Origin of the sequence: Streptomyces lienomycini (assembly GCF_027947595.1) — a bacterium.
Taxonomy (GTDB): Bacteria; Actinomycetota; Actinomycetes; order Streptomycetales; family Streptomycetaceae; genus Streptomyces; species Streptomyces lienomycini.
In genome coordinates this window covers 1,648,419-1,705,560 of record NZ_CP116257.1, presented here as the reverse complement: position 1 = coordinate 1,705,560, position 57,142 = coordinate 1,648,419, and the positions used below count along the sequence as shown (strand labels likewise).

At 72.6% G+C, this 57,142-nt stretch carries 49 protein-coding genes, 1 pseudogene and 1 riboswitch (2 of these 51 only partly in view); of the genes and pseudogenes, 5 read left to right on the top strand and 45 right to left on the bottom strand.

Annotated elements, in window-relative coordinates:
- From BJ961_RS08020 to rpsB, 10 genes are all read right to left on the bottom strand, one after another.
- Positions 1-573 carry the 5' portion of a maleylpyruvate isomerase family mycothiol-dependent enzyme gene (locus BJ961_RS08020; protein ID WP_271320606.1) on the bottom strand. It extends 228 nt beyond the left edge of the window, so 573 of the gene's 801 nt are visible here — the first part of the coding sequence; its start codon is at positions 571-573; its stop codon lies off the left edge, out of view.
- A 24-nt stretch (positions 574-597) separates the two neighbouring features.
- On the bottom strand, positions 598-1,647 hold the full coding sequence (locus tag BJ961_RS08015) for an ABC transporter ATP-binding protein (RefSeq protein WP_271416992.1): 1,050 nt from the start codon (positions 1,645-1,647) through the stop codon (positions 598-600).
- Between the two features lie 10 nt (positions 1,648-1,657).
- Positions 1,658-3,364 carry an ABC transporter permease gene (locus tag BJ961_RS08010; RefSeq protein WP_381157333.1) on the bottom strand — a complete coding sequence of 569 codons (1,707 nt, stop codon included), beginning with the start codon at positions 3,362-3,364 and terminating at the stop codon, positions 1,658-1,660.
- Complete coding sequence (locus tag BJ961_RS08005) at positions 3,340-4,425, bottom strand: thiamine ABC transporter substrate-binding protein (RefSeq protein ID WP_271320605.1); 1,086 nt, start codon at positions 4,423-4,425, stop codon at positions 3,340-3,342. The genes BJ961_RS08010 and BJ961_RS08005 overlap by 25 nt, the downstream gene beginning before the upstream one ends.
- Positions 4,426-4,504: 79 nt before the next feature.
- Positions 4,505-4,610, bottom strand: a riboswitch (TPP riboswitch).
- Between the two features lie 50 nt (positions 4,611-4,660).
- Complete coding sequence (rlmN, locus tag BJ961_RS08000) at positions 4,661-5,791, bottom strand: 23S rRNA (adenine(2503)-C(2))-methyltransferase RlmN (RefSeq protein WP_271320604.1); 1,131 nt, start codon at positions 5,789-5,791, stop codon at positions 4,661-4,663.
- A 156-nt stretch (positions 5,792-5,947) separates the two neighbouring features.
- Positions 5,948-7,081 (bottom strand): phosphatidate cytidylyltransferase, encoded by a 1,134-nt coding sequence (locus tag BJ961_RS07995; protein ID WP_271320603.1) that lies wholly within the window; start codon positions 7,079-7,081, stop codon positions 5,948-5,950.
- A complete protein-coding gene (gene frr / locus BJ961_RS07990) occupies positions 7,081-7,638 on the bottom strand; it encodes a ribosome recycling factor (protein WP_271320602.1) in 558 nt (185 codons plus the stop codon). The genes BJ961_RS07995 and frr overlap by 1 nt, the downstream gene beginning before the upstream one ends.
- 177 nt (positions 7,639-7,815) lie before the next feature.
- Positions 7,816-8,574: a UMP kinase gene (gene pyrH / locus BJ961_RS07985; RefSeq protein WP_271320601.1), complete on the bottom strand. Its 759-nt coding sequence runs from the start codon at positions 8,572-8,574 to the stop codon at positions 7,816-7,818.
- Between the two features lie 206 nt (positions 8,575-8,780).
- Positions 8,781-9,617, bottom strand: coding sequence for a translation elongation factor Ts (tsf, locus tag BJ961_RS07980; protein ID WP_271320600.1), 837 nt, complete (start codon positions 9,615-9,617; stop codon positions 8,781-8,783).
- Positions 9,618-9,712: 95 nt separating this feature from the next.
- A complete protein-coding gene (rpsB, locus tag BJ961_RS07975; protein ID WP_271320599.1) occupies positions 9,713-10,657 on the bottom strand; it encodes a 30S ribosomal protein S2 in 945 nt (314 codons plus the stop codon).
- 270 nt (positions 10,658-10,927) lie between these two features.
- Here rpsB and BJ961_RS07970 point away from each other — a divergent pair, with 270 nt between their 5' ends.
- Positions 10,928-11,668 (top strand): murein hydrolase activator EnvC family protein, encoded by a 741-nt coding sequence (locus BJ961_RS07970; protein WP_271320598.1) that lies wholly within the window; start codon positions 10,928-10,930, stop codon positions 11,666-11,668.
- Here the strand turns inward: BJ961_RS07970 and BJ961_RS07965 are convergent.
- The 17 genes and pseudogenes from BJ961_RS07965 to BJ961_RS07885 form a co-directional block, all read right to left on the bottom strand.
- Positions 11,622-12,179, bottom strand: coding sequence for a TetR/AcrR family transcriptional regulator (locus tag BJ961_RS07965; protein ID WP_271416990.1), 558 nt, complete (start codon positions 12,177-12,179; stop codon positions 11,622-11,624). The genes BJ961_RS07970 and BJ961_RS07965 overlap by 47 nt on opposite strands.
- A gap of 127 nt (positions 12,180-12,306) precedes the next feature.
- Entirely contained in the window at positions 12,307-13,149 is an 843-nt protein-coding gene (whiG, locus tag BJ961_RS07960) for an RNA polymerase sigma factor WhiG (protein WP_271320597.1), read from the bottom strand.
- Positions 13,150-13,430: 281 nt separating this feature from the next.
- Entirely contained in the window at positions 13,431-14,561 is a 1,131-nt protein-coding gene (gene dprA / locus BJ961_RS07955) for a DNA-processing protein DprA (RefSeq protein WP_271416989.1), read from the bottom strand.
- An 893-nt stretch (positions 14,562-15,454) separates the two neighbouring features.
- Entirely contained in the window at positions 15,455-17,080 is a 1,626-nt protein-coding gene (locus tag BJ961_RS07950) for a YifB family Mg chelatase-like AAA ATPase (protein ID WP_271320596.1), read from the bottom strand.
- Positions 17,080-17,442 carry a YraN family protein gene (locus BJ961_RS07945; RefSeq protein ID WP_271320595.1) on the bottom strand — a complete coding sequence of 121 codons (363 nt, stop codon included), beginning with the start codon at positions 17,440-17,442 and terminating at the stop codon, positions 17,080-17,082. Before BJ961_RS07945 ends, BJ961_RS07950 begins: the two co-directional genes overlap by 1 nt.
- Before the next feature lie 171 nt (positions 17,443-17,613).
- Positions 17,614-17,922, bottom strand: a complete 309-nt coding sequence (locus BJ961_RS07940; RefSeq protein WP_003965949.1) for a DUF2469 domain-containing protein — start codon at positions 17,920-17,922, stop codon at positions 17,614-17,616.
- Between the two features lie 56 nt (positions 17,923-17,978).
- Positions 17,979-18,503, bottom strand: a complete 525-nt coding sequence (locus BJ961_RS07935; protein ID WP_271320594.1) for an NUDIX hydrolase — start codon at positions 18,501-18,503, stop codon at positions 17,979-17,981.
- The gene (gene lepB / locus BJ961_RS07930) at positions 18,493-19,269 is read right to left on the bottom strand and encodes a signal peptidase I (protein WP_271320593.1); all 777 of its coding nucleotides are present in this window, start codon (positions 19,267-19,269) and stop codon (positions 18,493-18,495) included. The genes BJ961_RS07935 and lepB (BJ961_RS07930) overlap by 11 nt, the downstream gene beginning before the upstream one ends.
- Before the next feature lie 104 nt (positions 19,270-19,373).
- Entirely contained in the window at positions 19,374-20,375 is a 1,002-nt protein-coding gene (lepB, locus tag BJ961_RS07925; RefSeq protein WP_271320592.1) for a signal peptidase I, read from the bottom strand.
- Positions 20,266-21,348, bottom strand: a pseudogene (lepB, locus tag BJ961_RS07920) (signal peptidase I); the annotation flags it as partial. The gene lepB (BJ961_RS07925) and the pseudogene lepB (BJ961_RS07920), both read right to left, overlap by 110 nt.
- Positions 21,341-22,150, bottom strand: a complete 810-nt coding sequence (gene lepB, locus BJ961_RS07915; protein WP_271320591.1) for a signal peptidase I — start codon at positions 22,148-22,150, stop codon at positions 21,341-21,343. The gene lepB (BJ961_RS07915) and the pseudogene lepB (BJ961_RS07920), both read right to left, overlap by 8 nt.
- A gap of 45 nt (positions 22,151-22,195) precedes the next feature.
- Positions 22,196-22,546 (bottom strand): 50S ribosomal protein L19, encoded by a 351-nt coding sequence (gene rplS / locus BJ961_RS07910; RefSeq protein WP_003973398.1) that lies wholly within the window; start codon positions 22,544-22,546, stop codon positions 22,196-22,198.
- 137 nt (positions 22,547-22,683) lie between these two features.
- Positions 22,684-23,517 (bottom strand): tRNA (guanosine(37)-N1)-methyltransferase TrmD, encoded by an 834-nt coding sequence (gene trmD, locus BJ961_RS07905; protein ID WP_271320590.1) that lies wholly within the window; start codon positions 23,515-23,517, stop codon positions 22,684-22,686.
- On the bottom strand, positions 23,517-24,083 hold the full coding sequence (gene rimM / locus BJ961_RS07900; protein ID WP_271320589.1) for a ribosome maturation factor RimM: 567 nt from the start codon (positions 24,081-24,083) through the stop codon (positions 23,517-23,519). The genes trmD and rimM overlap by 1 nt, the downstream gene beginning before the upstream one ends.
- Before the next feature lie 109 nt (positions 24,084-24,192).
- The gene (locus BJ961_RS07895) at positions 24,193-24,432 is read right to left on the bottom strand and encodes an RNA-binding protein (RefSeq protein ID WP_003973401.1); all 240 of its coding nucleotides are present in this window, start codon (positions 24,430-24,432) and stop codon (positions 24,193-24,195) included.
- A gap of 2 nt (positions 24,433-24,434) precedes the next feature.
- Positions 24,435-24,863 carry a 30S ribosomal protein S16 gene (gene rpsP / locus BJ961_RS07890; protein ID WP_271320588.1) on the bottom strand — a complete coding sequence of 143 codons (429 nt, stop codon included), beginning with the start codon at positions 24,861-24,863 and terminating at the stop codon, positions 24,435-24,437.
- Between the two features lie 255 nt (positions 24,864-25,118).
- Positions 25,119-25,715 (bottom strand): hypothetical protein, encoded by a 597-nt coding sequence (locus tag BJ961_RS07885; protein ID WP_052838381.1) that lies wholly within the window; start codon positions 25,713-25,715, stop codon positions 25,119-25,121.
- 670 nt (positions 25,716-26,385) lie between these two features.
- On the opposite strand from BJ961_RS07885, the gene BJ961_RS07880 reads away from it, so the two are divergent.
- Positions 26,386-27,291, top strand: a complete 906-nt coding sequence (locus tag BJ961_RS07880) for a class I SAM-dependent methyltransferase (RefSeq protein ID WP_271320587.1) — start codon at positions 26,386-26,388, stop codon at positions 27,289-27,291.
- Positions 27,292-27,337: 46 nt separating this feature from the next.
- Here the strand turns inward: BJ961_RS07880 and ftsH are convergent, their stop codons facing one another.
- From ftsH to nsdA, 6 genes are all read right to left on the bottom strand, one after another.
- Positions 27,338-29,284 (bottom strand): ATP-dependent zinc metalloprotease FtsH, encoded by a 1,947-nt coding sequence (gene ftsH, locus BJ961_RS07875; RefSeq protein ID WP_271320586.1) that lies wholly within the window; start codon positions 29,282-29,284, stop codon positions 27,338-27,340.
- A gap of 130 nt (positions 29,285-29,414) precedes the next feature.
- Complete coding sequence (ffh, locus tag BJ961_RS07870; protein ID WP_271320585.1) at positions 29,415-30,965, bottom strand: signal recognition particle protein; 1,551 nt, start codon at positions 30,963-30,965, stop codon at positions 29,415-29,417.
- Between the two features lie 220 nt (positions 30,966-31,185).
- A complete protein-coding gene (locus BJ961_RS07865) occupies positions 31,186-33,645 on the bottom strand; it encodes a [protein-PII] uridylyltransferase (RefSeq protein WP_271320584.1) in 2,460 nt (819 codons plus the stop codon).
- Between the two features lie 22 nt (positions 33,646-33,667).
- Complete coding sequence (locus tag BJ961_RS07860) at positions 33,668-34,006, bottom strand: P-II family nitrogen regulator (RefSeq protein ID WP_271320583.1); 339 nt, start codon at positions 34,004-34,006, stop codon at positions 33,668-33,670.
- The gene (locus BJ961_RS07855) at positions 34,003-35,349 is read right to left on the bottom strand and encodes an ammonium transporter (protein ID WP_271320582.1); all 1,347 of its coding nucleotides are present in this window, start codon (positions 35,347-35,349) and stop codon (positions 34,003-34,005) included. Before BJ961_RS07855 ends, BJ961_RS07860 begins: the two co-directional genes overlap by 4 nt.
- Before the next feature lie 312 nt (positions 35,350-35,661).
- Entirely contained in the window at positions 35,662-37,161 is a 1,500-nt protein-coding gene (gene nsdA, locus BJ961_RS07850) for a transcriptional repressor NsdA (RefSeq protein WP_271320581.1), read from the bottom strand.
- 445 nt (positions 37,162-37,606) lie between these two features.
- Between nsdA and BJ961_RS07845 the strand changes: the two genes are divergently transcribed.
- Positions 37,607-38,278, top strand: coding sequence for a bifunctional DNA primase/polymerase (locus tag BJ961_RS07845; RefSeq protein WP_271320580.1), 672 nt, complete (start codon positions 37,607-37,609; stop codon positions 38,276-38,278).
- 374 nt (positions 38,279-38,652) lie between these two features.
- On the opposite strand, the gene ftsY is transcribed toward BJ961_RS07845, so the two are convergent.
- The gene (gene ftsY, locus BJ961_RS07840) at positions 38,653-39,861 is read right to left on the bottom strand and encodes a signal recognition particle-docking protein FtsY (protein WP_271320579.1); all 1,209 of its coding nucleotides are present in this window, start codon (positions 39,859-39,861) and stop codon (positions 38,653-38,655) included.
- 184 nt (positions 39,862-40,045) lie between these two features.
- Between ftsY and BJ961_RS07835 the strand changes: the two genes are divergently transcribed.
- Positions 40,046-41,497: a cytosine permease gene (locus BJ961_RS07835; protein WP_271320578.1), complete on the top strand. Its 1,452-nt coding sequence runs from the start codon at positions 40,046-40,048 to the stop codon at positions 41,495-41,497.
- A gap of 27 nt (positions 41,498-41,524) precedes the next feature.
- Here BJ961_RS07835 and BJ961_RS07830 read toward each other — a convergent pair whose 3' ends face one another.
- Genes BJ961_RS07830 through BJ961_RS07810 form a run of 5 tightly spaced genes read right to left on the bottom strand, consistent with a single transcriptional unit; the run spans position 41,525 to position 46,638 of the window.
- Entirely contained in the window at positions 41,525-42,754 is a 1,230-nt protein-coding gene (locus BJ961_RS07830; protein ID WP_271320577.1) for a beta-ketoacyl-[acyl-carrier-protein] synthase family protein, read from the bottom strand.
- Entirely contained in the window at positions 42,751-43,002 is a 252-nt protein-coding gene (locus BJ961_RS07825; RefSeq protein WP_271320576.1) for an acyl carrier protein, read from the bottom strand. Before BJ961_RS07825 ends, BJ961_RS07830 begins: the two co-directional genes overlap by 4 nt.
- Positions 42,999-44,147, bottom strand: coding sequence for an NAD-dependent epimerase/dehydratase family protein (locus BJ961_RS07820; RefSeq protein ID WP_271320575.1), 1,149 nt, complete (start codon positions 44,145-44,147; stop codon positions 42,999-43,001). The genes BJ961_RS07825 and BJ961_RS07820 overlap by 4 nt, the downstream gene beginning before the upstream one ends.
- Positions 44,144-45,712: an AMP-binding protein gene (locus BJ961_RS07815; RefSeq protein ID WP_271320574.1), complete on the bottom strand. Its 1,569-nt coding sequence runs from the start codon at positions 45,710-45,712 to the stop codon at positions 44,144-44,146. Before BJ961_RS07815 ends, BJ961_RS07820 begins: the two co-directional genes overlap by 4 nt.
- A 2-nt stretch (positions 45,713-45,714) precedes the next feature.
- Positions 45,715-46,638 (bottom strand): alpha/beta fold hydrolase, encoded by a 924-nt coding sequence (locus BJ961_RS07810; RefSeq protein ID WP_271320573.1) that lies wholly within the window; start codon positions 46,636-46,638, stop codon positions 45,715-45,717.
- A 263-nt stretch (positions 46,639-46,901) separates the two neighbouring features.
- Between BJ961_RS07810 and BJ961_RS07805 the strand changes: the two genes are divergently transcribed.
- On the top strand, positions 46,902-47,828 hold the full coding sequence (locus BJ961_RS07805) for an acyl-ACP desaturase (protein WP_271320572.1): 927 nt from the start codon (positions 46,902-46,904) through the stop codon (positions 47,826-47,828).
- Positions 47,829-47,886: 58 nt separating this feature from the next.
- On the opposite strand, the gene BJ961_RS07800 is transcribed toward BJ961_RS07805, so the two are convergent.
- The 6 genes from BJ961_RS07800 to smc form a co-directional block, all read right to left on the bottom strand.
- Positions 47,887-48,681 carry an acyl-ACP desaturase gene (locus BJ961_RS07800; RefSeq protein WP_271320571.1) on the bottom strand — a complete coding sequence of 265 codons (795 nt, stop codon included), beginning with the start codon at positions 48,679-48,681 and terminating at the stop codon, positions 47,887-47,889.
- Positions 48,678-48,968 (bottom strand): acyl carrier protein, encoded by a 291-nt coding sequence (locus BJ961_RS07795; RefSeq protein WP_271320570.1) that lies wholly within the window; start codon positions 48,966-48,968, stop codon positions 48,678-48,680. The genes BJ961_RS07800 and BJ961_RS07795 overlap by 4 nt, the downstream gene beginning before the upstream one ends.
- Positions 48,965-50,647, bottom strand: a complete 1,683-nt coding sequence (locus BJ961_RS07790; protein ID WP_271320569.1) for an AMP-binding protein — start codon at positions 50,645-50,647, stop codon at positions 48,965-48,967. The genes BJ961_RS07795 and BJ961_RS07790 overlap by 4 nt, the downstream gene beginning before the upstream one ends.
- Positions 50,644-51,561, bottom strand: coding sequence for a 3-oxoacyl-ACP synthase III family protein (locus BJ961_RS07785; RefSeq protein ID WP_271320568.1), 918 nt, complete (start codon positions 51,559-51,561; stop codon positions 50,644-50,646). Before BJ961_RS07785 ends, BJ961_RS07790 begins: the two co-directional genes overlap by 4 nt.
- Before the next feature lie 402 nt (positions 51,562-51,963).
- Positions 51,964-53,382: a sugar porter family MFS transporter gene (locus BJ961_RS07780; protein WP_271320567.1), complete on the bottom strand. Its 1,419-nt coding sequence runs from the start codon at positions 53,380-53,382 to the stop codon at positions 51,964-51,966.
- A 215-nt stretch (positions 53,383-53,597) separates the two neighbouring features.
- Positions 53,598-57,142, bottom strand: partial view of a chromosome segregation protein SMC gene (smc, locus tag BJ961_RS07775; RefSeq protein WP_271320566.1) — the 3' portion only. Its footprint extends 49 nt past the window's final position; the window shows 3,545 of its 3,594 coding nt (coding positions 50-3,594); its start codon lies off the right edge, out of view — the gene reads right to left on this strand; the stop codon is at positions 53,598-53,600.

Below are 57,142 nucleotides of genomic sequence, written 5' to 3'. Positions count from 1 at the left end.
GTGCAGGTGGATGCTGCTGCCCGGGGCACGCAGTTCGTTCGCCGCCGCGCCGGGCAGTACCCGCTGGACGAACCGCACGATGTCCAGCCACTCGTCGACCGCGTCGGCGGCCACCTCGGGCGCGACGGCCCGGAGCGGCAGGCCCGCCGCGAGTGCCGCGTCCGCCTGGTGGACGACGAGTTCGTGGGTCATCCGCCGCGCCCAGAACCCGGCCGTGTCGTCACCGGCCCACGACCACGCACGCGCGTCCGGACCGGCCTCCCGCAACGCGCCGACGACCACCTCGCCGGACCGGGCCAGCCACGCGTCCAGCGCCGCGGCGTCCCCGGTGACGGCGGGGCCCTCGGAGCCCGGCGCCCGGTCGACCGGGATGTCCTCCTCGGCGCGGGTGCCGACGAGCAGCCCGCACCAGCGCAGGGCCCGGCCCACGTGCCGCACCAGGTCCTCCAGGGTCCAGTCCGGGCAGGTCGGCACGGTGGCCGCCACATCCGCGCCGGACGTCACCACGGCCCTGAGCAGGCCCACTTGGTGGACGATCTCGTCGCAGTAGCGGTCGTGCCGAAGGAGAGTCATGCCGTCACCCTACGAGCGGAACGATCACCCGAGCACGACAATTTCCGCCACGTCGAACTCGACCCCGACCGCGTCCCCGACCTCCGGCGCCGACCGCAGCGCGCAGGCCGCCTCCAGGCGGGGCGCGTCCTCGGGCTGGAGGTGGACGGTGACGTGGGTGCCGCGGAAGGTGCGGGCGGTGACCGTGCAGCGCAGGCCCTCGTCGGCGGGGACGACCCGGACCCCGGCCGGCCGCACCAGCACCGTCCGGGTGCCCTGCGGGGCATCCTCCGGGACCGGCACCTTGCCCCACGGGGTGTCGGCGGCCTGCCCGGCGACCAGCGCCTCGACCACGTTGTCGAAACCCAGGAAGCGGGCCACGAACGCGTCCGCCGGCCGCTGCCACACCTCCAGGGGCGTCCCCGACTGCGCGATCCGCCCGTCCCGCATCACCACGACCCGGTCGGCCAGCGCGAACGCCTCGCCCTGGTCGTGGGTCACGGCGAGCACCGTGGTGCCCAACCGGCCGAACAGCTCCCGCAGTTCGACCACGAGACGCTCCCGCAGCGAACGGTCGAGCTGGCCGAGCGGCTCGTCCAGCATCAGCAGCCGGGGCCGGGGCGCGAGCGCGCGGGCCAGCGCCACTCGCTGCTGCTCACCGCCGGAGAGCGCGGCGACGGACCGGCGGGCGGCACCCGGCAGCCCCACCAGCTCCAGCAACTCCCCCACCCGGTCCCGCTGTTCGGCCCGGGAAGCGCCTCGCATCCGCGGCCCGAAGGCGATGTTCCCGGCCACGTCCCGCTGCGGGAAGAGCTGGTGGTCCTGGAACATCAGCCCGACCTCGCGCCGGTGCGCGGGCACCCCGGACTGGTCCCGGCCGTCCAGCGTCACCCGTCCGGCGTCCAGCGGCTGGAGCCCGGCGACCGCCCGCAGGAGCGTCGACTTGCCGCTGCCGCTGGGCCCCAGCACGCACACCACCTCGTGCTCGGCGACCCCCAGATCGACGTCGTCGAGCACGGCCCGCCCGCCGAAGCGGACCGTGGCGCCTTCGAGGCTCAGCAGGCTCGGCGGCGTCGGCGTCGGCGTCGGCGTCATCGGCGGCATGTCAGAACTCCCCGCTCCGGTCGGTCCGCAGCCGCTCCAGCACCACCAGGGCCACCGCGCACACCAGCATCAGAATCGTCGAAAGGGCCATCGCCTGGCCGTAGTTCATGTCGCCCGGCCGGCCCAGCAGTCGCGCCACGGCGACCGGCAGCGTCGGGTTGTCGGGCCGCGCGATGAAGACGGTCGCGCCGAACTCCCCGAGCGAGATGGCGAAGGCGAACCCGGCCGCGACCAGCAGCGCCCGCCGCACCATCGGCAGGTCCACCTCGCGCCACACCCGCCAGGGCGACGCCCCCAGCACCGCCGCCGCCTCCCGCAGCCGCCCGTCCACCGCCCGCAGCACCGGCAGCATGGTCCGTACGACGAAGGGGACGCCCACCAGCGCCTGCGCGAGCGGCACCAGGATCCAGGACGACCTGAGGTCCAGCGGCGGTTCGTCCAGTGCGATCAGGAATCCGAACCCGACCGTCACGGCCGACACCCCGAGCGGCAGCATCAGCAGCGCGTCGAACCCGCGCACGAAGCGGCCCGCGTCGCGCCGGGTGAGCGCGGTCGCGGCCAGCAGGCCGATCGCCACGGCGATGGCGGTGGCGGCGACGGCGTACTGGAGGGAGTTGCCGATCGCCTCGATCGGCGGGACGAGGAACGCACCGCCGTCCTCGCGGGTCAGCGCCCGGTAGTAGCCGAACCCGGACGCGCCCAGCGACCGCCGGACCAGTACCGCGAGCGGCAGCACCAGCAGGACGGCGATGACGGCCAGGACCCCGGCGAGCAGCGCCCACTGCCCGGTTCCACGCGGCCGGCGCGCGGTCGTGGCCGCGTCCACCAGCCGGTGGGCCGTCTCGCGCCGCCGTACCGTCCAGGCGTGCACGGCGAGGATGGCGACGACCGCGGCGAACTGGATCAGCGTCAGCACCGCGGCCGTGGACAGGTCGAAGACCTGCGAGGTCTGGCGGTAGATCTCCACCTCCAGCGTGGAGAAGGTGGGTCCGCCGAGGATCTGGACGACACCGAAGGAGGTGAAGGTGAACAGGAAGACCATCAGCGCGGCGGCGGCCACGGCGGGCGCCAGCGCGGGCAGCGTGACCTGCCGCCAGGCCCGCAGCCGGGAGGCGCCGAGCATCCGCGCGGCCTCCTCCTGGCGCGGGTCGAGCTGCGACCAGAGGCCGCCGACGGTGCGGACGACGACGGCGTAGTTGAAGAAGACGTGCGCGAGGAGGATCGCCCACACCGTGGTGTCCAGACGCAGACCCCACAGCTCGTCCAGCAGCCCACCGCGCCCGACCAGTGCCAGGAACGCCGTACCGACGACGACCGTCGGCAGCACGAACGGCACGGTCACCACGGCCCGCAGCACCTGCTTGCCGGGGAAGTCGAAGCGGGCGAAGACGTACGCGCCGGGCAGTGCGATCAGCAGGGTGAGCGCGGTGGACGCCAGCGCCTGCCAGGTCGTGAACCACAGCACGTGCCGCACGTCGGAGCGCGCGAGCACGTCCCCGATCCGCCCGAGCTGCCAGACCCCGTCGACCTCCAGGCCGCGCGCGACGATGGCGGCGACGGGGTAGGCGAAGAACACAGCGAAGAACGCGACGGGCACGGCCATCAGACCGAGCCGCGCCGCGCCCCCGCGCGCGGTCCGCGCCCGCTTCACCGCCCGCTTCACCGCCCGCCCCTCTTCGTGGATCACTTCAGTACGAGCGAGGTCCACGACCTGACCCACTGGTCGCGGTTGTCGGCGATCTTCGCCGGGTCGAGGGTCTGCGGGTCCTTCGCCTGCGGACCGAACTTCGAGAACACCTCCGGGACCTGCGCGCCCTCCCGCACCGGGTAGACGAACATGTTCAACGGCATGTCCTCCTGGAAGGACTTGCTCAGCAGGAAGTCGAGGAGCGCCTTGCCGCCCTCGGGGTTCCTCGCGTTGCTGAGCAGGCCCGCGTACTCGACCTGCCGGAAGCAGGTGCCGTCGGCGACGCCGGTGGGGGCGGTGGACGGCTGCGGGTCGGCGTAGACGACCTCGACGGGCGGCGAGGAGGCGTAGGAGACGACGAGCGGACGGTCGCCCTTGGCCTTCTTGCCGCCGGCCGAGCCGGAGAACTCCTCGTTGTACGCCTGCTCCCAGCTGTCGACGACCTTGACGCCGTTCGCCTTGAGCTTCTTCCAGTAGCCCTCCCAGCCCCCGTCGCCGTACTTGGCGGCGGTGCCGAGGAGGAAACCGAGGCCGGGCGAGGAGCTGCCCGCGTTCTCGGTGACGAGCAGGTCCTTGTACGCGGGCTTGACCAGGTCGTCGAAGGACTTCGGCGGGGTCAGCCCGTGCCGGGCGAAGTACGCCTTGTCGTAGTTGACGCAGATGTCACCGGTGTCGACGGGCGTGACCCGGTGCTTGTCCTCGTCGGCCCGGTACGCGGGCAGGACGAGGTCGGAGCCCTTCGCCTCGTACGGCTGGAACAGGCCGTTGTCGAGGGCGCGGGACAGCAGGGTGTTGTCGACGCCGAAGAAGACGTCGCCCTGCGGGTTGTCCTTGGTGAGGACGGCCTTGTTGACGGCCTGCCCGGCGTCGCCGTCCTCCAGGACCCTGACCTTGTAGCCCGACTGCTTCTCGAAGGCGGCGACGACGTCCTTCGACACGGCCCACGAGTCGTGGCTGACCAGCGTCACGGTCTTGGAGTCCCCGGAGCCGCCGGCGTCGTCGGAGGACGATCCGCAGGCGGCCAGGGTGCCGACCATGCCGAGGCCGACGGCCAGGACACTGACCTTCTTGGTGATGCTCACTGAATTCCTCCTGGGTGACCAGGAGAAGACGCGGCCCCGCCCAGAACCCCTGGCGAGGGTCCCGGGCAGGGCGCAACAGCTCGAGTGGTGACCGATCTCCCTACCCAGAATGACCTGGGCCAGGTTCGGAGGGTCTGCGGCCGGTGCCGCACTCTCAGCGCTGTGGCGCTCCCCTGTCGGAATATGAAGATATGAGGGTGATGGAGTCGTACTGCCGACACTGACGCCGGTCAGGTTACCGCTCGCTCGCGGCGAGCTGACCACACGCCCCGTCGATCTCCTGCCCCCGGGTGTCCCGGACCGTCACCGGCACACCGTGCGCCGCGATCGCCTCGACGAACGCCTTCTCGTCCTCGGGCCGGGAAGCGGTCCACTTGGAGCCGGGCGTGGGGTTGAGCGGGATCAGGTTGACGTGCACGGGCTTGCCCCTGAGCAGTCGCCCGAGACGGTCACCGCGCCAGGCCTGGTCGTTGATGTCGCGGATCAGCGCGTACTCGATGGAGAGCCGGCGCCCGGACTTCGCCGCGTACTCGAACCCGGCGTCCAGCACCTCGCGCACCTTCCAGCGCGTGTTGACGGGGACGAGGGTGTCGCGCAGCTCGTCGTCGGGCGCGTGCAGGGAGATGGCGAGGCGGCACTTGAAGCCCTCGTCGGCGAAGCGGTGGATCGCCGGGACGAGACCGACCGTCGAGACGGTGATGCCGCGCTGGGAGAGCCCCAGCCCGTCCGGCTCGGGGTCGGTGAGCCGGCGGATGGAGCCGATGACGCGGTTGTAGTTGGCGAGGGGCTCGCCCATACCCATGAACACGATGTTGCTGAGCCGGGCAGGGCCGCCGGGGACCTCGCCGTCCCGGAGCGCGCGCATGCCGTCGACGATCTGGTGCACGATCTCGGCGGTCGACAGGTTGCGGTCCAGGCCGGCCTGGCCGGTGGCGCAGAACGGGCAGTTCATGCCGCAGCCGGCCTGGGAGCTGATGCACATGGTGACCCGGTCCGGGTAACGCATGAGGACCGACTCGACGAGCGTCCCGTCGAACAGTTTCCACAGCGTCTTGCGCGTGGTCCCCTCGTCGGTGGACAGGTGCCGCACGACCGTCATCAGCTCGGGCAGCAGCGCCTCGCGGAGCCCCTGGCGCGAGCCTGCGGGGATGTCGGTCCACTGCTCGGGGTCGTGCGCGTACCGCGCGAAGTAGTGCTGCGAGAGCTGCTTCGCACGGAACGGCTTCTCACCGATCGCGGCGACGGCCTCCTTGCGCTCGGCGGGCGTGAGGTCGGCGAGATGCCGCGGCGGCCGCTTCGCTCCGCGGGGTGCGGCGAAGGTGAGCTCACCGGGGGCTGGACGGGCCACGGTCGGACAACTCCTCATGACGGCGGGCCTGTGGCAACCCCCCGCGTCTGCGGGGACAACGGCAGGGCCATGCCGAAGCCAGGAGACCTCACTGGAACACCCCCGCATCGGCGGGGATACACGGAAAGGCCCGCAGCAGACGCCGCAGGCCCTTTCCATGCTACCGGATGCCTGTCAACCCGACCCGACGAAGATCACCAGCAGCAGCCACGCGACCGGCGCCGTCGGCAGCAGGGAGTCCAGACGGTCCATGATGCCGCCGTGGCCCGGCAGGAGGGTGCCCATGTCCTTGATGCCGAGGTCGCGCTTGATCATGGACTCGCCGAGGTCGCCCAGGGTGGCGCTGACGGCGACGGCGAGGCCCAGCAGCAGGCCCTGCCACCAGGTGCCGTCGTCGATCAGGAAGTGCGTGCACAGCGCGCCCGCCACCATCGCGAACGCCACCGCTCCCAGCAGGCCCTCGCGGGTCTTGCCGGGGCTGATGCGGGGGGCGAGCTTGGTCCTGCCGAACCGCCAGCCGACGGCGTAGGCGCCGGTGTCGCTGACGACCGTCAGTATCAGGAAGACCAGGACGCGCCACTCGCCGTCGTCCGCCATCAGCATCATGGCGACGAACGTGGCCAGGAACGGCACGTAGAACGCGGCGAACAGGCCCGCCGTGACGTCCCTGAGATAGCCCTCGGGCGGCTCGGTCATCCGCCACACGAGGACCGCGAGCGCCGTGAGCGCCATGGCGACCCACGCGCCCTCGGCGCCTCGCGCGTACCCGGCGACCACCATCGCGGCGCCGCCGATCGCGAGCGGCACGAGGGGCGCCTTGATGCCCTTGCGCTCCTCCAGCCGCTCGGTCAGCTCCCACAGCCCCACCACGACGGCGACCACGACCACGCCGACGAAGACGGCCTTCACGAAGAACAGCGACGCGACGATCACCACGCCGAGCCCGACACCGACCCCTATCGCGGCACCCAGGTCGCGCCCCGCGCTCTTCTTCTGCGGCGGCTGGGACCGCGCCGGCTGCGGGGCGTCGGGCATGGGCTCCGGATTCTGCGGCACCGCCGCATACGGCTGCACCGACGGGTTCTGGTCGTGATACGAGCGGGGGCCGCCCGGTCGAGCGGTCCCCTGGTCGTCGTCCTGGTCTCCGCCGTGTTCGGGTACGTCGGGCACGATGGGCATGGGGCGAGTCTGCTGCGCGTAGGGCACATCGTAGGCGGGACCCGCCGGGGCAGCGCCCTGGACGGGTCCCTGGTCGGGCGGCCCCCAGTACCCGGCTTGTGGCGGCGCTCCCCAGGAAGAGTCGTTCATCAGACCTCGAGCAGCTCCGCTTCCTTGTGCTTCAGGAGCTCGTCCACCTGTGCGACGTACTTGGCGGTGGTGTCGTCGAGCTCCTTCTCCGCACGGCGGCCCTCGTCCTCGCCGACCTCGCCGTCCTTGACCATCTTGTCGATGCCGTCCTTGGCCTTGCGGCGCACGGAGCGGATCGAGACCTTGGCGTCCTCGCCCTTGGCCTTGGCGACCTTGATGTAGTCGCGGCGGCGCTCCTCGGTCAGCTCGGGGAACGTCACCCGGATGATGTTGCCGTCGTTGCTCGGGTTGACGCCCAGGTCGGAGTCGCGGATCGCCTGCTCGATGTTGCGCAGGGCGCTCTTGTCGAAGGGGGTCACCACGGCCATGCGCGGCTCGGGCACGGAGAACGAGGCCAGCTGGTTGATCGGCGTCAGCGCGCCGTAGTAGTCGGCCACGATCTTGTTGAACATCGCCGGGTGCGCACGACCGGTGCGGATCGCGGCGAAGTCCTCCTTGGCGACCACGACGGCCTTCTCCATCTTCTCCTCGGCCTCGAGGAGGGTCTCTTCGATCACCACTTGCTCCTGCGTGTCTTGAGTAGGCCCGGCCGCTTCCCCGACGGGTCGACGGCCGGCTGCGTCGCGTTCTTCCTGCACGGTTCCCGACCGGCGGGACATTGTCCATCCCCCGGCCCGGCCCCGCCCCGTGCGTCCCCCGGACAGGTGGCGTCCGCGGACAGGGGTGTTCTCCGGTCAGTCCCGGCTGTCTTGGTCACCCACAAGCGTGCCGATCTTCTCACCCTTGACGGCACGGGCGATGTTGCCCTCCTTCAGCAGCTCGAAGACCACGATCGGGAGGCTGTTGTCGCGGCAGAGCGTGACGGCCGTGGCGTCGGCGACCTTCAGGTCGCGGGTGATGACCTCGCCGTACCCGAGCGCGTCGAACTTCACGGCGTCCGGGTTGGTCTTCGGGTCGGAGTCGTAGACCCCGTCCACGCCGTTCTTGCCCATGAGGAGGGCCTCGGCGTCGATCTCGAGGGCGCGCTGGGCGGCGGTGGTGTCGGTGGAGAAGTAGGGCATGCCCATGCCGGCGCCGAAGATGACCACGCGGCCCTTCTCCAGGTGGCGCACGGCGCGCAGCGGGATGTAGGGCTCGGCGACCTGGCCCATGGTGATGGCGGTCTGCACCCGGCAGTCGACGCCCTCCTTCTCCAGGAAGTCCTGGAGGGCCAGGCAGTTCATCACCGTGCCGAGCATGCCCATGTAGTCCGAGCGGGCGCGGTCCATGCCGCGCATCTGCAGTTCGGCGCCGCGGAAGAAGTTGCCGCCGCCGATGACGATCGCGATCTGCGCGCCGTCCCGGACGACGGCCGCGATCTCGCGGGCGATGGCGTGCACCACGTCGGGGTCGACGCCCAGGCCCCCACCGCCGGAGAAGGCCTCTCCGGACAGCTTCAGCATGAAGCGGCCGCGTACTTTGCCGTCGTCGCTCTTCTCGGCCATGGTGGTCATGGAGATCTCGCCTCTTTTACGTGGGTCACACACACGAAGAAGGCCACTGCCGGTGGGGGCGTGTATCGCATCCCATACGCGGCAATGGCCTCCTCGTCAGATCTGCTGTCGTCCGCCGCCACGCGCGCGTACGCAACCGCACACGCGAACGGCGCCGACGACTGCCGTCGACCCTACCGGGGTCGCGCGTCCGTCGCGGTACGGACTCAGATGCCGACCTTGATGCGCGAGAAGCGCTTCAGGGTGACACCGGCCTCGTCCAGCACCTTCTGGACGGACTTCTTGTTGTCCAGGGCGTAGGGCTGGCCGAGCAGGGTGGCGTCCTTGAAGAAGCCGTTGAGGCGACCCTCGACGATCTTCGGCAGGGCGGCCTCGGGCTTGCCCTCGGCGCGGGTGGTCTCCTCGGCGACGCGGCGCTCGCTCTCGACGACCTCGGCCGGAACGTCCTCCTTGGAGAGGTACTTCGGCGCGAAGGCGGCGATGTGCTGGGCGACACCCTTGGCGATCTCGGCGTTGGGCTTGTCCAGCTCGACGAGGACACCGATCTGCGGGGGCAGGTCGGGCATCGTGCGGTGCATGTACGCGGTCACGAAGCCGCCGGAGAACTGCGCGAAGCGGTCCAGGACGATCTTCTCGCCGAGGTTGGCGTTGGCCTCGTCCACGTACGCCTGGACGGTCTTGCCGGCCTCGATCTCGGAGGCGAGCAGGGCCTCGAGGTCGGCCGGGGCGGCCTTGGCGACGTGCTCGGCGATGGCCTTGGCGACGTTCTGGAACTTCTCGCCCTTGGCGACGAAGTCCGTCTCGCACTTCAGCTCGACGATGACACCCGAGGTGTTGTCGTCGGCGATGATCGAGACGACGGCGCCGTTCTCGGCAGAGCGGCCCTCGCGCTTGGCGACGCCCTTCTGGCCCTTGATGCGGAGCGCCTCGACGGCCTTCTCGACGTTGCCCTCGGCCTCGTCCAGCGCCTTCTTGCAGTCCATCATGCCGGCGCCGGTGAGCTCACGGAGCTTCTTGACGTCGGCGGCGGTGTAGTTCGCCATGATTCCGGAATCTCTCTCGAAGTCTGAAGATCTACGGGCCGGACGGCGGGGGCTTCATGGGCCCCCGCCGTCCAGAACCCGAAGGTGGTGAGGGGTCAGGCCTGCTCGGCGTCCGCGGCCGGGGCGTCGGCGGCGGGCGCCTCCTCGGCGGGAGCGGCCTCGGCAGCGGGGGCCTCGGCGGCCTCAGCGGCGGGGGCCTCGGCAGCCTCGGCAGCAGGAGCCTCGGCGGGCTTCTCGGCGGCCTCGGCGTCGTCCTTCTTCTCGGCCTTCTCGCCCTCGAGCAGGTCGCGCTCCCACGCGGCGAGCGGCTCACCGGCGGCCTTGTCACCCTTGGCGCCACCGGCGGCACCGGAGCGGGCGATGAGGCCCTCGGCGACGGCGTCGGCGATCACGCGGGTGAGCAGGGTGACGGAGCGGATCGCGTCGTCGTTGCCCGGGATCTTGTAGTCGACCTCGTCGGGGTCGCAGTTGGTGTCGAGGATGGCGACGACCGGGATGTTGAGCTTCCGGGCCTCGCCGACCGCGATGTGCTCCTTCTTGGTGTCCACGATCCAGACGGCGCTGGGCACCTTGGACATCTCGCGGATACCGCCGAGGGTCTTCTCCAGCTTGGCCTTCTCGCGGGAGAGGACCAGCAGCTCCTTCTTGGTGAGGCCGGAGGCGGCCACGTCCTCGAAGTCGATCTGCTCGAGCTCCTTCAGGCGCTGCAGGCGCTTGTAGACGGTCGAGAAGTTGGTGAGCATGCCGCCCAGCCAGCGCTGGTTGACGTAGGGCATGCCGACGCGGGTGGCCTGCTCGGCGATGGCCTCCTGCGCCTGCTTCTTCGTGCCGACGAACATGACCGTGCCGCCGTGGGCGACGGTCTCCTTGACGAACTCGTAGGCGCGGTCGATGTACGACAGCGACTGGAGCAGGTCGATGATGTAGATGCCGTTGCGCTCCGTGAAGATGAAGCGCTTCATCTTCGGGTTCCAACGACGGGTCTGGTGACCGAAGTGGACGCCGCTTTCCAGCAGCTCCCGCATCGTGACGACGGCCATGGCCGTATCTCCTTGATTTTCTCGGTTGTGCCGCGCGAGCCGGACGGCTCCCGCGCCTGACGCCCGGATGCGCCTGCCCTGAGGGACCGAGGGGCGCTGACACGGACCTTTGCGGGCCTCGTGTCGGGGCGTGCGAAGTCGACCCGGTGACCCGGATCGCCACCAGAAGTGTACGGGACCCGCGGGGCACCGGGTGACGCGGCTGTCCACAACCGGGGCGCGGTCCACAGGTCCGGGCGGGGACCGGCCCTGGTGCGGGACGGTGCTCGCATGCGAACGAGGCGATGTGTGAGTGCGTGCACCTGGCTGGTACCGCTGCTGACCGGCCTGACCTTCCTGGCTGCGGAGCCACCGCGCCCGGCTCCGGCGGCCTCGGCGGCGACGGCGGTTTCACCGGCCTCGGCGGTTTCAGCTGCTTCGGCGGCGACGGCGGCTTCGGTGGTGGCAGCCGACTCCGGCCGGGCTGTCCCGGATCCGGCTGTCCCGGATCCGGCGGTGCCGGCCGTGGCCCGCCACTGGCCGGTCGGCGACCGGCCCGCGGTCCTGCGGGGCTGGGAGCCCCCGGCGACCCCGTACGGGCCGGGCCACCGCGGCGTGGACCTCGCCGCGGCGGACGGCGTCCCGGTGCGGGCGGTGGCCGCGGGCCGGGTGTCGTTCGCGGGACCGGTCGCGGGCAGGGGCGCGGTCTCGCTGGAACTGGCCGGGACGGGGGTACCACCCCTGCGGACGACGTACACGCCGGTCGAGGCGGTGGTGAAGAAGGGCGACGAGGTCTCGGCGGGCGAGGTTCTCGGCACGGTGGAGCCGCCGGGCCCGCATTGCACGTCCTGCCTGCACTGGGGCCTGCTGCGGGGCGATGTCTATCTGAACCCGCTGTCCCTGCTCCCGCCGTGGCTGCTGGACGCGGGACCGTCGAGACTGCTGCCGGTCCTGGGGGTGCCGCTGCCCGGCGGCCGTACGCAGGTCAGCCCCGCACGCCTCGCAACGCCATGGAGACCGCCGCCTCCGTGATCGCCGTGGGCTCCTCCGCCGCCCCCAGCTCGATCCGGCGCACCGCCGCGTCCACGACGCCCTGGAGGAGCATCGCCGCCAGCCGCGGCTGTGCGTGCCCCATCTCCCCCAGCGCCTCGACGATCATCGCGATCAGCCCACCGTGCGCGGCACGGATCTTCTCCCGCGCGCCGGCGTCCAGCTCGCTCGCGGAGATGGCCACGACGGCCCGGTGGCGCCGGTCCCCGACCAGGTCGAGCTGGGTGCGCACATAGGCCTCGACCTTGGCCTCGGGTGCCGTCTCGCCTTCCATCGCGGCCTCGACCTCCGCCGCCCACACGGGGAAATCGACGGCGCACAGCTCCTCGACGACGGCGGCCCGCGACCGGAAGTACTCGTAGACGGACGACCGGGCGAGGCCCGTCCGTTCGGCGAGGGCGGGGAAGGTCAGCGCCTCCGTTCCGCCGTCGGACAGCAGGGAGCGTGCCGCGTCCAGCAGGGAGGCACGCTGCATCGACCGGTGCTCGGCCACGGAGGCCGCTCGAATCCTTGGCACGTCACCACTTTACGGACGCGCCACGCCGAACGGGAGTCACTCACCCGACCGCCCGCCCGCCGGCCGGGTCACCGGCAGGTCTCCTGGTCGACGTACGGCCAGGTCAGCGGCCGAAGCCCGCCAGCTTTCCGCGCAGTTGCAACACCGACTTGGTGTGGATCTGGCTGACCCGGCTCTCGGTCACACCCAGCACGTTTCCGATCTCGGCGAGCGTGAGGCCCTCGTAGTAGTAGAGCGTGACGACGGTCTTCTCGCGCTCGGGGAGCGTGTTGATCGCCCGGGCCAGCAGCCGCCGCAGCTCCCGGTCCTCGGCCACCTCCACCGGGTCGTCGGCGGAGGTGTCCTCCAGCGTGTCCATCAGGCTCAGCCGGTCGCCGCCCTCGCTGCCCGCGTGCAGCAGCTCCTCCAGTGCCACCACGTTGGCCAGCGACAACTGGCTGAAGACCGCGTGGAGGTCCTCCACCGCGATCCCCATCTCCACGGCCACCTCGGTCTCCGAGGGGGTGCGGCGCAGCCGTGCCTCCAGCGTCGCGTAGGCACGCTCCACGTTCCGCGCCTTCTGCCGCACGGACCGCGGGATCCAGTCCAGCGCCCGCAGTTCGTCGATCATGGCGCCGCGGATCCGGGTGATCGCGTACGTCTCGAACTTGATCTCGCGGTCGACGTCGAACTTCTCGATGGCGTCGATCAGCCCGAACACCCCGGAGGAGACGAAGTCGGCCTGCTCGACGTTGGGCGGCAGCCCCACGCTGACCCGGCCCGCCACGTACTTCACGAGGGGCGAGTAGTGCAGGATCAGCTGTTCCCGCAGCCGCTCGTCGCCGGTCGCCTTGTACGACCGCCACAGCTCGTCGAGCGTCGAGGGGGCGGACGGTCGCACGCTGCCACCGTCGCGGGCGGCTGGGGGGATCGCCGCCCGGTCGGACCCGGAGGTGTGCTGGGGCATTCGTCGCCTAGTGCCGTTCTGCCGTGATGTGGTGTGCCTGAGGCCGCCGGTCTGCTCTCTGTCGTCGCCTGCTGTCGGCCGTCTGCGTGGGGGGCAGTCGTGAGCGTAGCGTGACTGGACCGTCGCGGTGTGCGAAGGAGGGGATGGGGGCCGTGCGCAGATACGTTCCGCTGAACGCTCTACAGGGGGGACGATGATCGCTCTGGGTGATCATTCGAATACCCCAACTGCCTGAATCCCCACGGGCGTCGGGCTTCCCCCGGACGGCCGAACACGGTGCGTCAGCACGGGCTCCGGCCGCCGCGTACCGAGATCATCGCCTGGCGTGTCAACTTCCAGCCGTCGCCGTGTCGTTCGACGTAACCGAGTGCTCGAAGCTCGTACAGTCTCGCGATCGCGTCGTCCTGCGTGGTCTGTGCACGGCGTGCCACCTCGGCCGCCGAGGCCGTCCCCCGCGCGGGGAGCCCGGCCAGGACATGGCGGGTCCGGGGCTCCAGGAGGTCGGTGGGAAGGACCGGCCCGCGTCGCTCCGGAGGCAGCTCTCCCATGGCGCCGACCAGTTCGACCACCTCCGCGGCGTCGCCGACGAGCACCGCGTCGCCGCGCAGCAGTTCGTGCACCCCCGCGGAGAGCGCGCTGGTCGCCGGTCCGGGCACACCCATGACGTGGCGACCGAGGCGTCGGGCGGCACGGGCGGTGACCAGCGAACCGCTGCGGTAGGCGGCCTCGACGACGACGGTGCCCCGGGTGAGTGCGGCGATTACGCGGTTGCGCAGGATGAACCTGCTCGGTGTCGGGTGGTCGCCCGGCGGCAGCTCTCCGACGACGAGGCCCTGCTCGGCGATCCTGGTGATCAGCGCGGTGTGCCCGGGAGGGTAGGGGCGGTCGACACCGCAGGCGAGGACGGCGGCGGTGGCGCCGCCCGCGCCGAGGGCGCCCCGGTGGGCGGCACCGTCGACCCCGTAGGCGCCGCCGGACACCACGACCCATCCTCGCTCGGCCAGGCCGGCGGCGAGGGTGGCGGCCATGTGGGCGCCGTACTCCGTGCAGGCGCGGGCGCCGACGACGGCGACCGACCTCAGCGCCCACATGCGCAGGCTGGGCCCGCCCCGCACCCACAGCCCGAGCGGCCTGGCGTCACCGAGGTCGTCCAGCTGCCCCGGCCACTCGGCGGTTCCGGGGGTCACGTAGCGCGCCCCCGCGGCCCGGGCGACGGCCAGGTCCCGGTGGGGGTCGGCACCCCGCGCCCGGGCGCACAGTCCGGCCCACCGCTTCTCGCTCACCCCCGGCAGGGCACGCCCGCCGTCGCGCAGGCGCCGGGCCACCTCCACGGCTCCCCGCTCCCGCACCCACCGTCCGCCCGTCTCGTCGCCGGGCTCGATGACCCTGGCGAGGAAGACCCGCCCGAGCAGCTCCGGGTCCGCCGGCGCGGCACTCCGGGCACCGCTCCCGCCCGCACCCTCGTCCTCGCCCGCGTGCGCGTCCCCCTGCCCCGCATGGGGGCGGCGCTCCCCGGCGACACCGCCACCCGAGGTCGTGCTGCCGACCCCGGCCGCGGGGTCGCCCCCTGCGCCGGGATCGGGGCCGGGATCGGGGCCGGGATCGGGATCGGGGCCGGGATCGGGGCCGGGCTCGCCCCCTGCGCCGGGCTCGGAGTCAGAGTCGGGGGCGGAGCCGGGCTCGGGCTCGGGCCCCGCCGTCGCGTTCTCCCGGTCCCCGGCGTCGCGATTCCCCGGGTCGGCCGCCCCGGTCGAGGCGCCGCCCCCTACCCCGCCACGCGTCACCACACCGCCCGCGATGGCCGGGTCACCGGCCAAGGACACGGCGTCGTCGCCGAAGAGTGCGTCGCACCTCGTGGCCCCGGCACCCGCGTCCTCGAAGACCTGCCCCGTGGGCAGGGCATCCCCGCTCACGGCAGCACCCTCCGTCGGCACGGCGTCCCCGCTTCCGGCACCGTCCGCCATCGCGCCGACGTCCCCGCACACGGCACCGCCCGCCATCGCGCCGACGTCTCCGCACACGGCACCGCCCGCCATCGCGCCAGCCTCCCCGCTCAGGACGCCGTCCTCCATCGCACCGGCGTCCCCGCACACGGCACCGCCCGCCATCGCGCCAGCCTCCCCGCTCAGGACGCCGTCCTCCATCGCACCGGCGTCCCCGCACACGGCACCGCCCGCCATCGCGCCAGCCTCCCCGCTCAGGACGCCGTCCTCCATCGCACCGGCGTCCCCGCTCGGGACGCCGTCCTCCGTCGTCGCGGCGTCCCCAGCCACGGGGCCGTTCCCCGTCACCCCTGCGCCCCCGCTCATGCCAGGGCTCCCAGGGTCATCGGTACGCCCCGCGGCACGGCCGTGCGCAGTTGCAGCGCCAGGTTGACGTCCCTCGCGTCGGGGCAGTCGTGGCCGACGAGGTCGGCGACGGTCCAGGCGACGCGCAGCACCCGGTCGAGTCCCCGGGCGGTGAGCGCGCCGCGTTCCAGGCTGCGTTCCGCCTGGTCCAGCGCACCCGGCGCGGCACGCCAGCGGCTGCGCAGCTCCCGGCCGGGCACCTCGCTGTTCGACCGCCACGGGGTGTCCGCGAGGCGCGCGGCCGCCCGTTCCCTGGCCGCTCGCACCCGGTCCGCGACCGTCGCGGTGGTATCGCCTCGGGGGCCGTCCCAGGCGAGCTGACTGCGTGTGACCCGGTCCACCTCGACCCGCAGGTCGACCCGGTCCAGCAGCGGGCCGGACAGCCGGGCCTGGTAGCGGCGGATCGACGAGGGCGAGCACTCGCACAGCTCCTCCTTCCGGGAGAACCGCCCGCAGGGGCAGGGATTGGCGGCGAGCACCATCAGGAAGCGTGCCGGGAAGCGCACCACGCCCGCGCTGCGCGCGATCACGACGTGCCCGGCCTCCAGCGGCTGGCGCAGGGCGTCCAGCGCGTGGCTGCCGAACTCGGGAGTCTCGTCCAGAAACAGCACCCCTCGGTGCGCCAGGGACACGGCTCCCGGCCGTGCGATGCCGGGCCCGCCCCCGACGAGGGCCTGCATCGTGGCGGAGTGGTGCGGTGCGCAGTAGGGGGCCACGTCGATCAGGGGCTTGCCCGGGGGCAGCAGGCCCGCCACCGAGTGGACGGCGGTGACCTCCAGGGACTCCGCGCGGCAGAGCCGGGGCAGGATCGCGGGCAGCCGTTCGGCGAGCATGGTCTTGCCTGCTCCGGGCGGCCCTTCGAGGAACAGGTGATGGCGGCCGGCCGCGGCGATCTCCACCGCGGCGCGCGCCGACTCCTGGCCGACGACGTCGGCGAGGTCGTGGCCGTGGTCGTGCTGGGCCGCTCCCATGCTGTGCATTCCGGTGGCCGCGCCGGTGCCGGGCATGCGCAGACCGGCGAGGAGCGGGTCGGGACGGCCCTGCTGGTCCTGTTCCTCCTCCGGCACGGGTTCGTCGGCGAGGAGGGCGATCAGCTGGCGCAGACTGCGTACGCCGAGTACCGACACCCCCGGCACCAGGGACGCCTCGGCGGCGGCGCTCTCCGGCACGACGACCTGTTCGTAGCCGGCCTCGGCCGCGGCGAGTACGGCCGGCAGGATGCCGCGCACGGGCCGCACCCGGCCGTCCAGGCCCAGCTCCCCGATCATCACGATGTCGGCGAGCACCCGCGGGTCGATCCGCTCCGCGGCGCCCATCACGCTGGCGGCGACGGCCAGGTCGAAGCCGCTGCCGCTCTTCGGCACCGAGGCCGGACTGAGTCCCACCGTCAGCTTCTTCTGCGGCCACTCGGCACCGGAGTTCACCACGGCCGCCCGTACCCGGTCCCGGCTCTCCGTGAGGCTCTTGTCGGGCAGGCCCACCAGTGTGAACGCCGCCACGCCCGGTTCCAGGTCGGCCTGGACCTCGACCACCACGCCCTCGACGCCGACGAGAGCCACCGAACACGTCCGCGCGAAGCCCATCACGCCACCCCCCGGGCGTGTTCGACCGCGGGAGCGCCGCGCTGCGGCAGGAGCACCCCGACCAGGTCGATGCGGACGCCGCCGTACGGGGCTCCTCCGTGGGTCTGGATCCAGCGCTCCGCGAGCCGCCGCAGCCGCTCCGCCTTCTCGGGGGTCACGGCGGCCATCGGGTGCTCGAAGGAGCCGCCCCTGCGGGTCTTGACCTCGCAGACGACCAGGACGTCGCCGTCCCGGGCCACGATGTCGATCTCTCCGGTCCTGCCGCAGCGCCAGTTGCGCTTCAGGACCGTCATACCGGCCCCGGCCAGCCGGCGGGCGGCGAGTGTCTCGCCGTACTTGCCCAGCGCACCTCGTGCGTTCATCTCGGCACCACCTCCGGCGCCAACGATGAGGGCAGCTCAGCGAGCTTGTGGATCTTGGTGGACGGTCGGGCGGCTGTGGACAACCCGGTCACCCGCGCGGGTGAGACCCGTCGGTGACCCACTCGGCCGGCTGATACCGCCTGCCGGCCACCGACTGCCCGCCACCGGTCGTCAGCCGCCAGGAAGCTCCAGGTCGCTCTTGTTCAGCTCCTCGATGTTCACGTCCTTGAACGTGAGCACCCGCACCTGCTTGACGAACCGGGCCGGCCGGTACATGTCCCACACCCACGCGTCGGCCATCGAGACCTCGAAGAAGACCTCGCCCTGGACCGAGTGCACCTGCATCTCGTAGTCGTTGGTGAGGTAGAAGCGCCGCTCGGTTTCGATCACGTATTTGAACAGGCCGACGACGTCGCGGTACTCCCGGTAGAGCTTGAGCTCCATCTCGGTCTCGTACTTCTCGAGGTCCTCGGCGCTCATGGCATGTTCCCCTTCAGCCGTGCGGTCCCCCCATTGTGCGCCAGTCCCGTGCACCCCTAGACGATTTCGGTGTCCAGGGTCACCGGAGCGGCCGGGGGACCTTCGTCGAGCAGCGTGCGCAGCAGCTCGGCGAGTCTGGTCGGATACACCGTCTCACGTGCCCGGGTCAGTTCCCGACACGTCCACCAGCGCGCTCCGGCGACGCTGCGACGCTCCAGTTCGGTGAGGCCGACGGCCTCGGTGGCGGTCTGGGCGGTGCGGGCCAGGTAGTACCACTCGTCCTGATGCCAGCGGCGGCCCGCGAAGGGGAAGGAGCACCTGCGCCGCCACAGCACCGGGCCGAGTTCGACGTCGGTGATGCCGGTCTCCTCGAGGAGTTCGCGCCGGGCGGCCTCCTCGCGGGTCTCGTCGCCCTCCACACCGCCGCCGGGGGTGAACCACCAGTCGTCGGAGGGATCGTCCGGTTCGTGTCCGTGCAGCAGCAGGATGCGGTCCTCGGGGTCGAGCAGCACCACCCGGGCGACCCTGCGCAGTCCGCCCTCGTAGGTGTCCTGCCCCGCCGGGGTCGTCTCAGCGGCCACCGGTGGGCTCCGCTCCGCTCCGGGTCCGGGAGGCGCCCCTCCACTTGGCGACCGGGCCGTACGCCGCGCCGCCCAGGATCAGCACGACCCCGGCGATCACCAGTGCGACGACCGTCCGCAGCGGTCCCGGCGAGGAGAGGGCGCCCAGCGTCTCGAAGCCGGTCGGCCGCTCCAGCATGCCGTCCATGGGCCAGACCACGGCGTCGACGCGGGCGTCCACCGCCCCGCGCGCCACGGTGCCCGCGGCCGCGTCGGCGATGTGGGCGGTGGAGTCCACCGAGTTGTGCCGTTCGTCGCCGAGCAGGAACAGGCGGCCCTCCGGGACGGTCACGGTCTGGAAGTCGCTGTCCTCGGCAGGGGCGCCGGCGGGCAGGTACGGCTCCTCGATCACCTTGCCGTTGACCCTCAGCCGGCCCTGCTGGCAGCAGGAGACGGTGTCCCCGCCCACGGCGACGACCCGCTTGACCATGGGCGCGTCGGCCCAGTTGGCGTCCTTGAACACGACGACGTCGCCGCGGCGGACGTCGGCTCCGTCGATGCGCTGCGCCACCACCCGGTCACCGACGTCGATCGTCGGTGCCATCGAGCCGGTCGGCACGGTGTAGGGCCGGTAGACCACCGCTCCCCAGGCGAAACCACCGAGGAACAGCACCAGGCCCAGCGCCACGGCGATGTTGGACAGCCGGTGCCCGGTTCTGCTGCCCACCGGGTTCCTGTTCGCTCCGCCGCCGCGCGGGACCGTACGTGTCGTGCTCTCGCCACCCATGGAGCCGCACCTTACCCGGCGGTACCCCGACGGGGGAGCCCCCTCCCGGGGGCCGGAAGGGGGCGGGGGTGCCGGGCCGACGTCGGCCGCTCGGTCCGGGAGCCTCAGCGGGTCCGGGCGGGGGCGGTACGGCGGCGGCGCCACCAGACGACCGGGACCACGCCGGCGAGGGCCAGCCCCTGGGGGGCGACCGAGAGTGCCGCGGCGGCCGAGGACTGGTTGCGCACGCCGTCCTGGTCGAAGGTGTCGGGGACCGACAGGGTGCCCCACCGGTTCATCGGCCAGGCGACCACGATGGCGCGGCCGACCACCTCGTCCACGGGGACCATGCCGCCGTGCTTGTCCGACTGGTTGTAGCGCGAGTCCCGGGAGTTCTGCCGGTGGTCGCCCATGACCCAGATCTTGCCCTCGGGGACCGTGACCTTGAACCGGCCGCCCTGGTCGTCGTCGGAGCACGGGGTGTTGCCGGGGTACACGTACGGCTCGTCCAGTGCCTGGCCGTTGACCTTGAGCGGGCCGGTCTTGTTGCACTCGACGGTGTCGCCGCCGACGCCGACGACGCGCTTGATGAGGTCCTTCTCGTCCGCGGACGGCATGAGGCCGATCCAGCTGAGGACCGTCTGCAGCGCGTTCGGGTCGGGGGTCGGTTCGCCCGCCAGCCAGTCGTCCGGGTCGTGGAAGACGACCACCTCGCCGCGTTCGGGCTCCGAGCCGAACCAGGGGGTCAGCTTGTCGACCAGGACGCGGTCACCGATCTGCAGGGTGTTCTCCATCGAGGACGACGGGATCGAGAACGCCTGCACCAGGAACGTCTTGATCAGCAGGGCCAGCACCAGCGCGATGCCGATCAGGATCGGCAGCTCCTTCCAGAAGGAGCGCTGCTTCCTGGCCTCGGGGGGTGTGGCGGGGGGCGTCCCGCCGACTCCCTCGTCCTCGGTCCCGCCGTTGTGTCCGTGCCGTCCGTTCGTCACCCTGCCGTCCTCGGTTCCGGAGTCCGGCCCGGAGTCCGGGGCGCCGTCGGCGACCGGGCCGGCCGTCTCCTCGGGGCGTCCGCGGTTCTCCTCGCCGTCGTGTCCGGACCGTGCGCCAACCGCCACATCCCCCACGCCAACTCCTCACTCTCTGCCGCCGCCTGCCCCGGAAACGGCGCAGGCCCACCACTCCCATAACGAGCGGGAGTTCCGCAGGGGTCGGGAGTTCAATCATCGCGTTCGGATCGTAGGGGGCAACCCTATGCGACAGGCCGGGAGCGGCGGACGAACCGGAGGCCGAGTCGGACACGGACGCATACGTTTTCGGCTCGTCCAGCGTGGTCCAGTGACCGAACGGCCACGCGATCACCATGGCCCGCCCCACCACCTCGTCCTCGGAGACGGTGCCGAAGTCGGTCCCCTGGTGGGCGCGGGAGTCGGCGGAGTTGGAGCGGTGGTCGCCCATGACCCACAGCCGCCCCTGAGGGACAGTGACGTCGAACGGCGTTCTGGACGGGGAGTCGCCCGGGTACAGGTAGTCCTCCACGAGGGGGACGCCGTTGACGGTCACGCGTCCCTGGGTGTCGCAGCACTTCACGTGGTCCCCGCCGACGCCGACGACCCGCTTGATGAGGTCCTTCTCGTCGTCGGAGGGGAGCAGGCCGATGAAGGCGAGGCCCTCCTTGACCTGCTTGACGACGACGGGATCGTCCTCCTTGGTGGTCTGCTCGCCCTGGAGCCAGCCCCCGGGGTCCCGGAAGACGACGACGTCGCCGCGCTGCGGCTCGGAGCCGAACCAGGGGGTGAGCTTGTCGACCAGGACCCGGTCACCGATCCGGATGGTCTGCTCCATGGAGCCCGACGGGATCACGAACGCCTGGACGAGGAAGGTCTTCAGCACCAGCGCTATGAGGACCGCGACGCCGATGAGGAGCGGGATCTCCTTGACGGCGCCGCGCCTGCGACGCCGTTTGACCTTGCGCTGGAGTCTGCGGCGCTCGGCACGCGAGCGGCCGCCGGACGGCGCGGCGGTGCGCCGGGAGCCGGTGGGCAGGAGGTTCTCCGCAGGGCTGCTGGGCGTGCCCCGCGGCTTGCCCCGGCTACCCATCGCCGCCCTCGGCGCGCGCCGCTCCGCCCTCGTCCGCACCGCCGGACACGACCCCGGCCCGGGACACGGCCCCGGCTCCGGACGCGGGCCCGACGTCTCCTTCCCCCTCCGGCACGCGCGCGTAGGCGTCGGGGCGGTCGAGGTGGGTGGCGTGGGCGAAGGGCCAGACGATCCAGTCGGCGCGGCCGATCACCCGGTCCAGCGGGATCATTCCGCCGCCCGGGGAGCCGAGGTGGTCGCGGGAGTCGCTGGAGTCGGCCCGGTGGTCGCCGAGTACGAAGAGGGTGCCGTCGGGGACGACGACGTCGAAGGGGACCGTGGACGGGCCGTCGCCGGGGTAGAGGAACGCCGACTCGTCGACCGACTGGCCGTTCACCCGGATCCTCCCCTCACTGTCGCAGCACACCACGTGGTCCCCGCCCACACCGACAACGCGTTTGATGTAGTCGCCGTGCCCGAAGAGCCCGGTGCCGTCGAAGACGACGATGTCGCCCCGCCGCGGCCGACCGTCGAAACGGTACGCCAACTTGTTTACGAGAACGCGGTCGCCGATCCTCAATCCGCGCTCCATCGAACCGCTGGGGATCTGGAACGGCCGGAGCACGAAGGTGCTGAACAGCAGCAGGAACAGCAGGACGACCAGGAGGGTCACGGTGATCCGGCCGCCCGGCAACCAGTCCGCGATACGCCCCGTGAACGCGGAACGCGACCGTTCCTCCGGTTCCTCCGCATCCGAGGGCTGCTCGGGGTCGGAAGGTCGGGAGGAGCGGTCGCGCTCCGTGTGCTGTGTTTCGGTGTCCATCGGGGCCAGATGCTATCCGGCCCCGGCACGGACCTCGGAGGGCGCTCAGCTGTCGCGCTTCTCCTTGATCTTCGCGGCCTTGCCGCGCAGCTCGCGCAGGTAGTACAGCTTGGCGCGGCGGACGTCACCGCGGGTGACGAGCTCGATCTTCTCCACGATCGGGGTGTGCACCGGGAAGGTGCGCTCGACGCCGACGGAGAAGGAGACCTTGCGGACCGTGAAGGTCTCGCGCACGCCGGCGCCCTGACGGCGGATGACGACGCCCTTGAACTGCTGCACACGGGAGCGGTTGCCCTCGATGACGCGCACGTGGACGTTGACGGTGTCGCCGGGGCGGAAGGCCGGGACGTCGCTGCGCAGCGACGCGGCGTCGACGGAGTCGAGCAGGTGAGACATTTCGTCTGCTTTCTTCGCCGATGCCACAGGTCATCAGCGGAAACTAGGTGTTTCGGAATCAGGGTCGTGCGGGTCGGGACGGGCGTCGTCTCCCCCTGTGGCAGGGGGCGCGCTCCGGACGGACGCACAACAGCCGCCTATTCTTCCATGCCCGGCGTCCTGCGCCAAAATCGGCCGTACGGTTCCCCGTCCGGGTCGGGTTGCCAGCCCAGGATGGAGAGCATCTCGCGGTCCTTCTTGTCGAAGGCCTTCGGGTCGCACCGTTCGATCAGGTCGGGCCGGTTGGCCGTGGTGCGCCGCAGGGCCTCGTCCCGCCGCCAGCGGGCGATCTTCCCGTGGTGGCCGCTGAGCAGGACGTCCGGGATGCCGCGCCCGCGCCAGTGCGGCGGCTTGGTGTGGACGGGGCCCTCCAGCAGGTTGGCCATGGCGCCGAGGGCGAAGGAGTCGTCCCGGTGGGACTCGGCGTTGCCGAGGACGCCGGGCAGCAGCCGGGCCACGGCCTCGGTGACGACGAGTACGGCGGCCTCGCCGCCGGCCAGGACGTAGTCGCCGATGGACACCTCGTACACGGGCATCCTGGTCGCGTACTCGTCGACGACGCGGCGGTCGATGCCCTCGTAGCGGGCGGGCGTGAAGATCAGCCAGGGACGCTCGGAGAGGTGGACGGCGAGTTCCTGGGTGAAGGGGCGGCCGCTCGGCGTGGGCACGATGAGGGCGGGCTCGCCGGAGCCGCTCTCGTAGCCGTCGGCCAGGACGGAGTCCAGGGCGTCGCCCCACGGCTCGGTCTTCATGACCATGCCGGGGCCGCCACCGTAGGGGGTGTCGTCGACCGTGTTGTGGCGGTCGTACGTCCACGCGCGCAGGTCGTGCACGTGGACGCCGAGCTGTCCACGCGCGCGTGCCTTGCCGACGAGGGAGACGTTCAGCGGTTCCAGGTACTCGGGGAAGATCGTGACGACGTCGAGCCGCATCAGGCGTCGTCTCCGGTGTCCTCGACGGCGGCGTCGCGCGCGGAGGCGATCTCCGCCCGGTCGTCGATCAGACCGGGCGGCGGGTCGATGACCGCGCGCTGCTCGTCGAGGTCGATGCCGGTGACGATCTCGGAGACGAACGGCACGTAGACCTCGCTGCCGTCCGGGCGCTCCACCACGAAGAGGTCCTGCGTGGGCAGGTGGGAGATCTCGGTGATCCGGCCGACCTCGGTGCCGTCGGCGGTCACCACGTCGAGGTCGATCAGCTGGTGGTCGTAGTACTCGTCCTCGTCCTCGGGCCGCTCGTCCGGGTCCACGTCGGCGATCAGGAGGGTGTTGCGCAGGGCCTCGGCCCCGGTGCGGTCGTGGACGCCGGCGAAGCGCAGCAGGAGGCGGCCGCTGTGCACCCGGCCGGTCTCGATGGTGAGGGGCCCGACCGGGGCGGGGTCGGTGGTCAGTACGGCGCCGGGCCCGAGCCTCAGCTCCGGCTCGTCCGTGCGGACCTCGACGGTCACCTCGCCCTTGATCCCGTGGGCGCGGCCGATGCGCGCGACTACCAGCTGCACTGTGCTTGATCTCCTGTCGGACTGCGACGAGCCGCTCGGGGCTCATACGACTGCGGGCCGGGGACGGCCCAGTGGCCTTCCCCGGCCCGAGCCGGTGCTGCGTTTGGCGTCAGCGGACGTGGTCCACGTCGACGAGGTCGACACGGACACCGCGGCCGCCGATGGCGCCCACGACGGTGCGCAGTGCGCGCGCGGTGCGGCCGTTGCGGCCGATCACCTTGCCGAGGTCGTCGGGGTGGACCCGGACCTCGAGCACGCGCCCGCGACGCAGGTTGCGCGAGGCGACCTGCACATCGTCAGGGTTGTCGACGATGCCCTTCACGAGGTGCTCGAGAGCCTCCTCGAGCATGCTCAGGCCTCGGTCGACTCGGACGAGGAGGACTCGGCGGCGGCCTCGTCCTTCTTGTCGGCCTTCTTCTTCTGGGTGATCGCCTCACCCTTGCCCTCGTCCTCGCCGCCGATCGCCTCGAAGGTCGGGCGGGCCGACTTCTCGGCCGGCTGCAGCAGCGGAGCCGGGGCGGGCTCGCCCTTGTACTTCTGCCAGTCGCCGGTCTTCTTCAGGATGGCGAGCACGGGCTCGGTCGGCTGGGCGCCGACACCGAGCCAGTACGCGACACGCTCGGCGTCGACCTCCATCACCGACGGGTTGTACGTCGGGTGGTACTTGCCGATCTCCTCGATGGCCCGGCCGTCACGGCGGGTACGGGAGTCGGCGACGACGATGCGGTAGTGAGGCGAACGGATCTTGCCCAGACGCTTCAGCTTGATCTTGACTGCCACGGGAGTGGGTTCTCCTGGTTTTGACGTGGGTGGGCACGGCGAGAGAGCCGCGTGGGGTTGCGGTACCCGAGTGCCCGATGGACGCGTCAGCCGGAGGAGAGAGGGGTCCTGTGCGACTGTCGAGTACAGCTAGCCATTGTGCCACACGCGGGCAGGGCCGTCGGACGGAGGGTTCCGGGCCCGCGCGGGGGCGGACCACTCACCTCCGGGCGACGGCACCCGGCCCCGGTCCGGCTGCCACGAGCAGCCGGAGCGTCAGCTCACTCCCGCGCCGACCACCTCCGGGATCCGGAACGGCTTGCCGCAGCCGCCGCACATGATCGGGGCCTGGGCCAGCACCGACGGGACGACCCGCACATTGCGCCCGCAGTCGCAGACCGCCTTGACACGCACTCCTCCCCCGGAGGAGCCGTGGCGGGCGGCCGGGCCGCGGAAGCTGCGGGCCGTGTCGGTCGCGGTGGCGACGGTGTGGGCCTTCAGCGCGCGCTGGAGGCGTTCGATCGTCGGGCGGTAGCGGCGCTTCGCCTCGGGGGTGAGCGTGACCAGCGAGAAACCGCTGCTGGGATGCGGCTCCTCGGGGTGGTCCAGGCCCAGCTCCTCGGCGATCGCGAGGAATCGGCGGTTGTGGTAGCGCCCCGCGCGGGAGGTGTCGCGTACTCCGCGCGCGGCGGCGATGCCGTGGACTGCCTCGTGAAGCAGTCGCTCGAAGGAGAGCTCGTGCCCGCAGGCGGACGACGACTCTCCGATCAGGGACTCGGGCGCGGCAAGATCGGGCAGCTCGGTGTGGTGCCGCTGAATGTCGGCCCACGCCTGCGCCAGCTCTGCGGCGAGAACAGGTGGTGTCGTGCTCACGTAATGACAACGAGCCGGGGTGCCGCTGTGTTCCTATTCCGGGGCATCCCAAATAATTTGCACGTACCAGTCAGTTGCCGCTGATGCGTCCCGACGAGGGCGGGTGCGCTGATCTGCGGAGAAGCCTCACAGCTCGTACCAAGCTGGTGCGTAGTCCGACGTACGCGCCGGCACGTAGCCACCGTCCATGCGCCGGGAGGCGTGTGACCCGCGCGTGTGCAAGGGGCGTTTCGGTCGCTGTCGCGCCGGAGGAGCGCCGTCCGAGTGGGCGCGTGGACAGACGTGACGTTACCCGGTGTGCCGTCGGCGTGCGGCACCGCCCCGCCTCACGGGTCGTCCGTGTGCCGTCCGGCGGCCGCCGGTCCCGTCGACCTTGGCCGGAACCGCCTCGCCGACGCCACGGCCACCCGCTGTCATCGCCCGTCGTCACGTTCCGGCCATCCCGCCGGAGGTTCGGGCCGGGGCCGGCCGGGGTACCGCGCGGCCGGGCCACGTTGCCGGGAAGTGAAATCTCGCCACGCCGACGGGGATCGGGCGAACCGGGCCCCTCTACCACTGGACGCCGGAGCGAGCCCGGAGTTTCCTGGCATACGGGGGGAGTGCGAGCGCACTGCACGGGGGCCATGGAATCGGGCACGGCGGCAACACTCGGCGATTGGGGCGCTTTCCTATGACACCTACGCTCGTGCGGCAGCACCCGTCTCACGCGGGGGCGGCACCTCACGTGGACCTGCGGGCACGCGCGCGTGACTGGTCCGAGATACAGGAGCGCATGCTCGTACCGCTCTACGAGGCCGTGTACGAGCGACTGGACGTGGGCGACGGGACCCGGATGCTGGGCCTCGGCTGCGGTTCCGGTCTCGCGCTGCTGATGGCGGCCTCGCGCGGCGCCGCGGTGACCGGAGTCGACTCCCGCTCCCCGGAGCTGCTGGCCCTGGCACGGCAGCGCCTGCTGCCCGGGGCACCCGGAGGGTCCGGGACGCCCGAGGGGCCGGAGCCGCCCGAGGCGTGGAGCACGCGCGCGGGTGCCGACGCGCCGCGGATCGTCGAGGGCCCGCCCGGGAGCGCGGCGGACCCGACGGCACCGGCGTTCACCCTGGTGACCGCCTTCGAGCCCACCGGCTGCCTCGCGGACGACTCGGACGGGCTCGGCGAGTTGCTCGCCCGGGCGACGCCGCTCGCCGCGCGGGGCGCCGCCGTGGTGCTGACGGGCTGGGGCCCTCCGGAGCGGTGTGCCACGACGTCCGTGCTGCGGGTGGCGGCCAGACTCGCCGACCCGTTGCGCGGCGCGGGCGGCTGGCGGCCCGCCCTGCGCGACGACCTGGAGGAGGTGGCCCAGCGCGCCGGGCTCCGGCCGGACGGTTCGGGACGGGTGGCGTGCCCGTTCGGCTACGCCGGCCCGGACAGCGCGGTGCGCGGGCTGCTGTCGACCGGTCTCTTCGACGCGGCGATCGCGGCGACCGACCGGGAGCAGGTCGACAAGGAGCTGGCGGAGTCCCTGCACCCGCACCAGCGGCCGGACGGCACCGTGTGGATGCCGAACGTGTTCCGCTACCTGATCGCCCGGGTCCCCTGAGCGGTCAAGGAGTGCGGACAAGGAGTGCGGAAGCGGCCGCGGGCGCTCACACCTCCGGGTCGTCCTTCGTCAGCCTGGTGATCCCGGCGATGCGGTACGCCTCCGCCTCGTCCAGGGTCTCGCTGGCCAGCAGCGACTCGGCGAGCGCGTCGAGCTGACCGCGGTGGTCGCGCAGCTTGCGGACGGCCTCCTCGTAGCAGGAGTCGACGACCCGCCGCATCTCGCCGTCGATGGCGTCGAGGGTCTGGGGTGCGGCGGCCAGGCCGTACGCCTGCTGGGCGTCACCGGGGAGGGCGGAGAGGCGTCCGACCCGCTCGCTCATGCCCCAGCGCGCGACCATGCCGCGGGCGATGTTGGTGACCTGCTCGAGGTCGCTCTCCGATCCGGTCGTGATCACCCCGTACACGACGTGCTCGGCCGCCATGCCGCCGAGCGCGCCGATGATCCGCCCGCGCAGGTACTCCTCCGTGTACGCGTACTTGTCCGCGTCCGGCGTCGACAGCGTCACCCCCAGGGCCCGGCCGCGCGGCACGATGGTGATCTTGCGGACGGGGTCGGCGCCCGGTTGCAGCATGCCGAGCAGGGCGTGTCCGCTCTCGTGGTAGGCGGTGCGCCGGCGTTCCTCCTCGGGCATCACCAGCGGGCGTTCGGCACCCAGCTGGACCTTCTCCAGTGCCTCGGAGAGGTTCGCCTGCGTCACCCGGTCCTGCTTCCGCTTGACCGCGAGCAGCGCCGCCTCGTTGGCGAGGTTGGCGAGTTCGGCGCCGGTCATGCCCGGCGTCGTACGGGCGACCTGGGCGAGGTCGACGTCGGGAGCCAGCGGGATCTCGCGGGTGTGGATCTCCAGGATCGCCTTTCGGCCACTTCTGTCCGGCGGCGAGACGCTGACCACCCGGTCGAAGCGGCCGGGGCGGGTCAGGGCGGCGTCCAGGATGTCGGCGCGGTTGGTGGCGGCGATGACGATCACGCCCTCGGAGCCGGAGAAGCCGTCCATCTCGGTGAGGATCTGGTTGAGGGTCTGCTCGCGTTCGTCGTGGCCGCCCATGCCGGAGCCGCCGCCGCGGGCGCGGCCGATGGTGTCGATCTCGTCGATGAAGATGATCGACGGCGCCACCTTGCGGGCCTCGGCGAACAGCTCCCGCACCCGGGAGGCCCCCACACCGACGATCATCTCGATGAACTCCGACGCGGACGCCGAGAAGAACGGCACCTCCGCCTCTCCGGCGACCGCGCGCGCGAGGAGCGTCTTCCCGGTGCCGGGCGGGCCGGTCAGCAGGACGCCCCGGGGCATCTTGGCGCCCATGCGCCGATAGGCGTCCGGGTTCTTGAGGAAGTCGACGACGTCGCTCAGCTCGCCCTCCACCTCGTCGATCCCGGCGACGTCGGCGAAGGTGGTGCGCGGCTTCCCGGCCTCCAGCTCGACCGGCTTGGGCGGTGCCTTGCGGCCGAGCATGCCTCCGGCCCCGCCGCCCAGGGCGCCCCTCATGCGCCGCGCGATGAAGATCCACAGCACCACCAGGATCAGCATCGGCGCCAGCGCGATCAGCAGGTTGGACAGGAAGCTGCGGTGCTGGACGACGGGCTCGGCGGTGACGGTGACGTTGTTCTTCGTCAGCTCGTTCCAGAGCCGGTCGTCGGCGAAGGTCGGCCGCTCGGTCGTGAACTTGGTGTAGGTGCCGTCGCCCTCGGGATTGTCCCGGGCCTTCTTGAGCTGGCCCTGGATCGCGTCGCCCTTGGCGTAGATCTTGCTGACGTTGCCCGCGTCGACCTGCTTGCTGAACTCCGTGTAGGAGATGGTCGGCTCGTCGCCCTCGTTGAAGAAGGAGAGCACGAGGTTGGCGATGAGGTAGACGATCAGCGCCGCGAGGACCAGGTTCCACCAGCCGCCGCGCATCCTTCTGCCGCCGGGCGGCGGTTTGGGCGGCTCGTCGGGCGTGCCCTCGGTCCGCCAGGGCGGCTCGGGTGCCTTGCGCGGCGGGGACGGATTGGTCATATCCGGACGCTACGACAGGAAAGCCGCGCGGGCATGTGGGTGTACGACGCCGGGGCGCCCTCTTGGACGAGAGGGCGCCCCGGCGTCGCGGGTACGGACGTGGGTGCGGACGTACGTACGGAACGGGCCGTCAGCCCATGAACTTCTTGAACTCGTCCGGCAGCTCGAAGTCCTGACCGCCCTGCTGGGGCAGCCCGAGCGCTCCCCCGCTCTGCGCGGCGGCGGCGCGGCGGGCGGCCTCCTCCTGCTCCTGCTGCTTGCGCTTCATCGGGTTGCCGGAGCGCTGCTTGCCCTTGGCCTTCTTCTGCTGCTTCTTCTGCCGCCCGGGACCGCCACCCATGCCGGGCATCCCCGGCATACCGGGCATGCCGCCGCCCTGGGCCATGCGGGACATCATCTTGCGGGCCTCGAAGAACCGCTCGACGAGGGACTTGACCGCGCTGACGTCGACGCCGGAGCCCTTGGCGATACGGGCCCGGCGCGAGCCGTTGATGATCGTCGGCTCCTGGCGCTCGCCCGGGGTCATCGACTTGATGATGGCGGCCGTGCGGTCGACGTCGCGCTCGTCGAGGTTGTTGATCTGGTCCTTCATCTGGCCCATGCCGGGCAGCATGCCGAGCAGCTTACTAATGCTGCCCATTTTCCTGACCTGCTCCATCTGGGCCAGGAAGTCGTCCAGGGTGAAGTCCTGGCCCTTCTTGGACGCCAGCTTGGAGGCCATCTTCTCGGCCTCTTCCTGGCTGAACGTCTTCTCCGCCTGCTCGATCAGGGTGAGCAGGTCACCCATGTCGAGGATGCGGGAGGCCATCCGGTCCGGGTGGAAGGCGTCGAAGTCCGTCAGCTTCTCGCCGTTCGAGGCGAACATGATCGGCTTGCCGGTCACCGAGGCGATCGACAGGGCCGCGCCACCGCGGGCGTCGCCGTCGAGCTTGGAGAGCACCACGCCGTCGAAGCCGACGCCGTCGCGGAAGGCCTCGGCGGTGTTGACCGCGTCCTGACCGATCATGGCGTCGACGACGAAGAGGATCTCGTCGGGCGAGACCGCGTCGCGGATGTCCGCGGCCTGCCGCATCAGCTCCTGGTCGATGCCCAGGCGGCCGGCGGTGTCGACGATGACCAGGTCGTGGACCTTGGTCTTGGCGAACTCGATGGAGTCCTTGGCGACCTTGACCGGGTCACCGACGCCGTTGCCCGGCTCGGGGGCGTAGACCGCGACACCGGCGCGCTCGGCGACGACGCTCAGCTGGTTGACGGCGTTGGGGCGCTGGAGGTCACAGGCCACGAGCAGCGGGGAGTGGCCCTGCTCCTTGAGCCAGTGCCCGAGCTTGCCCGCGAGGGTGGTCTTACCGGCACCCTGCAGACCGGCCAGCATGATCACGGTCGGCGGCTGCTTGGCGAAGCGCAGGCGGCGGGTTTCTCCGCCGAGGATGGTGATCAGTTCCTCGTTGACCACCTTGACGATCTGCTGTGCCGGATTGAGCGCCTTGGAGACCTCGGCGCCGAGGGAGCGCTCCTTGACCTTCTTGATGAAGGCACGCACGACGGGCAGCGCCACGTCGGCTTCGAGGAGCGCGATGCGGATCTCGCGGGCCGTGGCGTCGATGTCCGCCTCGGTCAGCCTGCCTTTGCCCCGGAGGGATTTGAAGGTGGCTGACAGGCGGTCGGAGAGAGTATCGAACACGGCGGCGTAGGTCCTCGCGTCGGCGTTGGTGTGGGTCGCCCTCCAGGGTATCCGGCCCGGCAAGCAAATCGTCCCTGCCCGCTGCAGAGAGCGGGCAGGGACTGATATCCCCGCGTGCGCGGGGAGCAACCGAGGATCCCGACGAGTTCGTCGTTCACGATCGGACCATCCCCGCGTCGGCGGGGAGCACACCGGGTAAACGCATGACACGACCACAAGGTCACCCCCGCAGCGACTCCTCCAGCTCCCGGGCCACGGACGCCGCCTCCTCCCCCGGCAACGGCACCCCCTCGCCCCGCGTCACGTAGAACGCGTCCACCGCGTTCGCCCCCAGCGTCGACACGTGCGCGCTCCGCACCCGCACCCCTGCCGCCTCCAGTGCCCGCCCGATGCGGAACAGCAGTCCCGGCGCGTCCTGGGCGCGGACCTCGATCACCGTGGCCAGCCGGGAGGCGGCCGGGGCGACGGTGACGCGGGGCGGGGGCGGCTCCACTCCCCGGCGCCGGGGATGGGCGGCGTCCCGTTCGGCGAGGCGTCCGGCGATGTCCAGGGTGCCGTCCAGGGCCCTGACCAGGTCGGCACGGAGCCGGGCGGCCTGGGGCAGGGAGCCGTACTGGGCGGCGACCCGCCAGTCGAGGAGCAGGACGGAGCCGTCGACGCCGTCCGGCAGCGGCAGGGACCGCAGCTCGGCGGCGCGGACGGTCAGCCGGTGCAGGGCCAGCACCCCAGCCACCGCGGGGAGCACGCCCGCCTGGTCGGGTACGGCGATCAGCAGCTCCACACCGAGCGGCTCGGGACCGGCGGCCGTGGAGGGAGCCGTGGCGGATTCGGCGGGCGGCTCGGTCTGCGCCCGCAGCGCGAGTACCGGACCGCCGGTGCGGAAGGCCTCGACCGCAAGCCGTTCGTGCTCCGCGGTGGGCGCGGCGGACTCGGCCTCGGGCGGCGGCTCCCCGGCCAGTACTCCGGCGACCCGTTTCACCAGGTCGGCGACGAGGGAACCGCGCCAGGACGACCAGGCGGCCGGTCCGGTGGCCAGCGCGTCCGCCTCGGTCAGGGCGTGCAGCAGTTCCAGCGTGTGTTCGGTGCCGACCGCCTCCGCGACGGCGCGCACGGTGGCCGGGTCGTCGAGGTCGCGCCGGGTGGCGGTCTCCACGAGCAGGAGGTGGTGGCGTACGAGGGTGGCGAGGACGGTCGTGTCCGCGTGGTCGAAGCCGACGCGGGCGGCGACGTCCCGGGCGATGGTCTCCCCGGCGACGGAGTGGTCGCCCGGCCAGCCCTTGCCGATGTCGTGCAGCAGCGCGGCGACCAGCAGCAGGTCGGGGCGGTGCACGCGGCGGGCGAACCCGGCGGCGCGGACCGCGGTCTCGATCAGGTGCCGGTCCACGGTCCACAGGTGCACGGCGTTGCGCTGCGGGCGGCAGCGGACCCGTTCCCAGTCCGGCAGCAGCCGGGTGACCAGGCCCTCCGCCTCCAGCGCCTCCCAGACCTGCACCGTGGGCCGGCCCGAGCCGAGCAGGGTCACCAGTTGCTCGCGCGCCTCGGCGGGCCAGGGCTCGGGCAGGGGGCGCGCGGTGGCGGCCAGGCGCCGTACGGCGTGCCGGGAGAGCGGGAGCCCGGCCTGTGCGGCGGCGGCCGCGGCACGCAGCGGGAGTACGGGATCGCGTTCGGGGCGCGCGGTGCGGGCGAGCACCGCCTCTCCGTCCTGTTCCACCACGCCCTCGGCGAGCGGGGAGCGCTCGGTGACCGGTTTCCCGCCGTTCATCATGGCGCGCAGCCTCGGCCGCACGGATCGCGAGCGCAGCACGCGCCCCACCTCGCGCCAGGTGACGTCCCCCGCGTACGAGATGACGCGGGCCGCCTCGTACACCTGCCGCAGCAGCGTGTCGGCGTCCAGCAGGCCCAGTCCGGCCGCCACCTGGTCCTGTTCCTGCAGCGCCAGCCGGTCGGTGGCCCGGCCGGTCGCGAGGTGGAGGGCGTCGCGCACGTCGAGCAGTCGGCGGCGGGCGTCGGTGAGGCCCTCGCGCGGGGCGTCGGCCAGCCAGGAGGCGGCGACGGCACGCAGTGCGGTGGCGTCGCGCAGTCCTCCCCCGGCCTCCTTGAGGTCGGGTTCCAGCAGGTACTGCAGCTCGCCCTGGCGTTCGGCCCGCTCGGCGCAGAGTTCGCGCAGTGCGGGGAGGCGTCTGGGTGCCTGGTTGCGCCAGTCGGCGAGGACGGCGGTGCGCAGGGAGGCGGTGAGGGCGCGGTCTCCGGCGAGGTGGCGGGCGTCCAGGAGGCCGAGGTGGGCCTTGAGGTCCTCGCCGGCCGTCCGCCGGGCCTGCTGCGGGGTGCGGACGGAGTGGTCGAGGTCGAGACCGAGGTCCCAGACCGGGTACCAGAGGCGGTCGGCGAGGGCGGCGACCGCCTTGTCGTCGCCGCCGTCGTGCAGCAGGAGCAGGTCCAGGTCGCTGCGCGGGGACAGCTCGCCGCGCCCGTAGCCGCCGACCGCGACGAGCGACACCCCCACGTGTCCTTCGGCGCCCGCGTCGAAGAGGGCTGCCAGCCAGCCGTCCGTCAGTTCCGCGAGCTCCCCGCGCAGCCGCGGCCCGGACCGCGCCCCCTCGGTGAGGAGGCGCAGCCGGGCCGCCGCGTAGCCGCCGGGTCCCGAGTCATCCGCTTGTGCCGTCACATCCGTACGCGTCACCCGGCGACTCCTGTTCTGTTCGTCAGAGCGCGTCGGGACCGCGCTCGCCGGTCCGGACCCGTACGGCCGTGTCGACGGGGACCGACCAGACCTTGCCGTCGCCGATCTTCCCGGTGCGGGCCGCCTTGACCACGACGTCGATCAGCTGCTCGGCGTCGTCGTCCTCGACCAGGACCTCGACGCGGATCTTGGGCACCAGGTCGACGGTGTACTCGGCGCCCCGGTAGACCTCGGTGTGTCCGCGCTGGCGGCCGTAGCCGCTGGCCTCGGTGACGGTCAGGCCGTGGACCCCGAAGGCCTGGAGGGCCTCCTTGATCTCGTCGAGCCGGTGCGGCTTGACGACGGCGGTGATGAGCTTCATGCGTCCACCTTCTTGCTCGGGGCCGGTCCGGCCGTGGAGGCGGCCGGCGTGGCGGTCGTCCGGGCGGCACCGCCGCCGGCGCCGCTGAAGTCGTACGCGGTCTCGGCGTGCTCGGCCTGGTCGATGCCGGCCACCTCGACGTCCTCCGGTACCCGCATGCCGATCGTCTTGTCCAGCAGGAAGGCGAGGACCGCGGAGACGACCAGGGAGTAGGCGAGGACGCCGAAGACGCCCGCGCACTGCTTCCAGAACTGGTCGAGGCCGCCGCCGTAGAAGAGGCCCTCGACGTCGGACTGGCCCTTGCCGCTGGCGAAGAGGCCGACGAGCAGCGAGCCGAGGATGCCTCCGACGAGGTGGACGCCGACCACGTCGAGGGAGTCGTCGTAGCCGAACCTGTACTTCAGGCCGACGGCCATGGCGCAGACCACGCCGGCGATGAGCCCGACGGCGATCGCGCCGAGCGGGGAGACGGCGCCGCCGGCCGGGGTGATGGCGACCAGGCCGGAGACGGCGCCGGAGGCCGCGCCGAGGGTGGTGAAGGCGCCGTGGCGGATCTTCTCGTAGGCGAGCCAGCCGAGGATGGCGGCGCCGGTGGCGACCTGGGTGTTGACGAACATCAGCGCGCCCACGCCGTCGTCGTTGCCGAGCCAGGAGCCGGCGTTGAAGCCGAACCAGCCGAACCAGAGCAGTCCCGCGCCGAGCATGACCAGCGGGAGGCTGTGCGGGCGCATCGGGTCCTTCTTGAAGCCGACGCGCTTGCCGATGACGAGGATCACGCCGAGCGCGGCGGCTCCGGCGTTGATGTGCACGGCCGTACCGCCGGCGAAGTCGATCACGCCGAGTTCGAAGGCCCAGCCGCCGGCGCCCCAGACCCAGTGGGCGACGGGGAAGTAGACGATCGTGGCCCACAGGGCGATGAACAGCGCCCAGGCCGTGAACTTCACCCGGTCCGCGAGGGCGCCGCTGATCAGGGCCGGGGTGAGGACGGCGAACATCAGCTGGAAGACGAGGAACACGAAGACGGGGATGGTGTAGCCGTCCCACAGCTCGGTCAGGCCGATGTCGCTGAGCCCGATCCAGTCGGAGTTCCAGCCGATGACGCTGCCGGAGTCGGTGCCGAACGCCATGGAGAAGCCGTAGAGCACCCACAGGACGGTGACGATGCCGAGGCTGATGAAGCTCATCATCAGCATGTTGAGGGTGCTCTTGACCCGGACCATGCCTCCGTAGAAGAAGGCCAGCGCCGGGGTCATGAGCATCACCAGGGCGGAGCAGATGAGCATGAAGCCCGTGTTGGCGGCAGAGAGCTCCGTCTCTGCGGCGAGCGTGATGGCTGGAGCCATCGGCGTCTCCTCGTCGTTGGTACGGCCCCGTGCGGGCGAAGCCTGGCGGGCGTGAGGGGTGGGCCGGTTATGCGCCATGAGATTGGCGCAGTGCGGTTTCCGTGGACGCCCCTCGTTGTTTCGCCGCCGTGACGAAGGAGTGGTGCGTGTTACGCGTCGGTGAACTGCCGGGTGCGCGGCCGGGCGGGCCCCGGCGTGGCGTGGCGCCCCGGCCCGGACGCGAGCCGGCCGCGGCGGCCTCCGAATGACCTGGCATGGGGGAGCCGAGTCGGGCAGTTCGGGAGGGCCGGCCGCGGCCGGGGCTGGTGGGGGTCAGACCGCTTCGGCGGTCTCCGGCAGTTCGACGGCGAGCAGTTCGGTGAGGTCGACGACCTCACCGAGGTCGCCGAAATCGCGTACGGCCGTGTCGACGGTCTTGCGGATGCGGGTGTTGACGCGTTCGGAGCGGACCTTCTTGGCGATGCCCATGGCTTCGGCGGCCAGGACGGTGCTCTCCTCGGGTTCGCGGCGCAGCAGGTGCACGGTGGCCATGCCGATCAGGTTGAGCGCGTAGGAGCGCTGGTGTTCGTCGTCCTTGGCGAACAGCTCCACGGCCCGGCGCATCAGGGGGTCGGCGAGGGAGGCGTAGGCGGGGCTGCGGCCTGCCACGTAGGCGAGGTCGCGGAAGGAGTGGCTGTTCTCGCCGTACAGCTCGGCCTCGGAGAAGAAGCGGATCCAGTCGGGGTCGGGCTCGTCCCACTCGTCGGTCTCGGAGAAGGTGTCCTCGGCCATGCGCACCGCGCGCTTGCAGCGGCCGGGCTGTCCCATGTTGGCGTAGGCGCGGGCCTCCATCGCGTACAGCATCGACTGGGTGCGCGGGCCGGCGCAGTCCCGGCTGCCGTACTGCGCGAGGTGGACCAGCTCCAGGGCGTCGTCGGGCCGGCCGAGGTGGATCATCTGGCGGCTCATGCTGGAGAGGATGTACGAGCCGAGCGGCCGGTCCCCGGCCTCCTTGGCGGCGTGCAGGGCGAGCACGAAGTACTTCTGCGCGGTGGGCTGGAGCCCCACGTCGTAGGACATCCAGCCGGCCAGCTCGGCCAGTTCCGCGGCGACCTTGAAGAGCTTGGCGCGGGTGGTCTCGGTCTGGGGTTCCTGGAGCAGGTCGGTGACCTCGTGCAGCTGTCCGACGACGGCCTTGCGGCGCAGGCCGCCGCCGCACTGGGCGTCCCAGCGGCGGAACATCACCGCCGTGGACTCCAGCAGCTCCAGCTCCGGCCTGGACAGGCGGCCGCGCGCGCGGGTGGCGGGTGCCGCGGGCTCGCGCTCGGACGGCGGGGTGGCGGAGGGCGCGGGGACCAGCCAGCGCTGCATGGGCTCGATGAGGGACGGGCCCGCGGAGAGGGCCAGCGAGCTCCCGAGGAAGCCGCGCCGCGCCAGCATGAGGTCGCTGCGCGAGAACTCGCTGAGCAGGGCCACGGTCTGCGGGCCCGTCCAGGGGAGGTCGACGCCGGTCGCGGAGGGCGTGGGGCGGGTGGAGCGCAGGCCCAGGTCCTCGACGGAGACGACGACGCCGAAGCGCTCGGAGAACAGCTCGGACAGGATCCGCGGGATCGGCTCGCGCGGGTTCTCCCCGTCGAGCCAGCGGCGCACGCGTGAGGTGTCGGTGGAGATGTGGTTGGCGCCCAACTGGCGGGCCCGGCGGTTGACCTGGCGGGCCAGTTCGCCCTTGGACCAGCCGCTGCGGGCGAACCAGGAGGTGAGCAGCTCGTTCGGGCGCTTGTCAGCGTGCGACGCGCTTCCCGCGCTCGTACCGCTTCCGCCGTTGCCGCTCACTGGAACGCCCCCATCCCTGAGACCACCTGTCGCCGAGTGCGCCAAGCCCTATCAGGATGCCGGTGGTTACGGCCTTCCGTCCGGCGGTTGCCACCCTTCGAACGGAAAGCCGGATTGCCTCCGGCATACCCATATGTGCATGTGCCCCACGGCTCCATGCACACAAAGTAGTCCCGTGATCACTCGTCCAGCCATGGCGATTACGGAATCGCCACCATTCGCCACCCCTTCGAATGAACTCGCGGCGGCCAGTACGCGATTCACTTGACATACGCCAACCGGAAGTCGGTGCAACGGTGCACGCCGGGGCGTGCACGGCCTGTCGCACCACCCGGAGTGCTTCCGGACGCTGTCTGAAGCACGCCACACTGGGGAGGTGGAAGCAGAGCGTCACATTTCACGTCCGCTGCGTAACCGCCGCTGCGTCGGACCCGTTGGAGGGGGCATGGGCTTCACGATCGGCATCGGCAGCAGTCGGGGCATGCGCGAGATCCGGCCCGGCGCGCGCCGCCGCGGCCGCGCCTCGGAGCGCACCGTCGTGGCGGAGTTCACCGGGCTGTGGGGCTGGGACGTGGTGCCCGGTGCCCGGGCCGCCGCGGGCGCCTGCTCGTGCGGCCTGTCCGACTGTCCGGCGCCGGGCGCGCATCCGCTGGACTTCGCGCCCGAGGTCCCCGCCGGGGCGAGACTGGCCGAGGCGAGCGAGGCCTGGGCCCGGTTCCCCGGCGCCGCGGTGATGCTGGCGGTGGGGCGGACCTTCGACGTGATCGAGGTGGCCGAGTCCGCCGGACTGCGCGCGCTGGCCCGGCTGGAGCGCATGGGCCTCCCGCTCGGTCCGGTCGCGGCGACCCCGCAGGGCCGCGCCCACTTCTTCGTCGCCCCCGGTGCCGCCGCCGAGCTGCCGCGGCTGCTCTACCGCATGGGCTGGGACGACCCGTCCGCCCTTGACCTGCGCGGCCTCGGACGCGGTACGTACGTCACGGCCCCGCCCTCCGACCGCGGCGGCCGGGGCCCGGTGCGGTGGCTGCGTCCCCCGGCCCTCGACTCCGCCACGAAGCCGCCTGCCGCCCGGCTGCTCCTGGGGACACTGGCGTACGTGGCCCACCGGTCGCGGGCGTAGCACCGCCGCGACACCCGCCCCCCTCGGGCGCCGGACACGGGCACCCGCCCCGGGAGTACGCACCCCGCAGGCACAGGCCCCACTCCGGCACGCCGACGGGCGCTGCCCGACAGGAGGCCCGGGCGTGGCACCGACACCGACACCGACACCGACACCGGGCAGCCGCGGACACCCGCCCCCACAAGCGCCCGACACGGGCACCCGCCCCGGGAGTGCGCACCCCCGCAGGCACAGGCCCCCTCCGGCACGCCGGCGGGCGCTGCCCCACGGGCGGCCCGGAGCCTCCCTCACCCGCCACACGGCGAAGCGCCCGCCCCCGGTCGGGGAGGCGGGCGCTTCTCGTGCGCGGGCGCGCGGGGCGCCGGAAGGTGGCGTCACTCGCCGATGAGGGCGTCCACGAAGGCCGCGGGCTCGAACGGCGCGAGGTCGTCCGCGCCCTCGCCGAGCCCGATCAGCTTGACCGGCACACCCAGCTCGCGCTGCACGGCGACGACGATGCCGCCCTTGGCGGTGCCGTCCAGCTTGGTGAGCACGATGCCGGTGATGTCCACGACCTCGGCGAAGACCCGGGCCTGGATCAGACCGTTCTGGCCGGTGGTGGCGTCGAGCACGAGCAGCACCTCGTCCAGCGGCGCGTGCTTCTCCACGACGCGCTTGACCTTGCCCAGCTCGTCCATGAGACCGGTCTTGGTGTGCAGGCGTCCCGCGGTGTCGATGAGCACGACGTCCGAGCCCATCTCCTTGCCCTCCTTGACCGCGTCGAAGGCCACCGAGGCCGGGTCGCCCGCCTCCGGCCCCCGCACGGTGTGGGCGCCGACCCGCTCGCCCCAGGTCTGCAGCTGGTCGGCGGCGGCGGCGCGGAAGGTGTCGGCGGCGCCGAGCACGACGCTGCGGCCGTCGGCGACCAGGACACGGGCGAGCTTGCCGGTGGTGGTGGTCTTGCCGGTGCCGTTGACCCCGACGACCATCACGATGCCGGGCTTGCCGGTGGCGGGCTCGGTCTTGACCTCGCGGTCCATGTCGGGGCCGACCAGGGTGATCAGCTCCTCGCGCAGCAGGGTGCGCAGTTCCTCGGGCGTGCGGGTGCCGAGCACCTTCACGCGCTCGCGGAGCCGCTCGACCAGCTCCTGGGTGGGCTGCACGCCGACGTCGGCGGTGAGCAGCGTGTCCTCGATCTCCTCCCAGGTGTCCTCGTCGAGGTGCTCCCGGGACAGCAGCGTCAGCAGGCCCTTGCCGAGGGCGTTCTGCGAGCGGGAGAGGCGGGCACGGAGCCGGACCAGACGGCCGGCGGTGGGCTCGGGAACCTCGATCTGCGGGATCTCGAGCTCTTCGACGACGGGCGGCTCCTCGACGGTGGCGGTGCCGCCGTCCGGGAGGTCGACCTCCTCTATCGTCCGGCGCGGTTCGTCGCGCGGCGTCTCGGCCTCTTCACCGACGTGCGGCTCGGCCGGAGGAGCGGTGATGTCGGGCGTGGCGGGCGGCGGCGGAGGCAGCTGCTTCTTGCGGCGGGACCCCACGACCAGCCCGCCGAGCGCGCCGATCACGACCACGGCGATGACTACAGCAAGGATGACGATTTCCATAACGCGTCCCAGTATGCGTGACCCCCGGCACGGCCCCCAGCTACCGGCCCCTGTCGTTTCCTCCAAGGGACAAAGGACCCTGGAGGGAACGAGTCGGATCAAAGTACGATGGAAGAGGATGCGTCAACGCGCGTAGAGTCCCGACCGCCCCCTCTTCCCCACGATCGAGGCACGGACCCCCCACATGAGCGAGATCGCCGAGAACGAAGGCGCCCTGGAAACCCGTGGCATCGAGCAGGTGCCGGACCGCGAGCGCACCGCCCGGACCCGCGAGCTGTTCCCGACCTGGGTCGGCGCCAACATCAGCGTGCTGCTGCTCACGATGGGCGCGAGCCTCGTCGTGGCGTACCACCTCAACTTCTGGCAGGCGCTGGTCGTCGCGGCCGCGGCGCCGATCGTGTCGTACGGCCTGGTGGGGCTGATAGGCATCGCGGGCAAGCGCGGCGGGGCGCCGGGCATGGCGCTCTCCCGCGCCGTGTTCGGCCAGCGGGGGAATCTGCTGCCGGGGTCGCTGATCTGGGTCGCCCGCTGGGGCTGGGAGACGATCAACGCGGTGACCGGCGCGTACGCCCTGCTCTCCGTGCTGGACATCGTCTTCGGCATCCGGGCCAACGGCGTCCTGGACATGGTGACGCTGCTCGCCTTCGTCGTGGCGACGTTCGCGATCTCGGGGCTGGGCATCAACGCCGTGCAGAAGTGCAACAAGTACGCGGCGTACCTCTTCGGCGCCTTCTCGGTGCTGGTCCTCGGCTACCTGGTCGTCGACACCGACTGGTCCGCGGTGTTCGACCGGTCCGCCGGTTCGGTGGCCGCGATGATCACGGGCGTGGGCCTGATCGCGGCCGGTGGCGTCAGCTGGATCCCGTCCGCGCCGGACTTCACCCGGTACCTGCCGCGCACCGCCTCCTCGAAGGGGATCGTGGGGGTCACGGTCGGCGGCGCGGGCATCGTCGTCCTGCCCATGGTCCTGATGGGCATGATCATGGCGGTCTCCACTCCGGACCTGGCCTCGGCCGCCGACCCGGTCTCCTTCCTCGGCGAGATCCTGCCGACCTGGATCGCGGTGCCGTACCTGCTGATCGCGCTGATCGGCATGCTGCTGATCAACTCGATGTCGATGTACTCGGCCGGCTTCACCGCGCAGACCCTGGGCTTCAGGGTCCCGCGGCACTGGGCGGTCTCGGTCAACGCCGTGATCTCGCTGGTCTTCGGCGGTGTGCTGATGCTGGTGGCGACCAGCTTCATGGGCTCCTTCATCGCCTTCCTGTCGCTGCTCGCGGTCGCCTTCTCCGCGTGGGTCGGCGTGTTCGGCGCGGACATGCTGCGCCGCCGGGAGTACGACGGCGAGGCCCTGGCCGACACCGGCCGCACCAGCGCCTACTGGTACCGGGGCGGCTTCTCCCCCGCGGCCGTGGCCGCCTGGGCGGTGGGTCTGGCCGGCGGCCTGATGTTCACCACGTCCGACTGGTTCACCGGCCCGCTCGCCGGAAACAACGTCGTCGGCGAGTACGGGCTGGGCTGGGTGGCCACGGTGGTGATCTCCGGACTGCTGTACGTCGTCCTGCCGAAGCCCCCGGTGGTCGTCCCGGCGACGTCCGCCGAGCCGGCCGAGCGGCCCGGGGCCGTGACCGTCTGAGGTCCCGGAGGCGTCCCGCCCGGTGGGCTACGGGCGGGTCAGCGCCAGGACGACGTTGTGCCCGCCGAAGCCGAAGGAGTGGCTGACCGCGGCGCGGACCTCCTGGCGGCGCGGTTCCTTCACGACGCAGTCGAGGTCGAACCCGGGTGCCGGTGCCTCCAGGTTGGCGATCGGCGGGACGCGCCGGTGCTGGAGGGTCAGCACGGTGAGCGCGGCCTCGATCGCCCCGGCGGCGCCGAGGCCGTGCCCCAGGACGCCCTTGGCCGCGGTGACACTGGGCCGGTGCGGCAGGGCCCGGCTGATCAGGTCGGCCTCGGCGGCGTCGTTGAGCGGCGTGGACGTGCCGTGGGCGTTGACGTGGTCGACGTCCCCGGGATCGAGCGCGGCCTCGGTGAGCGCGATGCGCAGTGCGGCCTCCGCTCCGCGCCCGTCGGGGGAGGGCGCGGTGGGGTGGTGGGCGTCGGAGGTGCTGCCGCAGCCCGCGAGCAGGGCGCGGGGCGGCTTGCCGCGGGCGGCGGCGTCGGCGGCGCGTTCGAGGACCAGGACACCGGCCCCCTCCGCGACGACGAAGCCGTCCCGGTCGGCGGCGAACGGCCGGGACGCCCCGGCCGGCGCGGTGCGGCGTTCGGAGAGGGCCCCCATGCGCCAGAAGCCGGTGGCGGACAGGCGGCTGACACCGGCCTCGACGCCGCCGGCCACGGCCACGTCGCACAGGTCGGCGGCCAGCAGGTCGCGGGCCAGCGCGAGGGCGGTCGCCCCGGAGGCGCAGGCGGTGGCCGGGGCGAGGCTGATGCCGCGGGCCCCGAGGTCGATGGAGACCTCACCGGCGCCGAGGTTCGGCAGGACCAGGGGGATGGCGAGCGGCGAGACGAAGTCGGGGCCGCGCTCCTCCAGGCGTCGGCCCTGCTCCTCCCATCTGTCCACGCAGCCCATGCCGCAGCCGAGGATCGTGGCGACGCGGGCGCCGTCCCAGTCGGCGGTGCGGTGACCGGCGTCGCGGACGGCTTCCCGGGCGGCGAGGACGGCGAGCTTCGCCGAGCGTCCCATGCGCCACGCCCGGCGTCCGACCCGTCGGTCCAGTTCCTCCTCGGCCAGGGGGACGCGGCAGGAGAAGTCCACGGGCAGGCCGGTGAGTGCGGGGTCCGGGGCCGCGGTGCCGGTTCCGGCGCACACCGCGTCCCAGGTCGCCCGCGCTCCCTCTCCGCCCGGTGTGATCAGGCCGAGCCCGGTGATCGCGACGGGGCTCCGGGGTGTCACTGCGTGGCCACCGACTGGTTGCGCAGGGTGTCGAGGTGCTCGGTGACCTGCGCGAGGGTGGTGGCCCGGGTGGCGTGCTCCTCGTCGATCCGCACCTCAAGGCGTTCCTGGAGGATGAGCGCGAACTCGGCGAGGGCGAGGGAGTCCAGTTCGAGCTGTTCGAGTGTGCGCTCGGGGCTGATCTCGTCGTCGGGGATCCGGAACGTCGTGGTCAGTACGGAGCGGATCACGTCGTAGGTGTCGGTCATGGGCGGGCGGTTCCCTTCTCGGTGCCGGGTGAGGCGGGGTGAGCGGGCGGGGGCGGGCGCTTCGTCCCGGCCGGGTCGGCCGCTGTGGACGGCGGCGTCGGCCCGGGCAGGAACCGGGCGAGGAGGTCCGCGCCCGCCGTGGGGCGGCCGGCCGCCTCGAACGCCTCCCGGATGCCCTCGGCGACGCCGAGCGGCGGCGTGAACCCGAGACCGGTGCGGGCCGAGGTCAGGTCGAACCAGTGCGGGTGCACCAGTTCGGCGACCAGGAAGCGGCTGAGGCCGTGCGTACCGGTGGTGCCCGGCAGCCGGGCGGCGGTCTCGCGCACGATCGCGGCGGCGTGGGCGAGGGCGGCGGGTACGGGCCGCCAGACGGCGCGGACACCGGCGGCGGCGAGCAGCGCGAGGACGAGGTCCCTCAGCGGCAGCGGCTCGCCCTGGGCGACGAAGTAGGCCCGGCCGCCGACGGGCCGCCCCTGGTGGAGGTGGTCGAGGGCGAGCAGGTGGGCGTGGGCGGCGGTGCGGACGTGGGTGGTGTCGACGAGGTTGGAGCCGTCGCCCGGCATGACGAGGCGGCCCCCGCGGACGGCGCGCGTGAGGGCGGGCAGGAAGTGCGGATCACCCGGCCCCCAGATGATGTGCGGGCGCAGGGCGAGGGTGGCGAGGCCGGGGGCGTGGGCGCCCAGGACGAGGGTCTCGGCGACGGCCTTGGTGTGCGGGTAGGCGGCCAGGTACCGGCGCGGGTGGGGCAGCCACTCGTCGGCGTTCACCACTCCCCCGGGCCGGAAGACGACGCTGGCGGTCGAGGTGTGGACGAGGGTGCGCACACCGTGCCGGCGGCACCGGTCGAGCACCGTGCGGGTGCCGTCGACGTTGGTGCGCCGGTAGGGGCCCGCCGGACCGCCGGATCCCGCGAGGGCGGCGTTGTGGACGACGGCGTCGCAGCCGGCGAGGGCCCGGTCGACGGCGGCCGGGTCGGTGAGGTCGCCGTGGACCTGGCGTACGCCGAGCCGCGTCAGTGCGGCGCTCGGGCGGCGGCTGAGGGAGACCGTCTCGGTGCCCCGGGCGGTGAGTTGCCGGCAGATCTCGGCGCCGAGGAAGCCGCTGCCGCCGGTGACGAGGACCCGGGCGGGGGCGGACGCGCTCACCGCGGCCTCCGCGGGCGCCGGGCGGCCCAGTCGGCCAGCCGCTCACGGTTGATCTTGGAGTTGTGCCGGATGTCCGTCGGGAATCCCGGGTGGACGAGGACGGCGGTGACGTGCCGCCCTTCGGGACGCCGGTCGAGCAGCTCACGCACCGCCGCGACCACCGCCCCCCGTCCAGCCCCCCGCCCGGGTGCCCGTGCGGTCAGCTCCACGCACAGCACGGCCCGCTGCCGGCCCGGCTCGCCGACGCCGACGAGGGCGCTGCGCCGTACGCCGGGCACGGTGTCGGCGGCGGCCTCGACGTCCTCGGTGGTCAGGACGTGGTCGGTACCGAGGACGCGGTGGCTGCGGCGGCCGTGGAACCAGATGCGGCCCGCCTCGTCGATGGTCCCCATGTCGCCGGTCCGGTGCTGGACGCCCTGGTCGGTGACGGTCTTGGCGGCCGCGGTGGCCTCGGGCCGGGCGTGGTAGGCCGGGCTGACGTTGCCGCCCGTGACGGCGATCTCGCCGACACCGTCGGGACCGGCGTCGAGGATCCTGGCCACGACGCCGTCGAGGGGCCGGCCCACGCAGGTGCCGGTGCCCGGGGAGCGGGCCTCGGTGGTGCTGACGGCACTCACCGGCAGGCACTCGGTGGCCCCGTACGCGCTGAGCACCTGGGCGTCCGGCCGCAGCACCGCGTGCAGCGCGTCGGCGAGGCCCGCGCGCAGCGGGGCGCCGAAGGAGATCACGCGGTCGACGGAGTCGAGGGTGAGCCGCCTGCGCGCGCAGTGCTCGGCGAGCAGCCCGAGGACGGCGGGCGAGCCGACCACCACGTCCGTCCGGTGCTCCAGGAGCGGGCGGACCAGGCGTGCGGGCGGTGTGCGGGCCGGGGCGCGGTGGCTGACCGCGGGGGCGACGGTCGTGTGCCCGAGCAGCGGCCCGAGCAGGACGACGGGAAGGAACCCGGCGAACAGCGTGCCGTCGGTGCCGACCAGGCGGGCCAGCGTCTCGGCCTGCCCGACCAGGGTGCTGTGGTGGTACTCGGCCCCCTTGGGAATCCCGGTCGATCCGGAGGTGAAGGCGATCAGCGCGAGGTCGTCGGGCGCGGGCGGAGGGGAGGGCGTCCGGCCCTGCCGGGCGCGGGGCACGGGCAGTCGCCGCCGCAGGCCCGGCACGGACGCCCCGGTGACGACGGCCGTCCTTACGTGACCGCGGGCCCAGCCCAGTGCCGTACGCCCCAGGTGCGCGAGCGGTTGCCCGACGAAGACCTCGGGGGCGACCTCGTCCAGGCACTGCCGCAGGGCGGCCCGGGGCAGGCCGGGGTCGACCAGGACCGGGACCGCTCCGACGGCGAGCAGGCCGTGGACGGTGGTGAACAGGTGGTACGGGTCGCCGGTCATGGTCACGGCCTTGTGGCCGCGGCGTACCCCGGCCCGTTCGAAGGCCCGGGCCGCCTCCCGGCATCCCGCGACGAGCCGGGCGAAGGTGACGGCCCGGCCCGAACCGTCGCGGCGGCCGTGGACGAGGGCGGTGTCGTGCGGCCGTTCCGCGGCGAGCCGCTCCAGCCGGGCGTGGAGGTCGGCCATGGTCAGCCCCGTTCCGAGGAGGAGAGGAAGTCGCGGATGTCCCGCCCGAGCCGGTGTGCCGCGTCCTCCATGACGTAGTGGCCGGCGTCGGGATAGCGGTGGACCCGCGCGTGCGGGAACCGGCGTTCCCACTCCTTGAGGACGAGCGGCGTGAACACGGGGTCGCGCATGCCCCAGCCGACGAACAGCGGCAGGGTGGCCAGGTCGGTCCCGTCGTCGTCGCCCGGTTCGAGGAGCCGCCAGGCCTCCTCCCGTTCGTCGCGCGGGATGCCGCGTACGAAGTCCACGACCGCGCGCCGGTCGCCGCCGCGGGCGAGCGGCAGCAGGTACGCCCGCCGTTCGGCCCGGCGCAGCGGAGCCACGACTCCGCCGCGTACGGCGGCCCGGGGGAAGAAGTTGGTGGCGTGGGCCAGGGCGGCGACGCCGCGGTGGTCCCGGATCCAGCGCAGGTAGAAGGGCAGCCGGTAGCCGGAAGGCCAGGGGAAGCAGAGGGAGTTGAGCACGACGACGCGGGCGGGGCGCAGTGCCCTGCGCCGCGCCCAGGCGAGGCCGAGCGGACCGCCCCAGTCGTGCAGCACCAGCGTCCAGGCGTCGCGGGGCGTGTCCCGGCCTGCGGTGAGGTGATCGAACAGCGCGTCGAGGTGGTCGAGTTGCAGCAGATGCCGGTCGACGGCGGCGGCCGGTACGCGCGGTCGCGGTGACAGCCCCAGCCCGGCGAGGTCGGGGGCGACGCAGCGGAAGTCCGGGGAGAGCGCGGCGATCAGGTGCCGCCACTGGTAGCTCCACGACGGGTTCCCGTGCAGCAGCAGGACGGGCGGGCCCGATCCGGCGTCGACGTAGTGCTGGCCGGTTTGCGGGACGCGCCGCCACCGGTCGGCCGCCGGGTAGCCGGGCAGCAGGTCGGCCGGCGGCGTGGGGGGAGGCATGGCGCCACGGTAGGTCGGCTCCGACGGCCGGACGGCGCGGAATTCTCGTCGGCGCGGAAACTTCACCCGGCTGGATCAGGCGTGCCCCGAGCGCGAACCCCCTTGTCGCTCACCGGAATTCATCACACTTACCGGCTCTCGTCGGCGGCCCGGCGCGCTGTGCGGGGTGCGCCCGCGCGGTGGGCGAGCATGGCCGGTGACCGGTTGGAATCCGCCGGAGCGTGGACGGTCTCGCCGCACTTCGGCATCGTCGGGAGGCTGTTATGCACGCGCCAGAGGTGGAGCGCGAAGACATCGGGCTGCTCACCGAGTTGGAGCCGGTGGTGGCACGCGCCCTGGACACCCATTTCGAAACCGCGGACGACTGGTATCCGCACCGGTTCGTTCCGTGGGCGCTCGGGCGCGACTACGACGGACCCCTGGAAGGGGAGCCCTGGTCGCCGGAGCAGGGCGCCATGGACTCCGCGGTGCGGGACGCGCTGCTGCACAACCTCCTGAGCGAGGACAACCTGCCCAGCTACCACCGGGTGATCGCCGAGCTGTTCAGCAGGGACGGCGCGTGGGGCACCTGGGTCAACCGGTGGACGGTGGAGGAGGACCGCCACGGGACGGCCGTCCGGGACTACCTGGTCGTCACGCGGGCCGCCGATCCGGTGGCCATGGAGGACGCGCGCCGACGGCACATGCAGACCGGGTACGACAGCGACTACCGCGGCGACGTGCTGGCCGGGCTGGTGTACGTCACCCTGCAGGAACTGGCGACCCGGATCTCGTACCGGAACATCAGGCGGATCTGCGGCGAGCCGGTGTGCGCGGCGCTGCTGCGGCGGATCGCCCAGGACGAGAACCGGCACATGCTGTTCTACCGCCGGATCCTCGAAGCGGCCATGGAACTGCGGCCGGAGCGGACCGTACGGGCGCTGGCGACCGTGGTGGCGACGTTCCGGTCCCCGGCGCACGCCGCGCCCGACTTCCCGCGTCTGTCGATGTCGATGGCGCGGTCGGGCATCTACTCCCCGGTGACCCACCACACGGAGGTGCTGGCACCGGTCGTGCGCCACCTGCGGGTGTTCGACCGGACCGGTCTCGGCGCCGACGGCGAGGAGGCCCGGGACCGGCTCGCGGTGCTGCTGCGGGGGTCGGAAGCGCAGGCGCGCAGGTTCGCCGGCCATGTGAACTCCGCGCTCTAGGGGGCCGGTCGGAGCGGCTCCCGCGGCACGGTCCGCGGGAGCCGCCCGGAACCCCGCCTCAGCGGGCCGCGGGCACGGTGGCCGCGGCGGAGTACAGGTCGTGCCGGGTGAGGCCGAGCGCGCCGAGCGAGGGCAGGACGACCTCCGTGATGAAGGCGCCGTTGCCGAAGCCGGTGGTGCGGACGCTCTCGCGGTCCGCGCGGTCGGGCAGCAGCTCGTGGGCGGGCATGCGGAAGGTGCGCACCACGTGGGCGAGGTCCTTCAGCGTGCCGTCCCGGTCCTCGTCGAGGTGCAGGGTCAGGATCCGCTGGTAGAAGCGGCAGTGCGCCATCTCGTCCCGGCCGATCAGCCGGTAGACCTCGGCGAGGACCGGGTCGTCCAGCCGCTGGGCGAGTTCGCGCTGCTTGCGGTAGCTGACGAAGGTCGTCAGTTCCTGGAGGGCGGAGTACACGACCATCTGCCGGGGCGTCCGGTACGGCGGCTCCCAGCGGCGTGCCAGTACGGCGTCCCCGAACTCCCGCAGCTGCGCCTCGGTGCGCCGGCCGCTGCGCAGCAGGTACTCGCGCAGGGCGAGGGCGTGCTTGGCCTCCTCGTAGCCCCAGTTCGCGGAGAACCAGGCCTGCCCGTAGTCGCCGACCAGCAGCGACAGGTGGGCCTGGAGGTAGTCGGGCAGGAACATCTCGATGCCGCAGAACGTCTCGGCGGCGAGGGCCAGTCCGGGGTCCTCCGGCACCTCGGGCAGCCGGTCCCAGGGGACGTCGTCGAAGACGCTCCAGCGGCGGGTCCGTTCGGCCCGCTCGAAGAAGGTCATGAACTCGCGGTGGAACGCCTCGCGCAGTGCGATCGAGGTCATCGCACGGCCGTCGGGGTCTGCGGAAGCGCCTGTCCCTGCGTCTGCGTCTGCGGCAGTGCCTGGCCGAGCATGTCGTACAGGTCCCCGATCGTCTCCACGCTGCCCAGGGCCGCGTCCGGGACGCGCAGGCCCAGCTCGGTCTCGGCGATCACGATCATTTCGAGGAGCTGCACGGAGTCGACGCCCAGCGCGCGGATGTCGGCGTCCCGGTCCAGGGTCCCGGGGTCGCGCTGCGTGACCTGCTGGTAGGCCCGGTGCAGGACCTGCGGGATGTCGGACGGTGTCATGAGCTGTTCCTTCGCGGGTCGGTGGTGACGGGTGGGAGGTCTCCGAGGAGGTAGCGGCGGCGCATCTCCTGGCGCCGGGGTTTGCCCGACGTCGTCTTCGCGAGCGTGCCCGGGACGACGGCCACGACGTCGCCGACGCTCAGCCCGAGGCGCTGCGAGACGATCTCGCGTACGGCGCCGCCGATCCGCTCCGACTGGTGGGGGCGGCATTCGGCGACCACGACCACCTCCTCGGTGTCGGTCCCCGGCCGGGTGAAGGCGACGGCTCCTCCGGTGCGCACGCCTTCCGCCGCCTCGGCGGCCCACTCGACGCGCTGCGGGTCGATGTTGCGTCCCTGGACGACGAGGACGTCCTTCAGCCGGCCCGCCGGGTGGAGGGCTCCGTCGGCGAGGTAGCCGCGGTCCCCGGTGCGCAGCCAGCCGTCGTCGGCGACCGGGGCGGGCCGCTCGCGCGCCTCGTCCGCGTACCCGGCGCACACGGAGGGGCCGCGGACCCAGATCTCGCCCACCTGCCGCTCGGCGCAGGGCAGTCCGGCGCCGTCGACGACGCGTGCCTCGTGGCCGGGGAAGGGCGGACCGCAGCCCGCGACCTCCACGGCTTCCTCGTCGTCGCCGCAGGGGGCGGCCCGGTCGTGGTCGCGCAGGCGGGCCCAGGAGACCCGGTCGGGGCGCGATGCCGTGCCCCGGGGGGCGATGGACACCGCGAGCGTCGACTCGGCCAGTCCGTAGCACGGGCGCAGCGCCGCCGGGTCGAGTCCGGCCACGTGGTGGGCGTCGGCGAAGCGCCGCAGGGTGCGGGGACTGACCGGTTCGCCGCCGCAGAGCAGGGTGTGTGCCGCGGACAGGTCGAGGCGGGCCAGGCGGTCGTCGTCCGTGCGCCGGGTGGCCAGCGCGTAGGCGAAGTTGGGGGCGCCGGTGATCGTGCCTCCCACGTCGGACAGGGTGCGCATCCAGATGCCGGGGTCGCGGACGAACAGTCGGGTGGCGAGGAGCGTCACGGGTACGCCGACGGCCAGCGGGGCGAGGACGAACCCGACCAGGCCCATGTCGTGGTGGAGCGGCAGCCAGCTCACGCCGTGGTCGCGGGCGGGGTCGGCGGCCAGTCCGTGCCGCATGATGGCGAGGCTGTTGGCGGTCACCGAGCCGGCGGTGGCCACGACCGCCCTGGGCCGTCCCGTGCTGCCGCTGCTGAACTGGAGGTAGGCGGTCCGGTCGGGCCGGTAGGCCGCGGGTGCGGGCGGGTCCGCCGGTGCGGAGGCTGCCTCCAGGGAGTCGTAGGAGAGATGGCGGGCCGCGGTCGGGGGCAGCTGGGCGAGCGTCGTCGCCTCGGCGACGACGAGGTCCGGCCGGGCCACGGGGAGCGACGCGGCGAGCCCTTCGGTCCACGCGTCGCGCCGTCCGAGGACCGGTGGCGGCGGGAGCGGGACGGGGATCATGCCGGCCCAGACGGCGCCGAGGAAGGCGGGGACGAACCGCCCGGGGTTCTCGGCCGACAGCGCCACCCGGCTGCCGGGGCCCGCCCCGCACGCGGTCAGCCGCCGGGCGCGGTCGCGTACCTCGTCCAGGAGCCGGGCCCGCGAGAGTTCCCGGGTGTGTCCGTCGCCGTCCACGTAGCGGTGGGCCGGGGCGTGGTCGCCTTCGTAGGACTGCAGGACCGAGCAGATCCAGGCGTCGCTCACCACTGGCACAGGGCGAGGCCGCAGCTGGTGCCGCTGGCGAGACCGAACAGGGCGACCAGGTCGCCGCGGTTCAGTCGCCCGGCGTCCCGCGCCTCGACCAGTTGCAGGGGCAGGCAGCCGGTGCCGACGTTGCCGTACCGGGGGAAGACCGGGACGACGTGGTCCGGTTCGGCGCCCAGGGCCGCGCAGAGCGTGCGGGTGAAGGGCACCGACGCCTGGTGGACGCAGACGAGGTCGGCGTCCCCGATCTTGAAGCCCAGGTCCTCCATCTCCCGCACGCCGTCCTGCGCGAAGCCCAGGCACGAGCGCACCAGGGACTCGGAGTCGATGCGCGGGCACCTCGGCCGGTCATCGCTGCCGAAGTAGGGGTTGACCATGGTCGCGGCGTCCCACCCGGCCGGGTCGGCGGCGAACCGGGTGGCGAGCAGACCGGGGTCCGCCGAGGCCTGGACGAGCAGGGCCGCGCCCATGTCGCCGCCGGTGTAGGCGGGCATGGCGTAGGCGAGTTCGGACCGGTCGGCCGCCGGCAGCCGCATCAGCCGGCTGGGCAGTTCGCCGGTGGTGATCAGCACGGTGGTGTGCGTGCCGGTCCTGATCAGCGCGTCGGCGATCTGCAGGGCGTTGAGCACGCCGTTGCAGGCGTTCTTCACGTCGAAGACGGGCGCCCGCACGCCGAGTTTGTGGGCGACGACATGAGCGGTGGCGGGTTCCTCCAGGTCCTCGCTGACACCGGCGAAGATCAGGAGACCGACGTCCGCGGGCGAGACACCGGCCTGTGCGAGCGCCGACTCGCCCGCCGCGGCCGCGAGGTCGGAGGGCAGGGTGCCGGGTGGGGCCACGCGCCGTTCCCGGAGTCCGTAGAGGCGTTCCAGTACTCCGTCGACGATGAGCAGGTGAGGGTTGGTGGCGCGCACCGCCTCCTCGACCTCCGCGACCGACTGACGCTGCCCGGGATGATGAACGGCTGCGCTGGTAATCCGACTGAAGCTGGAAATGTGTCCTCCCGGGGCGCATGCGGCGGCCGACCGGGCGGCAGGGCGTACGACGGCCTAGCCGAAGACTCTCGGACTGATCGGGGCTGAGGGATCGATGCGAATTGATCGATTCGCGCAGCAGGATGCCATGAGAGGGGCGTGCGGCCGCGCGAGCCACTCCGAGGTGTGCGGGCGAGTGTCGTACGACGGCGCCGCCCCCGTCCGGGCGGTGGGCCCGGACGGGGGCGGCGGCGGGTGTCGCGGGGGAAGGGGCGGCGGGGACTTGGCTCCTCCCCCCGGGTTCGGGGGCTCCGGGTTCGGGGGCTCCTCCCGGGGAGGGCGTCAGCCCATCTCCTCCAGTGCCTTGCCCTTCGTCTCCTTGACGAATTTCAGGACGAACGGGATGGAGAGCGCGGCGAAGACCGTGTAGATCACGTAGGTGACGGAGAGGTTCCAGTCGGCCAGCGACGGGAAGCTCGCGGTGATGGCCCAGTTGGCGATCCACTGCGCGGAGGCGGCCACGCCCAGGGCGGCGGCGCGGATCCGGTTGGGGAACATCTCGCCGAGGAAGACCCAGACGACCACGCCCCAGGAGAGGGCGAAGAAGAGGACGAAGACGTGGGCGGCGATCAGGGCGACCCAGCCCTGGGTGGCCGGGAGCTTGCCGTCGACCAGGTCGAAGGAGAAGGCCCAGGCCTCCAGCGCGAGGCCGATCACCATGCCGACCGAGCCGATCAGGGCGAGCGGCTTGCGGCCGATGCGGTCCACGAAGATCATCGCGATCACGGTGCCGACGATGTTGATGATCGACGTCGTGAACGAGTAGAAGAACGACTGCGTCGGGTCGACGCCGACCGACTGCCACAGCGTCGAGGAGTAGTAGAACGCGACGTTGATGCCGACGAACTGCTGGAAGACGGACAGGCCGATACCGATCCAGACGATCGGCTTGAAGAAGAAGCTGCCGCCGAGGAGGTCCTTGAAGGAGGACTTCTCCTCCCGGTGCATCGCGTGCTCGATCTCGGCGACGCGGGCGTCGAAGTCGGTGTCCCTGCCCTCGACCTCCTCGAGGACCTTCTTGGCGCGTTCGTGCTTGCCGACGGAGATCAGGAAGCGGGGGGACTCCGGGATGGCGAAGGACAGCAGGCCGTAGAGGACGGCCGGGACCACCATGACGCCGAGCATGACCTGCCAGGCCTCCAGGCCCATCAGCTTGCCGCGCTGGTCGCCGCCCGCGGCGTTCAGCAGACCCCAGTTGACCAGCTGCGACACGGCGATGCCGACGACGATCGCGGCCTGCTGGAAGGAGCCGAGCCGGCCGCGGTAGGCGGGCGGGGAGACCTCGGCGATGTAGGCGGGGCCGATCACGGAGGCCATGCCGATGGCGAAGCCGCCGATGATGCGCCACATGGCGAGGTCCCACAGTGCGAAGGGCAGTGCGGAGCCGATGGCGCTGATGGTGAAGAGGACCGCCGCGATCTGCATGCAGCGGATGCGGCCGATGCGGTCGGCGATGCGGCCGGCGGTGGCGGCGCCGATGGCGCAGCCGATCAGGGCGATGGCGATGACCTGGGCCAGCACCGCGGAGCCGACGTCGTAGCGGTCCCGGATGGCCTCGACGGCGCCGTTGATCACGGAACTGTCGTAGCCGAACAGGAAACCGCCCATCGCGGCCGCCGCCGCGATGAAGATGACGTGCCCGAGATGATCGGGGTGAGCCGTCCCGGCTCCTGGGTTGGGCGCCTGCGATGTGCTGGCCACGTGTACTCCTCCGGCTACCGGCAACGCTGCCGGGGTGGTTCGCCCTTCGAGGTGCCAACGGAAGGGACCTGAAGGTAAAAGCAACGTTGCAGAGACTATGCCTTCAAGTTCCGAAGTCAATAGCGCGGTAGCTCTGAGTTCTACCCAGCCCGACCCGCGCTCGACCACGAAACGCGTTCAAGAGTTGAAGCAATCGTGTTGTGTGCCTTCAGGATCTAGCGCAACCGCTGACTGATGACCTTCGACACACCGTCACCCTGCATGGACACTCCGTAGAGTGCGTCGGCGACCTCCATCGTGCGCTTCTGGTGCGTGATCACGATCAGCTGCGAGGCCTCCTGCAGCTCCTGCATGATCCGGATCAGCCGCTGCAGGTTGGTGTCGTCGAGCGCCGCCTCGACCTCGTCCATCACGTAGAACGGGCTCGGGCGGGCCTTGAAGATCGACACCAGCATCGCCACCGCGGTCAGCGAACGCTCCCCGCCGGAGAGCAGCGAGAGCCGCTTGACCTTCTTGCCCGGCGGCCGGGCCTCGACGTCCACGCCCGTGGTGAGCATGTTGTCGGGGTCGGTCAGGATCAGCCGCCCCTCACCGCCCGGGAAGAGCCGGCCGAAGACGCCCTCGAACTCGCGGGCGGTGTCCCGGAACGCCTCGGTGAAGACCTGCTCGACGCGCTCGTCGACCTCCTTGACGACCTGGAGCAGGTCGGCGCGGGTCTTCTTCAGGTCCTCCAGCTGCTCGCTGAGGAACTGGTGCCGTTCCTCCAGCGCCGCGAACTCCTCCAGCGCCAGCGGGTTGACCTTGCCGAGCTGCTGGTAGGCGCGTTCGGCGGACCTCAGCCGCTTCTCCTGCTCGGAGCGGACGAAGGGCCTCGGAAGGTTGCGCGGGTGCCCACCCGCGGCGGAGCCGCTGTTGGACGCAGGGTCCGGTAGCTCCTCGCCGTCGGCGGGGGGCGAGGGCGGCACCGGTTGATGGGGGCCGTACTCGGCCGCGAGCCCCGCCGGTTCCACACCGAGTTCCTCCAGCGCCTTGGTCTCCAGCTGCTCGATGCGCAGCCGCTTCTCGGCGCCGAGTACCTCTCCCCGGTGAACTGAATCCGTCAACTTGTCCAGCTCCGCCTTGAGGTCGCGTCCGGCGGTGCGCGCGGCGGTCAGTTCCCGTTCGCGCCGGGCCTTGGCCGCCTCGGCGAGGGTGCGTTCCGCGTCGGCGCGGGTCAGGGAGACCTCGACGTGGGCGAGGAGCTGCCGGGCGCCGGCGGCGACCGCCTCGGCGACGGCCGCCTCGTACCGCAGCCGGGCCCGCCGCTGCTCGGCACGCGCGCGTGCCTCGCGTTCGGCGCGGGCGGCCCGGTCCAGGGAGTCGGCCCGTCCGGCCAGCGACTTGGCCCGCTCCTCGTGGGTGCGGACCTGGAGGCGGGCCTCCATCTCGGTCTGGCGGGCGTTGGCCCCGTCGGCGGCGAGCCGGTCGCGGGCGGCGGTGTCGGGCTCCTCCTCCCCTCCTTCCCCGAAGGGGGCACTCTCCTCGGCGACGGCGAGCCGCTCCGCCAGCTCCTCGACCTCCATGAGCGCCTTGTCCAGCGCCTCCTGCGCCCGGGCCGCCGCGGCAGCGGACCGTTCCGCCTCTCCGGCCGCGCCCCGTGCCTGGCCCGCGAGCCGGCCCAGCTGCTGGGCGACGGACGACTTCTCCCGGTCGGCGGCCCGGCGCCGCTCCCCCAGCTCCTCGACGAGCGCCGCGCACTTCCGCCGACGCCCGACGGCCGCTTCCTGCGCCGCGGCCAGGTCCTCGCACCGCCCGCCCAGCTCCTCCAGCTCGGCGGCGGCCTGGTCGACGGACGCCCGCACCTCCAGGAGGCTGGGCGCCCCGGCCGACCCGCCCTGCGCGAAGTGCGCGCCGAGCAGGTCCCCGTCGGCCGTCACCGCGGTCAGGCCGGGCCGGGCGTGGACGAGGTCCTCGGCGTCCTCCAAAGTGGCGACGACGACGATCCCGCGCAGCAGCCGCCGTACGGCGGGCATCAGGTCGGACGGACCGCGGACGAGGTCGGCGGCGTACGGCGGTCCGTGGACGCGCGCCTCGTCCGGTACGGCGTCGGGGGCGCCGGCGAGGAGCAGGGCGGCCCGGCCGGCGTCCTGCTTGCGCAGCAGGCGGATGGCGTCGGCGGCGGCCGCCGGGGAGGTGACCGCGAGGGCGTCGGCGGCCGCGCCGAAGGCGGCGGCGAGGGCGGCCTCATGGCCGGGCGTGACGGTGAGCAGCTCGGCGGCCGGGCCGAGCAGGCCGGTGAGACGGTCCCGGGCGGCGAGCACCGCGCCGGTGCCGTCCTTGCGGCGCAGGCCGAGCGCGAGCGCCTCGTGCCGGGCGCGGGTGGCGGCGCGGCGGCGCTCCGCCTCGGTGGCGGCCTCGCGGGCGGCGCCGAGCGCGTCCTCGGCCTCGGCCAGGTGCCGCTTGGCCGCCTCGTGCCGCTCGGCGAGTTCCTGGTCGTCGGCGTCGAGTCCGTCGACCTGGGCCTGGAGGGTCTCGTACTCCTCCTGGGCGGCGGCGGCCCGCTCCCGCGACTCGTCGCGGGCTTCGGTCAGCCGCTCGATCTCGGCCTGGGCGGAGGCGGCGCGGGACCGGGCGGCACCCACCTGGCCGCCCAGCCGGACCAGACCCTCGCGGCGGTCGGCGATGGCGCGTGCGGCGTCCTTGAGGCGGCGTTCCTCCTGGGCCAGTTCGCGTTCGAGGTCCGCGCGGTGGGCGACCGTGTCCTCCAGGGCGTGTTCGGCCGCCTCCAGGGCCGACTCCAGCTCCGCCTCCTGTTCGCGGACGCGCGCGGCCTCGCGCTCCAGTTCCTCCGGGTCGCGGCCGCGGCGCTCCTCGGGCGGCGTCGAGGTGGCGCTCTTCACGCGGGCGTCGGCCAGTGAGACGGTGCCGCGCACCCGTTCGGCGAGCTGGGACAGCTCGTACCAGGTCTGCTGGGCGCGCTGGAGGCGCGGGGTGAGCCGCCGTACCTCGTCCTCCAGGTCCGCCTCGCGGCGCAGGGCCTTGCCCAGCTCCCGTTCGGCGGTCTCCTTGCGTTCCTTGAGCGCGGCCTCGTCGGCGATCTCGGCACTCAGCGCCTCGCGCATCCGTACGAGGTCGTCGGCGAGCAGCCGCAGCCGGGCGTCCCGGAGGTCGGCCTGGATGACGGCGGCCCTCCTGGCGACCGCCGCCTGCCGGCCCAGGGGCTTGAGCTGGCGCCGCAGTTCGTCGGTGAGGTCCTGGACACGCGCGAGGTTGGCCTGCATCGCGTCCAGTTTCCTGAGCGCCTTCTCCTTGCGCTTGCGGTGCTTGAGGACGCCGGCGGCCTCTTCGATGAAGGCGCGGCGTCCCATCGGGTCGGCGTGCAGCACGGAGTCGAGCTGGCCCTGGCCGACGATGACGTGCATCTCGCGGCCGATGCCGGAGTCGGAGAGGAGTTCCTGGATGTCCAGGAGGCGGCAGGTGTCGCCGTTGATCTGGTACTCGCTGCCGCCGTTGCGGAACATGATCCGCGTGATGGTGACCTCGGCGTACTCGATGGGCAGGGCCCCGTCGGAGTTGTCGACGGTCAGCGACACCTCGGCCCGGCCGAGCGGCGGGCGGCCGGTGGTGCCGGCGAAGATGACGTCCTCCATCTTGCCGCCGCGCAGCGACTTGGCGCCCTGTTCGCCCATGACCCAGCTGAGCGCGTCGACGACGTTGGACTTGCCCGAACCGTTGGGTCCGACGACACAGGTGATGCCGGGCTCGAACCGGAGCGTGGTCG

Excerpts from the sequence above, each read along its gene's own strand:
- BJ961_RS08015 (WP_271416992.1), bottom strand. The coding sequence starts at position 1,647 with ATGACGCCGACGCCGACGCCGACGCCGCCGAGCCTGCTGAGCCTCGAA.
- rlmN (WP_271320604.1), bottom strand. The coding sequence starts at position 5,791 with ATGAGGAGTTGTCCGACCGTGGCCCGTCCAGCCCCCGGTGAGCTCACC.
- BJ961_RS07995 (WP_271320603.1), bottom strand. The coding sequence starts at position 7,081 with ATGAACGACTCTTCCTGGGGAGCGCCGCCACAAGCCGGGTACTGGGGG.
- pyrH (WP_271320601.1), bottom strand. The coding sequence starts at position 8,574 with ATGACCACCATGGCCGAGAAGAGCGACGACGGCAAAGTACGCGGCCGC.
- tsf (WP_271320600.1), bottom strand. The coding sequence starts at position 9,617 with ATGGCGAACTACACCGCCGCCGACGTCAAGAAGCTCCGTGAGCTCACC.
- rpsB (WP_271320599.1), bottom strand. The coding sequence starts at position 10,657 with ATGGCCGTCGTCACGATGCGGGAGCTGCTGGAAAGCGGCGTCCACTTC.
- BJ961_RS07970 (WP_271320598.1), top strand. The coding sequence starts at position 10,928 with ATGCGAACGAGGCGATGTGTGAGTGCGTGCACCTGGCTGGTACCGCTG.
- whiG (WP_271320597.1), bottom strand. The coding sequence starts at position 13,149 with ATGCCCCAGCACACCTCCGGGTCCGACCGGGCGGCGATCCCCCCAGCC.
- BJ961_RS07950 (WP_271320596.1), bottom strand. The coding sequence starts at position 17,080 with ATGGGCTTCGCGCGGACGTGTTCGGTGGCTCTCGTCGGCGTCGAGGGC.
- BJ961_RS07945 (WP_271320595.1), bottom strand. The coding sequence starts at position 17,442 with ATGAACGCACGAGGTGCGCTGGGCAAGTACGGCGAGACACTCGCCGCC.
- BJ961_RS07940 (WP_003965949.1), bottom strand. The coding sequence starts at position 17,922 with ATGAGCGCCGAGGACCTCGAGAAGTACGAGACCGAGATGGAGCTCAAG.
- lepB (WP_271320593.1), bottom strand. The coding sequence starts at position 19,269 with ATGGGTGGCGAGAGCACGACACGTACGGTCCCGCGCGGCGGCGGAGCG.
- lepB (WP_271320591.1), bottom strand. The coding sequence starts at position 22,150 with ATGGACACCGAAACACAGCACACGGAGCGCGACCGCTCCTCCCGACCT.
- rplS (WP_003973398.1), bottom strand. The coding sequence starts at position 22,546 with ATGTCTCACCTGCTCGACTCCGTCGACGCCGCGTCGCTGCGCAGCGAC.
- trmD (WP_271320590.1), bottom strand. The coding sequence starts at position 23,517 with ATGCGGCTCGACGTCGTCACGATCTTCCCCGAGTACCTGGAACCGCTG.
- BJ961_RS07895 (WP_003973401.1), bottom strand. The coding sequence starts at position 24,432 with ATGCTCGAGGAGGCTCTCGAGCACCTCGTGAAGGGCATCGTCGACAAC.
- BJ961_RS07880 (WP_271320587.1), top strand. The coding sequence starts at position 26,386 with ATGACACCTACGCTCGTGCGGCAGCACCCGTCTCACGCGGGGGCGGCA.
- ftsH (WP_271320586.1), bottom strand. The coding sequence starts at position 29,284 with ATGACCAATCCGTCCCCGCCGCGCAAGGCACCCGAGCCGCCCTGGCGG.
- BJ961_RS07860 (WP_271320583.1), bottom strand. The coding sequence starts at position 34,006 with ATGAAGCTCATCACCGCCGTCGTCAAGCCGCACCGGCTCGACGAGATC.
- BJ961_RS07855 (WP_271320582.1), bottom strand. The coding sequence starts at position 35,349 with ATGGCTCCAGCCATCACGCTCGCCGCAGAGACGGAGCTCTCTGCCGCC.
- BJ961_RS07845 (WP_271320580.1), top strand. The coding sequence starts at position 37,607 with ATGGGCTTCACGATCGGCATCGGCAGCAGTCGGGGCATGCGCGAGATC.
- ftsY (WP_271320579.1), bottom strand. The coding sequence starts at position 39,861 with ATGGAAATCGTCATCCTTGCTGTAGTCATCGCCGTGGTCGTGATCGGC.
- BJ961_RS07835 (WP_271320578.1), top strand. The coding sequence starts at position 40,046 with ATGAGCGAGATCGCCGAGAACGAAGGCGCCCTGGAAACCCGTGGCATC.
- BJ961_RS07825 (WP_271320576.1), bottom strand. The coding sequence starts at position 43,002 with ATGACCGACACCTACGACGTGATCCGCTCCGTACTGACCACGACGTTC.
- BJ961_RS07815 (WP_271320574.1), bottom strand. The coding sequence starts at position 45,712 with ATGGCCGACCTCCACGCCCGGCTGGAGCGGCTCGCCGCGGAACGGCCG.
- BJ961_RS07810 (WP_271320573.1), bottom strand. The coding sequence starts at position 46,638 with ATGCCTCCCCCCACGCCGCCGGCCGACCTGCTGCCCGGCTACCCGGCG.
- BJ961_RS07805 (WP_271320572.1), top strand. The coding sequence starts at position 46,902 with ATGCACGCGCCAGAGGTGGAGCGCGAAGACATCGGGCTGCTCACCGAG.
- BJ961_RS07800 (WP_271320571.1), bottom strand. The coding sequence starts at position 48,681 with ATGACCTCGATCGCACTGCGCGAGGCGTTCCACCGCGAGTTCATGACC.
- BJ961_RS07795 (WP_271320570.1), bottom strand. The coding sequence starts at position 48,968 with ATGACACCGTCCGACATCCCGCAGGTCCTGCACCGGGCCTACCAGCAG.